Origin of the sequence: Bartonella sp. AC10YNML, from assembly GCF_042196825.1 — a bacterium.
GTDB lineage: Bacteria > Pseudomonadota > Alphaproteobacteria > Rhizobiales > Rhizobiaceae > Bartonella.
This window is the reverse complement of the sequence record NZ_JBHIRA010000013.1, coordinates 1-55,941: the sequence shown is the minus strand read 5'-3', so window position 1 is coordinate 55,941 and position 55,941 is coordinate 1. Positions and strand designations below refer to the sequence as shown.

General features: G+C 37.5%; 50 protein-coding genes and 5 pseudogenes. 19 read left to right on the top strand and 36 right to left on the bottom strand.

Annotated elements, in window-relative coordinates; all coding sequences use genetic code 11:
- From ACFINA_RS07305 to ACFINA_RS07275, 7 genes are all read right to left on the bottom strand, one after another.
- A partial coding sequence (locus tag ACFINA_RS07305) for a transglycosylase SLT domain-containing protein (RefSeq protein WP_375615336.1) occupies positions 1–420 on the bottom strand: 420 nt, incomplete at its 3' end.
- Positions 417–2,522 (bottom strand): glycine zipper family protein, encoded by a 2,106-nt coding sequence (locus ACFINA_RS07300; RefSeq protein WP_375615335.1) that lies wholly within the window; start codon positions 2,520–2,522, stop codon positions 417–419. The genes ACFINA_RS07300 and ACFINA_RS07305, both read right to left, overlap by 4 nt.
- 10 nt (positions 2,523–2,532) lie before the next feature.
- Positions 2,533–3,894 (bottom strand): hypothetical protein, encoded by a 1,362-nt coding sequence (locus ACFINA_RS07295; protein WP_375615334.1) that lies wholly within the window; start codon positions 3,892–3,894, stop codon positions 2,533–2,535.
- Positions 3,895–3,933: 39 nt separating this feature from the next.
- On the bottom strand, positions 3,934–4,863 hold the full coding sequence (locus ACFINA_RS07290) for a hypothetical protein (protein ID WP_375615333.1): 930 nt from the start codon (positions 4,861–4,863) through the stop codon (positions 3,934–3,936).
- 1 nt (position 4,864) lies between these two features.
- Positions 4,865–5,290 carry a hypothetical protein gene (locus ACFINA_RS07285; protein WP_375615332.1) on the bottom strand — a complete coding sequence of 142 codons (426 nt, stop codon included), beginning with the start codon at positions 5,288–5,290 and terminating at the stop codon, positions 4,865–4,867.
- Entirely contained in the window at positions 5,290–6,747 is a 1,458-nt protein-coding gene (locus ACFINA_RS07280; protein WP_375607583.1) for a hypothetical protein, read from the bottom strand. The genes ACFINA_RS07285 and ACFINA_RS07280 overlap by 1 nt, the downstream gene beginning before the upstream one ends.
- Before the next feature lies 1 nt (position 6,748).
- Positions 6,749–7,456 carry a hypothetical protein gene (locus ACFINA_RS07275; RefSeq protein ID WP_375615331.1) on the bottom strand — a complete coding sequence of 236 codons (708 nt, stop codon included), beginning with the start codon at positions 7,454–7,456 and terminating at the stop codon, positions 6,749–6,751.
- Between the two features lie 65 nt (positions 7,457–7,521).
- Here ACFINA_RS07275 and ACFINA_RS07270 point away from each other — a divergent pair, with 65 nt between their 5' ends.
- Both ACFINA_RS07270 and ACFINA_RS07265 read left to right on the top strand, forming a co-directional pair.
- The gene (locus tag ACFINA_RS07270; RefSeq protein ID WP_375606620.1) at positions 7,522–7,830 is read left to right on the top strand and encodes a type II toxin-antitoxin system RelE/ParE family toxin; all 309 of its coding nucleotides are present in this window, start codon (positions 7,522–7,524) and stop codon (positions 7,828–7,830) included.
- The gene (locus tag ACFINA_RS07265) at positions 7,811–8,095 is read left to right on the top strand and encodes an addiction module antidote protein (protein WP_375606621.1); all 285 of its coding nucleotides are present in this window, start codon (positions 7,811–7,813) and stop codon (positions 8,093–8,095) included. The genes ACFINA_RS07270 and ACFINA_RS07265 overlap by 20 nt, the downstream gene beginning before the upstream one ends.
- Positions 8,096–8,129: 34 nt before the next feature.
- Here the strand turns inward: ACFINA_RS07265 and ACFINA_RS07260 are convergent, their stop codons facing one another.
- From ACFINA_RS07260 to ACFINA_RS07225, 8 genes and pseudogenes are all read right to left on the bottom strand, one after another.
- A complete protein-coding gene (locus ACFINA_RS07260; RefSeq protein WP_375606622.1) occupies positions 8,130–8,510 on the bottom strand; it encodes a hypothetical protein in 381 nt (126 codons plus the stop codon).
- An 11-nt stretch (positions 8,511–8,521) separates the two neighbouring features.
- Positions 8,522–8,902 (bottom strand): hypothetical protein, encoded by a 381-nt coding sequence (locus ACFINA_RS07255; protein WP_252619690.1) that lies wholly within the window; start codon positions 8,900–8,902, stop codon positions 8,522–8,524.
- A gap of 20 nt (positions 8,903–8,922) precedes the next feature.
- Positions 8,923–10,050, bottom strand: coding sequence for a N4-gp56 family major capsid protein (locus tag ACFINA_RS07250; RefSeq protein WP_375615330.1), 1,128 nt, complete (start codon positions 10,048–10,050; stop codon positions 8,923–8,925).
- Positions 10,051–10,141: 91 nt separating this feature from the next.
- Entirely contained in the window at positions 10,142–11,035 is an 894-nt protein-coding gene (locus ACFINA_RS07245; protein ID WP_375615329.1) for a hypothetical protein, read from the bottom strand.
- A gap of 13 nt (positions 11,036–11,048) precedes the next feature.
- A pseudogene (locus tag ACFINA_RS07240) lies at positions 11,049–11,774 on the bottom strand (phage portal protein); the annotation flags it as partial.
- Positions 11,775–13,432: 1,658 nt separating this feature from the next.
- On the bottom strand, positions 13,433–14,212 hold the full coding sequence (locus ACFINA_RS07235; RefSeq protein WP_375615328.1) for a hypothetical protein: 780 nt from the start codon (positions 14,210–14,212) through the stop codon (positions 13,433–13,435).
- Between the two features lie 89 nt (positions 14,213–14,301).
- Positions 14,302–14,958, bottom strand: coding sequence for a hypothetical protein (locus ACFINA_RS07230; protein ID WP_375615327.1), 657 nt, complete (start codon positions 14,956–14,958; stop codon positions 14,302–14,304).
- A gap of 83 nt (positions 14,959–15,041) precedes the next feature.
- Entirely contained in the window at positions 15,042–15,872 is an 831-nt protein-coding gene (locus tag ACFINA_RS07225; RefSeq protein WP_375615326.1) for a hypothetical protein, read from the bottom strand.
- Positions 15,873–17,363: 1,491 nt separating this feature from the next.
- On the opposite strand from ACFINA_RS07225, the gene ACFINA_RS07220 reads away from it, so the two are divergent.
- The gene (locus ACFINA_RS07220) at positions 17,364–17,996 is read left to right on the top strand and encodes a hypothetical protein (RefSeq protein WP_375615325.1); all 633 of its coding nucleotides are present in this window, start codon (positions 17,364–17,366) and stop codon (positions 17,994–17,996) included.
- 172 nt (positions 17,997–18,168) lie between these two features.
- Here ACFINA_RS07220 and ACFINA_RS07215 read toward each other — a convergent pair whose 3' ends face one another.
- The 8 genes and pseudogenes from ACFINA_RS07215 to ACFINA_RS07180 form a co-directional block, all read right to left on the bottom strand.
- A complete protein-coding gene (locus ACFINA_RS07215; RefSeq protein ID WP_375615324.1) occupies positions 18,169–23,148 on the bottom strand; it encodes a DEAD/DEAH box helicase in 4,980 nt (1,659 codons plus the stop codon).
- A 607-nt stretch (positions 23,149–23,755) separates the two neighbouring features.
- Complete coding sequence (locus ACFINA_RS07210; protein ID WP_375615323.1) at positions 23,756–25,369, bottom strand: YfjI family protein; 1,614 nt, start codon at positions 25,367–25,369, stop codon at positions 23,756–23,758.
- Positions 25,366–26,250, bottom strand: a complete 885-nt coding sequence (locus ACFINA_RS07205; protein ID WP_375615322.1) for a toprim domain-containing protein — start codon at positions 26,248–26,250, stop codon at positions 25,366–25,368. Before ACFINA_RS07205 ends, ACFINA_RS07210 begins: the two co-directional genes overlap by 4 nt.
- A gap of 97 nt (positions 26,251–26,347) precedes the next feature.
- Positions 26,348–26,548 carry an AlpA family transcriptional regulator gene (locus ACFINA_RS07200; RefSeq protein ID WP_007347430.1) on the bottom strand — a complete coding sequence of 67 codons (201 nt, stop codon included), beginning with the start codon at positions 26,546–26,548 and terminating at the stop codon, positions 26,348–26,350.
- A gap of 208 nt (positions 26,549–26,756) precedes the next feature.
- Positions 26,757–27,923 (bottom strand): tyrosine-type recombinase/integrase, encoded by a 1,167-nt coding sequence (locus ACFINA_RS07195; protein WP_375615321.1) that lies wholly within the window; start codon positions 27,921–27,923, stop codon positions 26,757–26,759.
- A gap of 173 nt (positions 27,924–28,096) precedes the next feature.
- A pseudogene (locus ACFINA_RS07190) lies at positions 28,097–29,401 on the bottom strand (portal protein); the annotation flags it as partial.
- Positions 29,386–30,714, bottom strand: a complete 1,329-nt coding sequence (locus ACFINA_RS07185) for a PBSX family phage terminase large subunit (protein ID WP_375615320.1) — start codon at positions 30,712–30,714, stop codon at positions 29,386–29,388. The pseudogene ACFINA_RS07190 and the gene ACFINA_RS07185, both read right to left, overlap by 16 nt.
- A complete protein-coding gene (locus tag ACFINA_RS07180) occupies positions 30,695–31,030 on the bottom strand; it encodes a hypothetical protein (RefSeq protein ID WP_375615319.1) in 336 nt (111 codons plus the stop codon). Before ACFINA_RS07180 ends, ACFINA_RS07185 begins: the two co-directional genes overlap by 20 nt.
- A 205-nt stretch (positions 31,031–31,235) precedes the next feature.
- Between ACFINA_RS07180 and ACFINA_RS07175 the strand changes: the two genes are divergently transcribed.
- The gene (locus tag ACFINA_RS07175) at positions 31,236–31,847 is read left to right on the top strand and encodes a hypothetical protein (protein ID WP_375615337.1); all 612 of its coding nucleotides are present in this window, start codon (positions 31,236–31,238) and stop codon (positions 31,845–31,847) included.
- A gap of 13 nt (positions 31,848–31,860) precedes the next feature.
- Here the strand turns inward: ACFINA_RS07175 and ACFINA_RS07170 are convergent, their stop codons facing one another.
- From ACFINA_RS07170 to ACFINA_RS07145, 6 genes are all read right to left on the bottom strand, one after another.
- Positions 31,861–32,388: a hypothetical protein gene (locus ACFINA_RS07170; RefSeq protein ID WP_375615318.1), complete on the bottom strand. Its 528-nt coding sequence runs from the start codon at positions 32,386–32,388 to the stop codon at positions 31,861–31,863.
- A gap of 15 nt (positions 32,389–32,403) precedes the next feature.
- A complete protein-coding gene (gene ssb, locus ACFINA_RS07165) occupies positions 32,404–32,844 on the bottom strand; it encodes a single-stranded DNA-binding protein (RefSeq protein ID WP_375615317.1) in 441 nt (146 codons plus the stop codon).
- Positions 32,845–32,947: 103 nt separating this feature from the next.
- Positions 32,948–34,393, bottom strand: coding sequence for a replicative DNA helicase (locus ACFINA_RS07160; RefSeq protein ID WP_375615316.1), 1,446 nt, complete (start codon positions 34,391–34,393; stop codon positions 32,948–32,950).
- Between the two features lie 254 nt (positions 34,394–34,647).
- Positions 34,648–35,529, bottom strand: coding sequence for a hypothetical protein (locus ACFINA_RS07155; protein WP_375607476.1), 882 nt, complete (start codon positions 35,527–35,529; stop codon positions 34,648–34,650).
- 96 nt (positions 35,530–35,625) lie between these two features.
- The gene (locus tag ACFINA_RS07150) at positions 35,626–36,405 is read right to left on the bottom strand and encodes a hypothetical protein (RefSeq protein WP_375615315.1); all 780 of its coding nucleotides are present in this window, start codon (positions 36,403–36,405) and stop codon (positions 35,626–35,628) included.
- Positions 36,406–36,750: 345 nt separating this feature from the next.
- Positions 36,751–37,206 (bottom strand): hypothetical protein, encoded by a 456-nt coding sequence (locus ACFINA_RS07145; RefSeq protein ID WP_375615314.1) that lies wholly within the window; start codon positions 37,204–37,206, stop codon positions 36,751–36,753.
- Positions 37,207–37,524: 318 nt separating this feature from the next.
- Here ACFINA_RS07145 and ACFINA_RS07140 point away from each other — a divergent pair, with 318 nt between their 5' ends.
- From ACFINA_RS07140 to ACFINA_RS07105, 8 genes and pseudogenes are all read left to right on the top strand, one after another.
- The gene (locus tag ACFINA_RS07140; RefSeq protein WP_375615313.1) at positions 37,525–38,691 is read left to right on the top strand and encodes a tyrosine-type recombinase/integrase; all 1,167 of its coding nucleotides are present in this window, start codon (positions 37,525–37,527) and stop codon (positions 38,689–38,691) included.
- A gap of 207 nt (positions 38,692–38,898) precedes the next feature.
- Entirely contained in the window at positions 38,899–39,099 is a 201-nt protein-coding gene (locus ACFINA_RS07135) for an AlpA family transcriptional regulator (protein WP_011180791.1), read from the top strand.
- A gap of 97 nt (positions 39,100–39,196) precedes the next feature.
- Positions 39,197–40,066: a toprim domain-containing protein gene (locus ACFINA_RS07130; protein ID WP_375615312.1), complete on the top strand. Its 870-nt coding sequence runs from the start codon at positions 39,197–39,199 to the stop codon at positions 40,064–40,066.
- Between the two features lie 12 nt (positions 40,067–40,078).
- Positions 40,079–41,686: a YfjI family protein gene (locus tag ACFINA_RS07125; RefSeq protein WP_375615311.1), complete on the top strand. Its 1,608-nt coding sequence runs from the start codon at positions 40,079–40,081 to the stop codon at positions 41,684–41,686.
- Positions 41,687–42,272: 586 nt separating this feature from the next.
- Positions 42,273–42,715 (top strand): annotated as a pseudogene (locus tag ACFINA_RS07120) (type ISP restriction/modification enzyme); the annotation flags it as partial.
- 1,555 nt (positions 42,716–44,270) lie between these two features.
- The gene (locus tag ACFINA_RS07115) at positions 44,271–45,041 is read left to right on the top strand and encodes a hypothetical protein (RefSeq protein ID WP_375615310.1); all 771 of its coding nucleotides are present in this window, start codon (positions 44,271–44,273) and stop codon (positions 45,039–45,041) included.
- Between the two features lie 82 nt (positions 45,042–45,123).
- Positions 45,124–45,564 carry a hypothetical protein gene (locus ACFINA_RS07110; protein ID WP_375615309.1) on the top strand — a complete coding sequence of 147 codons (441 nt, stop codon included), beginning with the start codon at positions 45,124–45,126 and terminating at the stop codon, positions 45,562–45,564.
- A 102-nt stretch (positions 45,565–45,666) separates the two neighbouring features.
- Positions 45,667–46,446 (top strand): hypothetical protein, encoded by a 780-nt coding sequence (locus tag ACFINA_RS07105; protein ID WP_375609541.1) that lies wholly within the window; start codon positions 45,667–45,669, stop codon positions 46,444–46,446.
- Positions 46,447–48,027: 1,581 nt separating this feature from the next.
- Here ACFINA_RS07105 and ACFINA_RS07100 read toward each other — a convergent pair.
- The 5 genes and pseudogenes from ACFINA_RS07100 to ACFINA_RS07080 all read right to left on the bottom strand — a co-directional run.
- Positions 48,028–48,210 (bottom strand): annotated as a pseudogene (locus ACFINA_RS07100) (hypothetical protein); the annotation flags it as partial.
- Positions 48,211–48,430: 220 nt separating this feature from the next.
- Positions 48,431–49,564, bottom strand: coding sequence for a DUF1376 domain-containing protein (locus tag ACFINA_RS07095; RefSeq protein WP_375615308.1), 1,134 nt, complete (start codon positions 49,562–49,564; stop codon positions 48,431–48,433).
- Entirely contained in the window at positions 49,554–49,877 is a 324-nt protein-coding gene (locus ACFINA_RS07090; RefSeq protein ID WP_375615307.1) for a hypothetical protein, read from the bottom strand. The genes ACFINA_RS07095 and ACFINA_RS07090 overlap by 11 nt, the downstream gene beginning before the upstream one ends.
- Complete coding sequence (locus ACFINA_RS07085; protein ID WP_375615306.1) at positions 49,867–50,238, bottom strand: DUF1376 domain-containing protein; 372 nt, start codon at positions 50,236–50,238, stop codon at positions 49,867–49,869. The genes ACFINA_RS07090 and ACFINA_RS07085 overlap by 11 nt, the downstream gene beginning before the upstream one ends.
- Complete coding sequence (locus ACFINA_RS07080; protein WP_375615305.1) at positions 50,222–50,701, bottom strand: crossover junction endodeoxyribonuclease RuvC; 480 nt, start codon at positions 50,699–50,701, stop codon at positions 50,222–50,224. The genes ACFINA_RS07085 and ACFINA_RS07080 overlap by 17 nt, the downstream gene beginning before the upstream one ends.
- Before the next feature lie 75 nt (positions 50,702–50,776).
- Between ACFINA_RS07080 and ACFINA_RS07075 the strand changes: the two genes are divergently transcribed.
- On the top strand, positions 50,777–51,439 hold the full coding sequence (locus ACFINA_RS07075; protein ID WP_375615304.1) for a hypothetical protein: 663 nt from the start codon (positions 50,777–50,779) through the stop codon (positions 51,437–51,439).
- 166 nt (positions 51,440–51,605) lie between these two features.
- On the opposite strand, the gene ACFINA_RS07070 is transcribed toward ACFINA_RS07075, so the two are convergent.
- Positions 51,606–52,229 carry a hypothetical protein gene (locus tag ACFINA_RS07070; protein WP_375615303.1) on the bottom strand — a complete coding sequence of 208 codons (624 nt, stop codon included), beginning with the start codon at positions 52,227–52,229 and terminating at the stop codon, positions 51,606–51,608.
- A gap of 10 nt (positions 52,230–52,239) precedes the next feature.
- Complete coding sequence (locus ACFINA_RS07065; RefSeq protein ID WP_375615302.1) at positions 52,240–52,491, bottom strand: helix-turn-helix domain-containing protein; 252 nt, start codon at positions 52,489–52,491, stop codon at positions 52,240–52,242.
- Positions 52,492–52,582: 91 nt separating this feature from the next.
- Between ACFINA_RS07065 and ACFINA_RS07060 the strand changes: the two genes are divergently transcribed.
- From ACFINA_RS07060 to ACFINA_RS07035, 6 genes and pseudogenes are all read left to right on the top strand, one after another.
- A complete protein-coding gene (locus ACFINA_RS07060; RefSeq protein WP_100128398.1) occupies positions 52,583–52,885 on the top strand; it encodes a helix-turn-helix domain-containing protein in 303 nt (100 codons plus the stop codon).
- A gap of 205 nt (positions 52,886–53,090) precedes the next feature.
- On the top strand, positions 53,091–53,471 hold the full coding sequence (locus tag ACFINA_RS07055; RefSeq protein ID WP_375615301.1) for a hypothetical protein: 381 nt from the start codon (positions 53,091–53,093) through the stop codon (positions 53,469–53,471).
- Between the two features lie 113 nt (positions 53,472–53,584).
- The gene (locus ACFINA_RS07050; RefSeq protein WP_375615300.1) at positions 53,585–54,199 is read left to right on the top strand and encodes a hypothetical protein; all 615 of its coding nucleotides are present in this window, start codon (positions 53,585–53,587) and stop codon (positions 54,197–54,199) included.
- Positions 54,200–54,202: 3 nt separating this feature from the next.
- Positions 54,203–54,925 (top strand): hypothetical protein, encoded by a 723-nt coding sequence (locus ACFINA_RS07045; protein WP_375615299.1) that lies wholly within the window; start codon positions 54,203–54,205, stop codon positions 54,923–54,925.
- A gap of 71 nt (positions 54,926–54,996) precedes the next feature.
- Positions 54,997–55,821 (top strand): phage recombination protein Bet, encoded by an 825-nt coding sequence (bet, locus tag ACFINA_RS07040; RefSeq protein ID WP_375615298.1) that lies wholly within the window; start codon positions 54,997–54,999, stop codon positions 55,819–55,821.
- Between the two features lies 1 nt (position 55,822).
- Positions 55,823–55,941, top strand: a pseudogene (locus ACFINA_RS07035) (exonuclease); the annotation flags it as partial.

The following is a 55,941-nucleotide window of genomic DNA, read 5'->3' as shown; positions in this document are numbered from 1 at the left end:
CATAGCGTTGTTTCCACCATTCAAGCCAACCGCATTGCTCCCAACAATTTGCGCCGCATTGGCATGGGGATTTTGAAGAAGCCGCGCGGCTCCTCCTGCTCCTTGTTGATGGGCTAAATACAACTCCGCTTCACTAGGCGCTCTTCCCAAAAGGCGGCTTAAATGATTGCGATTATCAAGCGTCAACCGCCCCATGGCATCAGCTGCTTGTATGGGGTCAAAACGATCCTGCAAACCATATTGTTTGGCGGTGCTGTCTATAAATTGATACAACCCACCAGCAGAAGAGCGGGGATTCCTTGCATTCGGATTGCCTCCACTTTCCACTTGCGCAACACGGTACAAATAACTCTCTGGCAAGCCATAACGTGCTGCCGTTTGCCGTATCGCTTGATTAACAGCAGGACTATAACGGGTCATTTCGCGTACTCTATTGAAGCACTAGGACCTAACCCTTTTGCTACAGCTCTAGAAACAATCTTCAAGCCTTCATCCGTTATCACACCGGCTTTATGCCACTTCAAAGCACTTTGAATCAATTTGGCAATTTCATTGCGCTCCATTCCGTTAACGCCAAAAGTTGCTAACTTTGCTATTCCGCGCTCTAGCTCTTGCCTTGCCCGTAGCGCCTCTGGGGCATTCGGGTGGAAAAATATATTTCGTGCTAATTTAAAGCCTTGAACTGGGATATCAGGAATACTCTGTGGTACACGAACTCCATCAACAAGAGAAACCTCAGGAACGCCTTCAAATTTGCTAAAACCCTCTTTTGCTGCATCAGAATAGAATTGCTCCTGATCTACTGCCTTTTTAAAAGTAGAAAACCGTTCCGGTCCTATGGTCCTTTCAAGATTCTCAGACGCAAGATTTTGTTTTAAAAGTTTAGAAAATTCATTAATAGGGTCATCACTTTTTCTGAGTAAATCATCTAAGGCATTTCTCATACCCATCTGATAGGTATTATTTTGTTTTGTCCAATTCCCTTTAGAAAGATTTTCCTTAACTGCATCCCTTTCAATACTCTTTTCAAGTTTCGTGCCTAGAGCTTGTCTACCCTTCTCAAAACTATCTGCAAAATTTTTGAATTTTGCTGCACTACCACGCGCTGCTTGATAAGTAGGAGAGATTTGATCCATTATTTTTACTAAATCTTGTTTGAGAATTTCGTATCCTAAAACCTTCTGGTTATCGCCATGTTTCTTACTTTTTTCGATTAAATCATCAAGAGACTTCTTGGTTTGATCTAATAACTCTATCGTAGGTTTATAGTTTATACTGCTAAACTTTCTATTATAAAATCGTCTAGGATTTATACTGAGGGGGTGTTCCTCTAAAGTCTTAACAGCTTCTTTGAGAGCTCTTTGAAACCCTTTATTCTCAAAAAAATTATTAAGAGCTGGATAATGTTCTTTTCCTATTGGAATTTGCTTCGCTTGTTCATAGAGATGATCATGAGCCTCTTTTCCTTGCCGTTTAAGTGTCCTGCTTAAAATATCGCTATGCTGGTATGGAACAATCGTCTGCTCCATCATATCATCAAGACGTTGAACAGAACCGCCTAATCTTTTCTCATGCGCTTGTTTCAAGAGATTATAAACATCTTCATTTGTTTTAGACGCATTCCACAAAGTCTGTCGTAGTTTTTCATTAATATCTGTCAAAAATACTTCCTGAGGTTCTGAGCTAAGACGTTCCGTGATCTTTTGGGTTTTATTATCGTAAAGTTGCTTGGCAACTTCTCGCAAAGCTTTATTTGAAACCTCTTTACGAGCAGGATTAAAATAATTCCTCACGACAGGAGGTGACTTTAAAGCATTTCCTAAACTACGAACTGCCTTAGAAATACCCATACCTCCTAAAGCAGCAACCGGCGTCAAAACTGCCCCACCAACACCACCGGCTAATGCCGAATTCACCGTATCATTGTAACCTTTTCCTGCACCAGAACCATGTAAAACTCCAGAACCTGCCCCAACAATAGCTCCCCTACCTAAACTTCCTAAAGTCGAGCCTGCTCGCAAAAAATTTAATGCGGGAATACCCAAAGATGCTAATGTTGGCAAAATCGAACCAGCAATATAAGCACCAGAAGACAACCATGGATATTTCTCTTCCAAGGCTTTTTGGTAAGCGCGTTCCTTGGCTACTCTTCTGTTATAAACCTCTACTGCTTTCTTATCACCACGCCAATAATCCGTAAAACCTGCTTCATTCGCCGCTTGTATCTCATCACTGTACCCTGCTGTAAGACCAGATGTACCATGGCTTCTAACAGCATCCCACCACGTAAGATCTTTATCATCAAATGCAAAATCTTTGAATGTTTCTTGAGTATTTGGAATATCTTGAACTGGACCAATTACTTTATATTTCCTAGCCCATTCAGGGAGACGTGATTTATCATAATCCTTAAGTTCAGGATAATTTGTTTCCTTTTGAACATCTTCAGCAATACCAATAACCTTATACTTTCTAGCCCATTCAGGAAGAAGTGACTTATCATAATTCTTAAGTTCAGACATGAAACATAACCTATTTTCTTATAGTCATTCTTTTACCATCGGCATCAATAACAATAAAATCTGCTCCTTTCGGTAAGGCTTCAATTTCTTCTGCACTTTTTACTACAGGCGCATTTGCACTATGTCCTTGCTGTGGAGCTTTAGAATGCGACTGTGAGGTAACCTTATCAACACTCTCTTGCGTTAATTCAATGCTGCTGTCTTCTAGCAATTTCAATACGTCTAATTTCATCTTAGCCAAAATCTGATGGATTTTTTTCAACCTAAACAAGAGCTCTTTATGACCCAAGTCGTACTTTATCTCTCCTAAATAGCTCTTTAAGATATCAAGCTCTCTTTCTGTAAGGTTACCAAAACCAGAAGCACCATTGCGTGAATACCGTCTCATCGTTTCTAAACGGTCAATACCTATACGGTTTTTAATGGAATCAAGCAGTGAACGCATATCACGGTGTTGAGGAACCTTAAAAGAAGCTTGCCAATCAGCAAGATTTCCCGTAGCCCAATCACCATTCTCTTCTATATAATTCATAAAACGTTCAATGTCATGGAGTGTATTACTACTGATAGCTTCACTATTTTTAAGATCTATTGTTTCTCGTAGGCGGTCCATTTCTTCTTTAGATCTAGCATCATAACCGCCGTTCACTTTTTGTAATAGAAAAGCATTCAATGCATCTTTATTCCCAGCCATGAACCGCGCCTCTTCTTCACTGTACCCTTTAGATTTTAGGTATTCGACGGTCTGATTAACCTGCCCTCTTTCCTTATCTCCTTCATTAAGATGCTTCACACCACTTGCAAGCGCATCCCACCCAGAACCGTCTGATGAAGATTCTGCCATACCTGCAAAAAGATCTTTGAGTTTCTGATACGCATCTGATTGAAAAAACTTATAAGTATTGGACTGTAAAAATTTCTCTGCATCTGTCAGTTCAGGAGTCGGTGTTGGGGAAGCGGGTGCTAATGGTTGCGTTTGTTCATTAACATGAGGTTTTAGTTCTTGTGGAGTACTCTCTAGTGCATTTGGCATAGGTGGCTGTTGATCAACTCCAAGAGGCATATCCGCTCTAGGAACCGTATAGGGCATAAATGGTCCATATGGATTCTGCATGTTCTGTAAATAGGGGTTGGATGGTGCATGTGCTTTCTCTGGTGTCATCATACTTTCAATGCCTGATGCCCCAACCGTAAATGCAGTGGTTTTTGGGTTCTTTGTTGCGAATTTTCCCACGGGGCTCTTTGTTATTAATTGTCCCAATCTGTTCGCCCCTGTAACCGCTTTGGGAGCAATATATCTAAAAATATGAGGCGCAGCTCTCGCTGCCATAAAAGCTGCCCCAGCTAATGGAAATAATAATGGAAATGCCATCACGCTCTCCTACAAAACTATTCTTTAATGATTATACAGCTATTGTTTCTGTTTCTTATTCATGTGATCTAAAAAATCCTTGGGGACTCCTGCTGCCAACGCTGCTCCCATTGGACCACCTGCCATGTAACCAAAAGCCATTGGTGCTGCCTGAAGTGCCAGAGAACCTATTGTCCCTACATTTTTCCATGGGCTATTCCCTTGTATCATCGAAGCTGTATTATTATTCGTTGTCGTGCCGTAATTTCTTGCAAAGCCATGACCGGCATTCATAAGCATATTCAACCTATTCCAGCCGCTATTGTCTTGTTCCAGCCAACGTTCTCTATTGGCATCAACAAGGCGTTGATTGTGGGCATCAAGCACACCTCCCCCTTGTACGGCATTGGAATAGGCATTCCCATAACCCTGTAAGAAGTTATTTGAAGCTCCTAACTGATTTTGATTGGCTTGGTCTATCATGGCATTGGCTTGCATCATGCGATCCGCATCACGATTATACTGGTCTGCTGTAGCACTTGTAGACAAAGCACCAAGTTCATTTGCCAAGACACCTGTATGTGCACCAGAACCATAACGACCCGCACCGGCAAAAGAGCTGTTAATCGTATCTCTGACGCGGTCTAAGCTATTTTGAAGCGCAGCATTAAAAGACGGATTCTGTCCAACCATATCACCAGAAGCCACTCTTCCAAGATTGCTTGCTGCCGACGTTGGATTATAGATTGTATTCATCAAAGAGCGATTTTGATAATGCTGTGGAATACTTCCAAGACCACCAATTCCATAGCGCGTTTGATAACTTAACGGCGCTACACGAGGACCACCATAAACATTACCCCCAATCCCTGTATCATACATTTGATACGCATCTGCACCCCCACGCTTAAAGACATTCTGCATCCAAGTGGGAGGGGCGCTTGTTTGTACCTGCTTCTGTTCTGTCGTTGTTGGTGTCTTGCTCCCCATGTCACAATTCCTTCCTATAATAAAGCATATCTATGCCATAACCTTGTTTGTTTAGTGCACGTTTCCAACCTAAACGACCCAAGATCTCTATCTCAAAAGCCCCATTCTCACGCGCCCAATCCTCTACAAATGGCAAATTGTCAACTTGATCAAGAACGCCCTTCCCACTACATTCACAAATCAGAGCGCGCTTCTTTCCTAAAACTGTCTGCTGTATCTGGGTCGTGAATGCCGCTAAAAAGCGCTCGTCATCATCCAAAACAAGCCATAACTGTTTCTTGCCACTGCAAATCGCTTCAAGGAGCTCTTGCAACGTGATTTCATGTTTAAAACGTTCCACATACTCTCTAAAAGATTCAATGATGTCTTCCAGATAAGGCGCTATACGCTCCAAATCCCAAGACGTGGTCAAAAAAACTTTTGCCATTACCCTCTGCCTAAAGGACGTAAATCCACATTAAACCCTGTGATATGGTTCCAATGAACGCCTTCAGGAATACGCAATTTAAAGCGGTGATAACGATTACGCGAACGACCATGATAAGCGCCCGTGACATATGAACATGCCCTCTCTTGGTGCCATGTAATCGGTGTCTGATGATTACGAAGCCGACGCTCTCCAATGCTTAAAAGACCTTCCGTCGTATCAACTTCGGCAAACATTTTCGTGATAAAGTTAAAACTTCCATCTGGTGCTCCCATTTCTTGTGAAACAACCGTTGCCTCCATCGCTGCTCCCGTAAACATAACAAGCCGATTGTTATCATCAAAAGCACCAAGCATTGGCGCGCCACTTTGCCAACGAGGGCTGTCTAAAGAAGCCGGCAAGGACTCAAGATTGATCGAAATCTCATCTAACTGTTCTAAAGTATAACCTGTCGTAAATACTGGAAACAACGTGAAAGGTTTTCCCTGTAGCGTCGACCATTTCTGCAAGCCCCAATCATAGACAAAGGTCGTTTGCTCGTTATTGCCTCTTTTTAAGGACCAGTAAATCCGGTTATCAATGGGATCTATCACTCCTTGCATCTCATCAAGAGCAAATTTATCAAAAGTTTTAAAAACCGTTCTATCAACCTTCTCAAAGCCTATCGGCAAAAGTTGACCATCAGCACTCATCTGATAAAAACCACCATCACCTGCAAAAAAAGCATCACTCCCTCGACATGCTATAGAGGCTGCACTGCGGGCTCCTCGCTTGTCTTGTATCTTTTGAAACGTAAATACAATCTTAGAACCCGCAACAAAGGTTCCTGCATAAATAGCAGAACGCATAAAAATGAGGGGATTGGTGGACTCTGTTGCCCCTTGAACATATTCTCCATCCGGAAAATCTTGAAAATCGCAATCTTTCTCTTTAACTGTCCAATGAGTAGCATCTTCCAAGCCAGACCAATGAATGCGATTGGGGTGATCTGTCAATTGCATCAAACAAACAAAAGGTCCCCAAACCTTCACCAAGCCTGCTTTCGGTGGATTGCCTCCTAAATCTTCAAACCGTTCAGAGCTATGGGTATTAAAGACTTGCGGTTTATCATTTTTATTCACTGCAATAATTCTTTGACCAAACAAAGCGAACGACCATTGATTATCCTCATGTGCTTGATACGTCACACCATTTTGGCTGATGTCTTTCCAACCCTTCGTTTGACTATCATAACTGTAAAGCTTTTGCTTGCCTCCTACGATTATCTTAACACCATTGCCACTTCTAAACGCTATTGAACCCAAAGGCTTTTCTTCTAAAGGATGAGACACAACCATTGCACTAGGCATGGGTATGTAACCGCCATCTGCCGGTAAAACATTCACAAGTGTATCCGTAAAGCTACCGTTGACGATCGCAACATCTGGTCTGTAATCAGCGATTGGAAAATAAACCATCTTAAAAATCCGTTGGTATTATTCTGGTCACGTTATGACGTTGAGACGTCTCTGCACGCAATTCATGCAACTGTTCGTTAAAGTCATTGTACGCTGCCGTTGCACAATCGGGTTCTTTAAGAATATTCTTGTACAGTTCATATTTTGCACGCGCCTTAATCAAATCAAACGCGTGCACAAACCATGGATGCTCCTCATCAACACTCTCTATCTCTGATAAACGCAATGGAGAGAGAATGAGTTGAATCTGATAGGCTCTATCCGGCGTGGGATAAAGATGTAATTTCCTATCAAAATAACTGTAACAAACCGGCGTTCCTTGCTGCTCTGATGATAACAAAGGCTCTAAAGAAACATGATCCTTACACTCCAATGCAAACTTATGATGTTGATCAGAACTCAGATAAACGTTTTTGATTTTAACAGCTGTTTCAATAGGGCGGGTAGTGCTTGCATCATAAACACCTTGTCCCGCCCGTGTCTCAAACACCACATCACGGCTTTCGTTAAAGTAAAAGGTCTCTCGTTCACAAAAACGAATAGCTGCAAAAATGCTTTCTTGGATTTGATGAACATACTCATCGGCTATGTCATCAATCTCATCTTGAATGACCGACACTAAGTGCGAAAGTGTTCTCTTATGACGATAAACATCTCGCTTTACAGGTATCGGTCCTCCGGTCTTAACCCGAATATAATGACGTGTCATCAAAATACCTTTCTGTGAGGAATATTATTATTGACATTATACATTATGTGTATTACAGTACACTAATGGTGTTCATTCATAAAACGATAGAATTTGATACTTGGCTTAAGAAACTTAAAGATAAAAGCGTTAAGGCTATTATTCTTCAACGTGTTATACGCTTAAAACAAGGTCTTCTCGGTGATGTTAAATTCTTTAATGGCATAGGTGAATTACGTATCCACTATGGTGCTGGTTATCGAATTTATTTTATCCAAAAAGGCTCTGATTTTATCCTTTTGTTATGCGGTGGAGATAAATCAACGCAGAAAAGGGATATCGAACAAGCATTAAAGTTAAAAGAGGAGTACAGTGATGAAAATAACCCCATTTAAACCAGAAGAATATCTTGAAGACATTGAAGTACAACAAGCATTTCTCAATGAAGCCTTCAAAACTGGTGATGCTGCTCATATAGCGGATGCCATTGGTATTGTTGCTCGCTCTCAAAATATGCGTGCTTTAGCAAAAGAAACCAATCGAGAACGCAGTGGATTATACCGCTCTTTAAGCAAAACAGGTGACCCTAAACTTTCTACCTTAGTCGCTGTCTTATCTGCCCTTAATTTACAACTCTCTGTACAATCTGCTAATTCATAAACTGAGAGGAGTTAATAGATATCTCCTCTCAATTTTAGTGATTGGTTACGAATTCAACGACTATACTTGCTTGACCAGCTTGTACCGTTTTGTCCGCTTTAGCATAGAGAGTAAGTTCTTCATCATAAGGGACAAATTCCTTCTGATTGGTGGGCTTAACTTCTTTGACTGCCTGCTGTTTGATTTCTGCTTCCCCAAACTCAGTCCCTCCAGCAGTGCTGCCTATTTTTACCTTCGTGTCCGAAAATGCTGTCTTAACATATACTTTGATCGAAGTAATCAAAGCACCACGAGGTAGCGTACCTATTCTCATAGCGTTTTCTTTATCTTCATAGCTAAAATTAAGCCGCAAAAAGCTTACCTGCTGCGTATGAAGACTTCTCCCTTGCAAGGGCTGTGGTAAATAATCTGCCATGTCTTATCCCCTCAATGATTTGTCACGAATTGCACAACCACAATACATTCACCAGCATCAGTGGTTTTGTCTCGTGTTGCATAAAGGGTCATCTCCTTATCATCTGCAACAAAAGACTTTTGATCTGTTGGCGTAAAATCTTGCGTGCCTTGGGCTTTGATGTCTTTTTCACTGAACTCATTGCCTCCATAGGTGCTGCCTATCTTTAATTTTGCCTCAGAAAACGCGGTCTTGACAAAAGCCTTCATCGAAGTGATCAAAGCGCCACGAGGCAAAATTCCGATTTTTTCCGTAAGATGCTTATCTTTATGCGAGATATTCAAACGTAAGAAACTCACCTGTTGGGTGTGAAGATTTCTTCCCTGTAATGGAGGTGGTAATTGATCTGCCATGTCTTGTTTTCTCCCTATGATTAATTATCAGGTTCACCACTGTAGGTGGGGATAACAATCGTTCCAAAATCTTGCGCTGCTTGAGAGCTATTTGGAAATTTGAAACGGGTTTTCTTCATGCCAATCAGTGTTTTCGCAGACAAACCATAGTAACGTTGATAGTCGAAATGCTCTTCCACCAATTGATAGCGATTGACATTGCGATTGTTCCCAAAAGCCATAACGATACTTTGTGCTCCAAGAAAAACAGCACGACGCACGCTTTTTTTCGCTGCACGATTTGTCGAGTTAACACCATGGGTAACATGTTCAGATTCACGTAAAATCACACCATTATACATGCCTAAAGAACCATCAAAGATTGGATTTTTGGAACGCGAACCGGTATAAGCAGCTTTCTGAATATCAAGCCATTGACCAGTCTCTGTATTGGTGCGCAATTGCATCACTTGTGTTGGATGCAAATAGAGTACATAAACACTCTCCCCATTCACACGCACTGGTCGAATTTTGGGATTAGCAAGTTTTGCCATTTTTACAGCTTCATCAATAAGCTTCAAACTAAAGCTATGTTTGTCTGCTTCACTTAGATCTTCATCCTTGGTTTTCTCATCTGGACGGATAATTCGCTTACTACTTGGTGCAAGAGGTTCATTAAATCCATAATGCACATTCTCGATATCTATCATCCGATCTTCAAAAGAGATTGTCCTTGCTGTATATCCGCAAGCTTGAATGAAAAACATCAAGCTTAAGCGATCTGCATACCAATCAACTAAGCCATCTTTTGCTTCGTCACGCAAATCAAACGTTGTACGTTGTTGCGCTATACTACCTTCATTTTCTACACGAACTGCATGCGAAAGTTCGTCAATATATAGTCTGTCATGAAGGAATTGTAATGCCTCTTCATTCCCCTCAAGCGTCTGTCCTGAGGTAACACCCCGTCCCAAAAGCTGTGTACGTAAGCTAAATGTAACACAATCCCCTCTTCCTTTCTGCATTTCGGTTTTTAGTTGAATAATGCTGTTTGAACCCTTGCCTATAAGGGGGGCAATAGGTATCGCCTTTGAAACTTCTGTATTTAATAATTTTGACCACGTGCTTATCGCATGAGGATCATCTGCTCTAACTGTTGTTAATGCCATTGATTTTACCTTTCTTTGCTGTAAAAAAACCGGCTTAAAAGCCGGACCATAACCCTGCATAAAACAGGCTAATTTCTATAAAAATGCACTCTTAATACCCGTTACCAGCACCATGCAATTGCCGAAAAATTGCTTTATTTTTCGGATTTGATATCCAAGCGTCAAATTCTTCTTCTGACATCCTATCAATGCTTGCTAAAGTGATTGGTCCAACACTCCCCCCTCCTCCAGATGCCGTTAAGGTTCTCGCAGAATTCTGCCGACTTTGAAGTTCTGCAACTTGATTATTCGCTTGTAATGCTTGGTTCTGATAGCCAAGATTTTGCGCTATTCTATAAATCTCTTCTGCCGGATTGAGATCTCTTTGTGCACAAGTCGCTACAAGCGCATGCAATTGATCTCTTATAATCGCATCTATTGTGTTTTGTTGTCCATACTCAGGATAAAGTGATGACCAAGAACTCAATTCCTTTGCGCGTGCCTCATAAAGAAAATTTGCCGCGGCATCAAAATCACTGGATTTATTTTGAAACGACTTAACAGAATTATTAAAAAATTCACCAAGACGCATATCGTGCTGCTGCTGTTCCTCAGCTTGTCTTAGCGCTTCTTTCTGTTCCCTAATATACGCATCCTGCTCTCGAATCTTTTTTCCCATCCAACTCATATAGCCAATAATGTCTTGTGTAGGGTCTGGGGGTGCATTTTCACCTTCAACCATTGGTGTCTGGGATTGGGGTTCATAAAGCTTGACAAGCGCTTCACGAGCTTGTTTGGCTTGTTGCTCCACACGCTGCTGTTCTATACTAGGAACAATCTCTGAAGGCTTTTCAACGGGCTGTGCAACCGGCTCTGGAGACGTGATGTCATCATTATCAATCGTTTCACCATCATAAGTGCCAGCATCAAAAGAGTTCTCATCATCAAATACCGGTGCACCAACCCTATAATCTTCATTCATAGCTTCGTTCATTTCTGCATTCATTCTTTCACCTCTCTCAAATATGCATGCCTCTGTGCAATGCTATTCTCTCTCGCATAATCTGATTGTGTGCTTGTTCATTGAGAAGCTTCTGACGTTCAATGTCATGCCTCTGTTGCATCATTTCGGCTTCCAATTCTGCTCTCTTTTGACGCATGAACAATTCAATCTGCTTTCCTTGCAAATCCATCTGTTGCATCTGGCTTTTAGTCGCAATATCCTGCTGCTTTTCTTGCAACTTCATTTCTTGTTCCGGATCCATTTGCTGTTGTTGGGCTTGTTGTGCCATTTGCTGCTGTTGCATCTTCTCACTCACACGATTGAGTAATGACGCAGGCAATGGTGAATAACGAAGCAAATCAAGCATGATATCCGGTGTTACGGCATTTTGAAGCAACGGTAATAATTGCGTGATAATGCCAAAGGTACGCTCTTTCTCATTCGGGCTGGTTGGAGCATCATCAACTACAATATCATACTCGACACTCGTTACTTCTTCACGCGTCAATGGAATATATTGCGCGTTCTCCTCACCCGATATCCGTACCAAGCGACCATCAGACAAATAATTCTGTATAAGGTGTAAAATAATCTTACCTTGCCGCTTGCGATACAAACGCAAGCCATCAAACAGACAAGCAAGCAGGTTAAGACTAGATTGACGCCGTTGTGCCTCTAAAATCCCTGCTTGTGAGACTTCTCTCGTCCCGATAAACTCAGGCGATAAGCCCGTAACTTGGTGATGCGGCATTATATCAAAAAATGAAATAAAATCAATAGCTTGTTTGTAATTATTTTATATGAATCCACTTAAGAATCCATCTTTTTATGCATGATTCATTTGACCATTTTTTATAGAAGATTGCCATGTATGAATAGACCATAAAAAGCAAATCATGATGTAAATATTATAAAGCATGGTTGCATTCAAATGAAATGAAAAGCAGATATCATTCATAACAGTTTATAAATTTTATGATACGTTTTTATCACAGCAGAAATCACATTGTTTTAAAATTTAGTCGTTTGAAAATATCGATAACATAAATTGTATACGTTTAAAGAATGGTATGAGTTTTGCTCTTTTTTGAGCGAAACCTTCAAAGGAATAATCGTTTGAAACTGTCATAAGCTTATAGGTTTAATTTATAAAAATTGCATAAAAGGATTAAGGATAAGACCGCTTTTAAAACGCTTACTAAAAATTTAGAAAATGATAGGCAGGCAATTATAGACACTATCATCACAACAGTATGAAATTCAAAACGTTATATCTTATGAAATGAAAAGCCTTTTAATGAATAGATTGCAGGCTAATTTTGAAGAACGGAACTATTCGCTTCCATAAAAAAATGGAGGCGGCTAATACCATAGCAGTAAAAGACTATTTTACCTTAAACATGATACTAAAAAACATTTTAAAAGTTATAGTTTAAAAATACGAAACCAAATGAGGTCTCCTCAAATTTGAGGGCATCTATTTAGACAAAGATAAGCAGGTAAAATTCAAAATTGTTATAACATCACAAGGCATGGGATTTTTCTAAATTTTTAGATAAGAGCTATAATGTTTAAAGTTTGCTAGCCAAATATAGAGCAATTAATTTGCAAAGAAGTTATGTTTGAGACAAAATGAAAAGATGCTTATGAGAACCTCTCTAAGTGAACGTTTAAACGTTTGAAACATAAAATGAGATCTCTATAAAAACATTTAAAACTTCTTTTATAACAGCTATGACTCAGTTATCATTTGCTCTTAAGAGCATTTCACTTATGAGAGAACTTTTTAATATATAGGGGTTATATAACAGAGTAAATTTAAAAGCCTTATATTTGATAAAAGCAGTTGTTTATTTATTTTATAAAATATGCTTTTTTAAAACAGTCATTACAAGCGTAAAAAGAACGTTTTTAAAAAGACATTCATTTAAGATGCATTTGCTTTTGATTGTCTTAATAAACCTACCAAGCGTTTTGATAGGTTTTGATTTTAGACAATGTGTTATTTGAATTCACTCAGCTCAATTTTGAGCTTAGTATTTTGAAACGTTTTAAAAGAAGCATCATGATCATGGGCTTTGTTTTCAATAAATCTCTTTAAGTTAAAGACGTTATGATTGATACGTTTGAGAGAAACAAAAAGCGTTTATAGGCTTTCTCATTCAAATGAGTGAGTAAAAATCATAGGTATTATTTACATTCCTTTTGATAAGTTTTCATATCTCAATAGAGCACTTGAAATATAATACATTTTGTATATATGCATTCATTCCTCCATTATGAGTGATTCATTAGAGTCATTATTCAAAAGCCGCGTCATATCACTTGACACGGCTTTTTTTGCATTCTTTCTTTTATGATGGGTTTATAACCATCAAGAAGGCACCTCCGTGTCTATTTTTATTCTGTTTCCTCAACAATCTTGACAAGGTTATCGCTTTCATAAACCTCATAATTTATAGGAACTTCCTTTACTTTGCTTTTCTTGGTTAATTTCGCATTGCCATAAGCGCGACCCCAGACCTTAGTATAGAATAAAACCTTGGCATTACCAAAAACAGAGCCATAAATTTCAGCACAACCGCCCACCAAAGCACCGCCATAGACCTTGCCATGTATTTTTGCACGACCATTAATAAAGGCATAATTATAAACCTTGGCATAGCTATGAATACGGGCAGAGCCAGCAACAATGGCACGACCATAGACCATTGCATGACTAAAAACCGTAGCATCATAAGAAACATGAGCATAATCATAAATATGAGCATCAGCAAGAACGCGGGCAGCACCACTCACATGAGCATACCCATAAACATTGCCATAAACATGAGCATTGCCATAGACACAAGCATGGTCATAAATTTTTGCGTATTGAGAGATGAAAGCCTTGCCATAGATTTCACAATTCCCATAGACTTGACCACAAACTTGAGAAAAATGCCGTATTTTTGCATTTTCAGAAACGACGGCATAGCCATACACACAAGCTTTATCATAAACCCAGCAATTGCCATCATGGGATAGATTAGCTTCCTTTTCAATAAAGCCCCCTAAATCCCCCGTCTTAACATCATCAAAATCTTTTAAAGCTTTAATGCGATAAAGATTTATAATATTTCGAGTAAGTGCATGTTTGATTTTTTTGATTTCACTGGTTAATTCGTATTTTTGAGACATAGAGATACCCTCACATAATAGATATGTGTTAAACGGTTAGGAAAATTTGATTGGAAAGAAGGCGCCCCCGCCGCGCCCCGCGCTGTTATTTAAGCAGCGTCTCTTATGATTTGATCACAAATTTTAATATGACCATTTAATTTTTTTGTATCTATATATGAATTGCCAAAAACACTCACTTGATCACAAATGTATGTATAGCCTGTAATTTTTGCATTCTCATAAATACAAGCATCATCACCAACTATAGCAAAAAACCAAACTTGAGCATTGTCAAAAATCTTTGCATTGCCATAAGCTTGCGCATAGCCAGTCAGTAAAGCATCATCATAGATTTTAGCATGACCTTTTATAACAGCCCTGTCCGATACCTCAGCATGATTCAAAACGCAGGCATAACCGTAAACATAAGTTCTTCCAAAAACCACGGCATGATCAGCAACCCTAGCATTGTCATAAACCACGGCATTATCATAAACTTGTGCATAGCCTTCAATTTTTGCATTATCGAAAACATAAGCTTCATTTAAGACTTTAGCATTATCAGAAACATAGGCATTATTATAAACACAAGCATCATCATAGACCCAGCAATTGTCATAATGCGATAGGTTATCTTCCTTTTCAACAAAACCGCCTAAATCGCCAGCCTTGACATCAGAAAAGTCTTTTAAAGCTTTAATGCGATAAAGAATTTGATTACTAATTACACGCGTTTCATTTGTGAGTGCAAACTTTTTTTGCATAGCACAATTCCTTTATAAGGAGATTTAAATTTTAAAATGAGATGTTTTAAAGAGGGGCGCCCCCGCCCGCGCCCGCGCGTTATTTACGCAGCGTTATTTATATCCTGATCAAAACCACAGACATCTTCAGAAAATTTCTTATTTTCTTTAAGCACAGCATTGCCATAAATCGTTGTAAATTGGCAAATTTGTGCTTTGCCACTCACATGAGCATTATCGTGAATTTTTGCAAAGGGACCAACACGCGCCGAGCCAGAAACCTTGGCATTGTCATAAATATTGCTCCCATCATAAACTATAGCCTTATCAAAAACATGAGCATTGCCATAAGCTTTTGACCACGCAGCAAGGCGTGATTTACCGTAGACATGGGCATCATTAAACACAAGCCCACTCACTTGAGCATTTTCATATACATGGGCATTATCGTAAATAAGAGCCCCCTCAGTAATAACGGCATTATCACTCACAACGGCATTGCCAAAAACATAGCCACCAATTTTTGCATTGCCATTAATGATTGCATTGTCATAAACATGTGCTTTATCACTCAAAACCCATGCCTTATCACTAATCACGGCATTACCATAAACCCTAGCATAATTCACAACACAGGCATTATTGCGTATTTTGGCATTTTCGGAAACGCTTGCTTTGATAACCATAGCATCATCATAAACCCAGCAATTGCCTTTATGAGACAGATCACTCTCATCTTTAATAAAGCCGCCCAATTGACCAGCTTTGACATCATCAAAGTCTCTTAAAGCTTTAATGCGGTGTAAAGTCACACCGTTAACAACGCGGTTTTCATTAGTAAGTTCATATTTTTTTGCAGGCTCTTGTTTATTAACAGGCGCGGTTGCATTTGAAATGGAAGAGATAACGGGGGTGTTGTTTGATATATTTGTCATATTTAAAACCTTGATGTTAATATTGTTTTCAATTGACACCCTATAAGGGCGCCGGGTGTTGAAAACACGGCATCAAGTCCGTCGGCATGCCTTCCCCATAGGGTTTTGTATAGCATGACCACACCCGACAAAATTCTCATATATGCTAATCACAGCATAAAAGATAGTCAGTTTTTTGATATGGGAAAGATTGTTTCGTAATCTACCCGCTTGATGTTTAAGTGTTTTCAGCACTTGGTTATTTATATAACAAAATACGTATTTATTGTCAAATAATATTTTATCTTTTTTGATATTTTTTTTGTATTTTTTTAAATACGTTGTGTATTGATAATATCTTATGCCTATTATTTGCTTCTTTTATATTTATGTGCTTTTAAAGCTATATTATAGACTTTGTGAAACAATTGCGTATTTTCTGAATCTATACACTTATAATATTTAGAAACGCTCTCATAATGCGTATTTTAAACTTTATAACCTATCAATTTTGTCACTAAATGGCTTTTAAGATTTCTGTTAATTTCTTTTAATAACACATTTTAGACTTAACAGCCTTTTATAGGGACTGTCTTTATAAACAAATGCTTTCATTTGCATATGAGTATTCAAGTTTACTGTTTTTATGCATTCTCTATAGCTGTTATATACTTTATAGCCATGGCATCATTTTTCATTTTCATAAGAGAAATGATAAATAGGATAATTGTGATTTATAGACTGTTATGAAAACATCTCAATAGAAACTGATAATTATAGAGATTAGCAAAATCCCTTTTAATAGACCGTGTCAGTGTTGTCAGTTTTGTCAGTTCTTTTTAGACCCTCTATTATTTTTTTTAAATGCGTAAAAACTAAAAACATTATATTTCAATAGGTTAATTTCTTTAAAACACAACTCATATCAAGAATACAATCTTTAAAGATAACCAATGATATGAATTGATTAAAACCTGTCAGTTATGTGTCAGTAAATTGAACTGACAAAAGTGATCATTTGAGTGAGTCATTACAACGTGCTTTATGAAAATCATATGATCCTTTAAAGCTTTTCAAAAGATAGCTTGTAACTCATAAGAGATGCTATCAAGATCATTATAGTTATGAGTTTTGACGGGGTTTTGAGTTTTGAGGGTTGCTGCTATTATGTAAAAAAACGATAAAAATTAAAAACGTTATTTTTCAATAGGTTAATATTTTATAGACCTTAAAAAAACAACCTCTATTGATAATGCAATTTATAAATTCAACTAATAATATACGTTTTGAGGGGGTTTTGACGGTTTTTACACCTTCAAAACCTATAAGCAAAATGAATATATATAACCCTCTTTAAACAAAGCTTTTGAAAACAATAAAGTTATCATTTTAGATTACGGTATAACTTCTTAAAGGCAATCGAAAAAAAATATTTAAAAATTCAAATCGCATCTTTAATTTAAATTATAAATACATTATTAGACTTTTGACATTAATCAAAGGTTTATGATGATGAAGTTTTCTATTTTACTTTGTTTGTTAATACTCACAGCTTGTGGTCCTATAACACATTTGAATGGAATTGTTGATCCAAACTACAAGGGACGATTTCAAACGAAAAAGGTGGTCATAGGAGGTGTTGGCATGTCTATTTCTGAGCAAAAAGAACTTGAAGACACCTTTGAGAAATCTCTCGTTAAATACAATGTACAGATATTGAGAGGATTAGATCTTTTCCCTCCAACTCGTAATTATTCCTATAACGAGAAAGAGAAAATTATAACAAATAAAGGCGCAGATGCTCTCCTAATAGTTAGCGTTGATAATCGTGCTATATCACAGACGTATATCCCGCCAACATATCATCCAGGAACCTCTACAAGTTCTATTTCGAGATTTGGAAACTCTGTTACCATAGAAACTGAGACGACACCAAGTTATGTGACCGGTGGATATAATATTAGTAAGCCCGCCATAAGTGTTAGTGTTTACCTTATTCACAATACAAAAAACAAAGAAACCATATGGCTAGCAAAAGGCTATAGCGATGGAAATGCTTTTGCATCATTTTCTAATCTCATAGTAAGCGTTGCAGAAACAACTGTTGAGAAACTAGCCAAAGAGGGGCTTATCGTCCCAAAGTAGAGTTAGGAAAATAGCAGCATAATTACGAATTTTAGCCACAAGTTCGATGTTAATAAAGCTATCATTTTAAAGCTTATATGTAAGCAATGTATAAAGGGGGTATAGATTATGGTTATAAGCTCTATACCCCTTGTGAGATTAACATATCCATTATGTGAGCATGCTTTATAAGTTATTCAGTTTCTCTTATTTCCAATTTTGGTAAGTTTTTTACGATTTTCATTGTCTCTAAACTTACGGTAATAACCCTTTGAAACAATTCTAGAGGGTAGGCAGGGTTTCCAACGGTTTCAACAGCATAGCGATTAGCATCATTGACAATGCCACTCTTTTTATCAGTCTTAACACATTGACGCCCCATAACCCATTCAAGAGCAGGCTTGCCATTGACGATATACTCATAAGCTTCAAGAGGGATATCTGTTATGGTAATATTGCTATTGTAAATAACTGTTGATTTATCCTTTTCGGATTTTCCTTTCTCTTTAGCTGCTTTTGCAAATTTCATTTCAGTTACATAATAGAATTTTTCGGGATTAGAGATTTCTGTCTGTTTTGGATTACCCTTTTTAAAGGTCACGGGATACGGCTCTACATCTTCATAATTCACATGCAAATGACCCAATTCACGCCCTGCTGTTACAAATTTCCCAAAATCATCAGCACTCTTTACACATGGGATACGAGGTAATTCTTTGCATAAATTATCAGCATAACGAGAGCGATAATCTTCTGAATGAAGTAGACCGTAAACATAATAGAATAGATCATCTTTTGTTATGGTTTCATTAGGATAAGCGGCTTTAAAATATGCTAGTCCTTCATCCGTAATGGCATCACGTCTCTGTAAACCAGATGTTGTGTTTTTCTCTGTAGAATTTGTAAATAAATGGGATTGTTTCCCACTTTTACTTTTTGAAACCGTAGTGTCTTCGTAAATATAACGTGGAAAGCATTGACCTTTTTCTATTGCATCTAAACTAGGTAAGGCTTTATTCATCAATACAGAAAATCTTCTTGCTCCTACACCAGTAACTTGTATTACTTTATTCTCTGCTGCTTGCCCTATAGGGAATATCCACGGCATTTGGTAAACCATATCGTTGAAAATGCGATTATAATAGAGCCATTGCTGTATAAAAGGACGATATAAACTTTGCGTAAGATATGCATTTTTAAAATCAAAAAACTTACCTTTTGCCAACTCTTGTTTAAGTGCACGACTCCAACTAATTTTTCTTTCATCTGAATTTACAAAATCATTTACAGCATTAGTACGTATTTTACGGTCGGTGTGTGCATAAGTATTATTAAAACGTTCTACTTCGCTATTATAGAAGGCAATCATATTACTCATGTTTTTTGATAAAACACTACGGCTTGAGTTATATACCCATGCATCACGACTCGTCATAATACCACGAGAATAAGTTTCAAATAGCTTTTTATCATGCTCTTTTTTAACACCTAGAGCCAGGAATGTCTTGAAACTATCATCACGTTGATTGATCCAATCACCGTGCTTGTCTGGTGTAATTATTTTCCAACCGCTTTCACGCGTAACACCACTAATACTACCAAAGTATTCAAGAGTAGTAAGTTTTTCTTTTGTTGTGAGATTATCACCAATGTCGTGATAGTAAATTTTACAAGATCCAAAAGCATTGGGATTTTTTATAAATAAGGTCACGGCAATACCGGTCATACTACCATTGCCAAAAACATTTTCTCCTTCTTGAGAAGTCTCTTTATTCGTCATATTTTTGCGAATATCTCCTCGCAAATTGAGCACATAAATACTGCTAAATTCCTTAACAAAACACTTTCTTAAACTCGTCATAGAATTTGCATCTAAAAAACTTCCATTTGTGACAAAGCCGATTACCCCAGCATTATCAATACGGTCACTCGCCCAACGAATAGCGCGTATATAGCTATCATAAAGTGCTCGTATATTTGTTACTTTAGATTGAGCAGCATAGGTTTCACGAATGCGGTCATCTAATATCGGATAAGGTGTATTCTTTGCATTATCGTTTTCGCTTTTTTGTCCTACCGAATAAGGAGGATTGCCAACAATAACTTGGATATCTACTTCCTGCTGTTTTTTACACCGCTCTGAATTCTCAAACATATAGCGTGTAAAAAAATCTTTTTCTTCAAGCATCAAAAACGTATCAGTTAAACAAATTCCTTCAAAAGGTATATACTCTCCTTTCATAAGACTATGATAGGTCGATTCAATGTTAATCGCTGATATGTAATAGGCTAGCAAAACAATCTCATTGGCATGAATATCATGACGGAATTTATATTCCATATCCTCTGGTTTGATGAGTCCAGATTGTAAAAGCCGTGTGATAAAGGTTCCCGTTCCAGTGAAAGGATCAAGAATAGAGACACCTCGAGAACTTAAGCTTTGTCCAAACTCTTGCTCTAAAACATCATTGACGGAATGTAAGATAAAATCAACTATTTCAATAGGTGTATAAACAATCCCAAGTTTATCTGTTGTCTTTTTGAATGCTTTGGTAAAAAAATCTTCGTAAAGTTTGATAATAAGATTCTGTTTTGCTCGCGTCTCAATAATCTCCTCTGTATCATCCTTTATACTTTGATAAAACTTTTCAAGATCTTTGGCTTCGTCTTTGATATTCATCTTATCAAGTTCAGCTAAGATTTTTTCCATCGCTTGCGAGATGGCGTTTTTACTCACAAACTCATTTCCATCAAACAAGGATTCAAAAATAGGACGTGTCACAAGGTGTTGCGCCAACATCTCGAGTGCATCCTCTTGTTCGATACTGTCATTTAAACCGTTCTTTAATTCTTTATGAAAGGCATGAAAGGCGCGATAAGCTTCACTCTTTTTATCAGCGAGTATGCTTTTAAGACGAATAATATGATTTTGTGCAATTGCAGCCACATTGCCAGCCCAATTTCCCCACTGATTAGGCTCTCCACATTTTTTGACAATGATGGGCTTAATAGCACGCGATAATTCATCAACATAAAACTCGAATTCTTTTTGTCCTCCATATTTATAAGAGCTTTCACTTGCTACTGAACCAATATGAAGCCCAACACTTTCCGATTTTGCGTGGAAAGAGAGTTCGTCAACAACAGCGGTCATTGCTTGTAAAGCAGGGTCAAAAGTGACTCCTACAATCTCAAACACATGACGAACATTTTGGTCTAGCTCTAAGGCTTTTATTTTGTTTTTAAAGTTGTCATCATGAGCACGCAAAGCATTGAGAACTTGCCAGATGACATCATACTTCGTATTGTTTTCTAAAGCCTGTTGTGGTGGAATATTAAAGGGAATACCAACGGGTAAAATAATATAGCCTGTTGTTTTACCTTCTGCGCGACGCATCACGCGCCCCACCGCCTGTATCACATCTACATGACTTTTACGCGGGTGTAAAAACATAACCGCATCAAGAGCAGGGACATCGACTCCTTCAGAGAGACATCGGACATTGGTTAACACACGGCAGTTATTCTCATCTGTATCTTCTTTAAGCCAATCAAGTAATTTATTACGTTTTTTGCCATTAAAAGATCCATCAATGTGCTTAACATCAAAGATAAGAGAAGTCTTACTTTCGGGAACAAATTTATGATATTCATCAATGGCGTCATTGAATATTTCGCTAACTAATTGAGACGTATTGATATTTTTACAAAAAGCCAGAGAACGACGCATAGGTTTTATGTCATCTTCTTCCTTCTTTTCTATTTGGGAAAGTGCTTTGTAGCAGCCAATGATTTTAGTTGTATCATCAAGAATAAGTTCAGAATTTTTATCTTTAAGGCGTTTCTGAATCGTTGCGTTAATAATTGCTTCATCAACAGCCAAGACGATAACTTTATAGGGTGTTAAAAGTTTATCTTTTAGAGCTTTTGAAAAAGTATAAGTGTAAAGATTTTTTCCATAGAGCTCTTCATCATCCATGGACGCCAGAACAGCATCAGATGCGTCAGCCTTCTTTTTCAGCTTGTCGGTAAAGATCTTAGGGGTTGCCGTCATGTACAGACGTTTTTTACCCCGAATGATGCTGTTATCATGAACCTTGATAAATTCAGATTCACGCTTGTCTGTTCCTAATACAGCTCCAGTGGTACGGTGTGCTTCATCACAAATGATCAGATCAAATTCGGGTAAATCATACTTTTTTTGCGCATCGGAAATCACTTGGATTGAATGGTAAGTCGAAAAGACCACAGTCATCACATCAAAAGAAGTTTTATTGGCTTTACGCGCAAGCTCTTTGGCATCGGTCGTAGCCGGTAAAACAAGGTCTGATGCATCGAGACCAGCTTCATCATCATTTTTATTCTTACGACGCTTACCTACTTGCGTATCCGAACATACGGCAAAGGAACGCAAGGATACTTCTGTATCTTCTGTCCATTCACGAATTGTTTGAGAGATAAGAGCGAGAGAGGGCACCAGAAACAATACACGCTTGCCTTGACCTGCTATGGTTTCTGCTATCTTAAGGCTTGTAAAAGTCTTCCCCGTTCCACATGCCATAATGAGCTTGCCACGGTCTGCTTCTTTTAAACCTTCACAGACTTTCTCAAGGGCTTCTTTTTGATGATCTAAAAGCTTTTTCTTCGGTTTCTCTTTAAGAACAGCTTGTCCTTGTTCTTTATAAGCCCCCCAATCGATTTGACTGTTTTCTAAATCAAACAGATTAATCCGTTGAGGGCGGATTTCTTGCCCCTCACAAGTCAGTTCAACATTGTCACTCCAATCTGTTTCGGTGCTATCAATCAGAATACGACGGGTGAAGATCTTTTTGCCAGAAGCTGCTATAAAACTATCAATATCTTCTTTTTTAATTATGTGAGAGGCGTCATAGCATTTACATTGAATAGCCGCATAGCCTCCTTCATCACGGATTGTAGCGACCAGATCAATCCCAATATCCGTTCCATCTTCATCATGCTCCTTAGCCCATTCCAAATAAGTTTGAACCTTTTCATATTCTTGCTTTTGAAGAGGGTCTTCACTCAAATAAGCCATGACAAGGTTTTCAAACATGGTTCCTAATTCACGGGGTGATTTAGCTCGTTGACGATAATATTCCAACAGAGAGCGCAAAGTAACGTGTTTGTTATCATACTTAATAGATTGCAGCATATTGTAATAAAAATCCCTTGCCTTATGAGATGATCAATAACCATCAAAAGAATCAAAACGAATTCAATTAAATGCATTTAAGGCAAATAACGATAAAATGGGAAAAACTGCTAAAAAAAGCCGATATTTTTTTCAAAAGGGGTTTTAAAGGTTGTTTATCCACAGTCCATGACATGGAGTAGATCAGCAAAGTAGTGAAATCTGCTATTCGTTTCACGTATTCATCAAGACAAATGAACTATGTACATAAAATATCATAATGAGTATTTTGAAGTGTTTTACGAAGCACTAAAATGGTCTATTTTGTCAGTTCAATTTACTGACACATAACTGACAAGTTTTAATCAATTCACATCATTGGTTATCTTTAAAGACTGTACTCTTGATATGAGTTATGTTTTAAAGATATTAACCTATTGAAATATAATGTTTTTAATTTTTCTCATTTAAAAAAAATAATAGAGGGTCTAAAAGGAACTGACAGAACTGACAAAACTCTTCCTATAAGGTCACTCAGATTATTATCTTTGGAGAAAAATTCCTTGATAAGAATGCCATTAAAAAGAGTTTTGCCTCTTTGAGTAGAAAGTTTTTAAAAAAAGTTTCTTTATTGTTTTATGCTGCTGTTTTTGACTAAAGGATTCCATTCATAATAAGTGCTAGGGTGTCCACTTGTCTGATGTGTTATAAACTTTTTTCGAAGATGATTAGAACAGCATAAAAGCTCTAAAGCTTGCTTCACAGCTTCTTTGTCTTTTAAAGAACGCCAACAGCGTCTATAGATATCCCTTGTTGTAAAAACATCGGGTAAACAATCACAACGTTCGACAATTAATTTTGCCCCCTCTGTTGCTAAGCTATCCGCCGCCGCATAAAGCCTTTTGACATGACTTAACAAATATTTTTCCCAATACAAAGCTCTTTCAAGGGCATCTCTATTGATTTCAAAACGACCACCCTCAACCAGTTCAAAAATCAACGCAAGGGTTGGTATGGTTTGATTCATTTTCAAAAGATGTGCTTTTAAACTTGATGAGAAATGACCATTCTTTATTCTTTTCTGGAAATCTTCCCACCATTCACGAAACATTTCTTGGGCTTCGGCAGAAAAGCGTATGGTTATCGGATATTTTGGTGATCCTAATGGTTTATCATAAAGAGAACGAAAAACCCCTTGATAACTTTCCCATGCCTTTTGATTGGGAGGTCTATCAACCCATAACTGCTCTTGTCGTTCATCGGGATAGATCAGCATTTGAAACCGTTGCATAAGACCATCATCGTTTATTCCACGGTGCATGTCTTGAATAATGGGAATAATACGTGCAGGTTGAATACCCCCTATAATAGAGAGAGTTGCATTGGGAATATGAATGGTTCCACGTCCTATACGGTCATAGGTGTAAGACTTATTGCCATTAAAAGCGGTTAGATAGAAAGAACGGTCTGATTGATATTCCTTTCTTTCCAAATTGGCTAAAAAACCAGCCAGTTCATCACGCACCAACAAGAGACCACGGGGGGTTTCTTTTAAGAGTTCCCCAAGCTTTTCGACAGTCACATCATTGACGATAAGACGTCGTTTTATAGAACTATCATCTTCCTCACTTTCTTTGTGTTCAAGAGCTTGTGAAAGAAGAGCAAGGGCTTGTTCTTCATCTTGATCTTTGAGTGCTTTATAGGCTTGTTTTTTCTTTTCTCGTTTATCTAATTCATTAAGAATCTCTTTTGTTTCTTGCTGTTTTTTCTTCTTTACCCACTCTTGATGCCATTCATCTTGAAATTCATAAAGAGGTTCTAAAGCAGCGTCCATGGTACCTGTTTTCATGGTCGAAGGTTCCCCCACAATGGCACCCCAGAGATTAGGAACAATTTTCCAATTGGCATGTTGTTTTGGGGCAACCCGCACGCCATTACCAATCACAGCAGCCAAACCACAGAGAGCAGAGATAGCAATAAAATCGAGAGAAGATTGTTGACTATCAGCAACGTCATAAACATAGTCCATTAATGACATTGGCAGCTGTAATATTTTAAAAGGCTCGACGGGTAAGAGAGCCGTATTAATCGGTTGCAATTCCCCCCAACCATTTTGTTGCAATGCTTGCTTATAAGGAATGGCTTCTAAACAAGTCTTATCATTAAAAAAAACATTATCGTTATCATTGCATGAAACATTTTGATTGTTGGTATCGACAATATTGTTGTTATTCTCTCTCATTTATTTATACCTTTTAGTATCAAAACATCATTGAAATCTAGACCGTAGGGTGCTTGCATGATAAAGACCTTAAAGCCTTGTCTATAGGCACGTGCAGCGAGGGTAAAACCTGCTTTACGCCCCGCATCATCGCCATCCATTGCAATTGTCAGACGGGCTTTGGTTTTGGGTAAATTCACATGCATCATGCCATGGGTTGAAAGGGACGCCCATAAATCAACGGGCTCTGATAACAACCCAGACAGCAGAGCCAGACCGGTTTCAATGCCTTCACAAATGACCAGATGTTTTGGATTGTCTTGGCTTAAATGCACAGCACCACCCGTGACAGATCCCAACATAGCTTTGGCTGGTTTTTGATCTGTTTTGCAGCCATTGTCTTTTAAAAAGGTTCTATGAATGGCAAAGGAGCCAGCCCCCTTAACAAGAGCAACCAACGCGGGGAGTGTAACTCCAGAGGGGTGTGGACATTTGCTATGAAAACGTAAATCAGCAGGCAAATCACATGTGATCCCCCGCATGCGTAAATAGGTTTCTGCTAAAGTATTTTTGATTGGTTGGCTTTGTTGCCAAATTGCTTTTGCTCTCTCTGCTTTCTGTTTTGCTTGTTTGAGATCAGCACAAAACTGTTTTGAGAAAGAAAGCGTATGAGCATAAGCTTGTTTTCCAAGCAACCCAATTCTAATAAGCGCTTGTATGATCTCTCTAAAAGAGCAACCAGCATAACAATAGAGTAAAAGACGCCCATCATTTCCATTAGAAATAGATAAACTAGGCAGCCTATCATCATGAGCAGGGCAACGGGCTGTTCCATAACGCCCATGCCAAGTACCACGCAAGGCACGTGTGATACCTTGCGCATTCTTAAAAGAACACATCATTTTAAATCCTATAACATTGCGTCATAGGACGGATTGTGCTAGCTCTAGATTGATGAGTTTGAGAAAGCCTTGTCCGTCCTTACGTGACAAGGTTTTTTTATGCCACGTCGTTATAACGTTGCTGTTTCGCTTGTTCGATGACATTCAAAAGATCCGATTGTAACCAACGGGATAAAAAGCCAAATTTTAAAGGTTTTGGGAGAGAGCCATTGGTAACATGACGGCGGAATGTTGAGACACTCATATGAAGCAATTTTGCACTTTCACGGTCTGTTAAAAGAATATCATTTTCTGTCATTCTAAAATCCTTTCATAATAAAAAATAGAACCAAATCATGCCTATTTATTAAGCACACTTTGGTTCATTTTTGAAGGTATTTTATTTATAGAAAACAATATATTATCATATAATTTATCATGTGATAAATTATGAGTCTAATTGAGAGCGAATGAGAGAGAAGAGAGCTAAAGTTATCCACAGATTATGGGGTTATGCACCCCATATCTTAAGATTGACCAGTGACATAAGCCGCCCATTTATCCATATAGACACGGCGCTGTTCTAAATAGTCAGTACGACGATAGGCACGCTCTACTTGTCCTCCTACTGTATGACCTAGGATAGTTTCAGCAACCTCATAAGGGGCATCGGTTGTTTCGGCGAGCCAATCACGTAAACTAGAGCGAAAGCCATGGGGGCAGGCTTCAAGTTTATTTTTTCTCATATACGTAGCCATACACTTCTCACCAAGGGAACCCCGACCTGTTGCAGAAAAAAAGAATTCATTGCGAGAGAGCAGGCGCGCTTGTTTTAAAATATCTAATGCTTCTGTTGATAAGGGCACACGAAATTCTGTTGTAGCATCACGCCTTCCTTTCATATTCTCAGCAGGGATTGTCCATATATCCCCCTCAACTTGATCTTTATGAATATGACACAAAGGATTGGTACGAACCCCTGTAAGAATAAGCAAACGCAAAGCTAAATTCGTCATAGTTGTTTTTTCACAAAGTGTTTTATAAAAAGCCGGCACATCTTTCCAATCCATAGCTGGTCTATTAATAGTTTTATGAAGTTGTTTACCTAAAAGAGCACGTGCTTTTTCTGTTGCTTGTAAATCAACATCCAATCCTAATGCAGCCGCATGTTTGAGACACATATTGAGACGAATAAGAGCTCTATTAGCTGTTGCAGCTTTTGTATGCCAAATAGGGGCAAGCGTATTGCGTATCTCTATTTGCGTAATCTCAGAAACGGGCAGACAGCCTAATTTGGGGAGAATATGAAGTTGTAAAGGCGAAAACCAATCTCCATTTTTACCCTCTCCTTTTAATTCAGCTTTACGAGTTTCAAAAGTGTCTAAAGCAATATCTTTTAAATAATGGAGATTACTTATTGCCTCACGCTTTTGTTTATTGCGTTCTTTAATGGGGTCACGACCCTCACGTAAAACCGAACGCCACCCAGTTGCCAATTCACGGGCTTGTTTTAAAGAAACATCTCTCAAAGCACCCAATCCCATCTCACGACGGCGCCCATGAATGGTATAACGATAAATCCATTGAGCACCTCCATCTTTACGCTTATGAAGAAGCAAGCCGGCACCATCATTATATTTGCCAGCCCCCAATGTTGCGACAGATCTTGCATTAAGACGGTTCATAAGAGCCATTTTTTAATCCTTTCTTATACAAATTTGATCCACACACTCATCCCGCTTCTTATGTGCAAATGAGTGGTTTTGATTGATGCAACATAAACAGATTTGAAATGAGAGAATCTTACGTTATTCGGGACTCTCATTCACTATGAATAACGCTAGATTATCATTATAAATCAATATCTTGTCACTTGGTTAATCGCTTCCTTGGCTTCATTAAACAGTTGGAAAAAACCGGTTGGGAATTGCGCTACGGGTTTGGGCTGTATCTTACCACCTGCCAAAGCGCCATTTTTTAAAACCGTAATACTATCTACTCTGCTCCAACTCTTTACAGCTTCTCTCACATCTTCAAATGCGCCCCGCTCTGCCATTATCCCACCTTTGGATTGGCTGTTGAGGATATGCATTACTTGACTAAAATATTTATTTGCCCATCGTTGAGGGTCTTTTGTCGGTCTTACAACCCCATAAAATTGCCGTTCTATCTTGTCAAAATACCCCGTTATACACTCCCAACCCAATTGACCCGCTGGAACCAAAGGTTGATCAGGGGATTCAAGCAATTTTCTCCCTAAAAAAGCACGTTTTACGACCTTTTTATTGAAAGCTGCCCCTTGGATATCGGGCATCATGCACTGTAACTGCTTAAATTCCTCTTCACTATAATCACGCAATTCACCCGTTTCTAAATCAGGTGCCTTATAATATCGTTCGCTTTCAAACCAACGGCATTCAACGAGTGTGACCATCCGACGACCGTTTTCAACATCAATGCCCTTCTCATCATCGTAAGCTTCAAGATCATTATGATGAATGCCTTCATAGGCAACCCCATCACGCGCCCAATCAGCACTCAGCTCTGTCCAATGGGCTTTGGGAAACATCTGCTTGGCTACTTCCAAGGGCTTGCGGTCTACATACCACATGCGTTGTGCATCGGTTAAATTTGGTTGCACCGCTGCACTATCCCAAACCATTTTTAAAGGATCTAAACGCGTAATAACCGGTTCACCATCTATACTGTTCTCATAATCAAGCCGCGTATCGGTCCACCCCATGCCGCAGATGACAGCGTCTTGGAAAGCATCACTATCTGCATATTCAGCATGTGCCATGTCGCGAAACCATTCCGCTGCTCCTGTAAGCAATTCACTTGGCAATGCCTTGCCTATTTGACGGGGAATGAATTGCACCTCTCGTTTATTGTTACGCTCTGAACCCACAACGGCATTAACCAATGGTGCAATGCGATTAAACGTCATAACGGGGCGGCGTTGCTCTTTTAACGCCGCTAAATCAGCCTCATTCCACTGATCACCATTGTAAAATTGAAAATCCTCCCTTGCATGTTCACGCCATTTGTTCACATGCTCAACATCTTCTTTGTACCAATTCACAAGCTTGCGAAATAAGCCTTCTGTCGACAAATCTGATGCGTTATGTTCTTTTTCTAAATGCTCTTCATCATCCATCATTCTGCCATCCATGACGTGCTCTCATAAGTTTCTCTACCGCTATAAGCTGGTCTCTTCTGTTTCTGCATCGGCTGTTCATACCCCACACACATCAATCCAAAGGCATCTGCACCATGACTGGACCAATCATGCTCGGCGCCTAAACCAATATTACGCTTCTCATCCCATTTCTCATGATACCAATTCAGTGCTTTACGACCCGCTACGGTTGTCTCTTCATTAAACCAAACAGACGGCAAAATACGTCGCACCGCCTCTATACGCATCTTAACCGCCCCTGCTCCCTGATTGGGAACAACCTGTGTTTCAAAGCCCGCATCATTCAAAGCGCTCTCAAAACTCACATTGTGCACACGGTCTCTCGTCGCACCATCATGGGGTAACACCATCAACGCCTTCTCATAACCGTTTTGACGCAACCAGCCTACATGCTCTGATAGCGGTTGTCCCTGTGCTTCGTAATAATTAAGCACTCTGATCTCTCTGCCAACAAATTGCGCTATCCATATCGCCGTGGCATCTGCCTTGGCGCCTGTCCCCCCAATATCCCAAAAGGCGCGTATCTGCATTAAAGGATCACGCGCAACACGCCCTATCCGCCCCTCTTGCTCGGCTGCCAACATTTCCCTCTGATAATAAGCGCCTTGAACTGCTGTAAGATAAGCCCCCTCCCATATATGCTTATAGGTCTCGGGGCGGTTTCTCAGATCATCAAGCCGCGCTTCATTCAAGATCTTAGGAAACTTCGGATTGTCTGACCAATTGATCTCTACACGCTTAATGGCTTCATTGTCTGAAAAGCGAAACCGCTTCTCAACGGGGGCATTCTCTCGCAACGGGTTCCATGTGACCCATAACTCTGCTCGCCACCCCTCGCCTTCTTCACGCAACGTTGGAATAAGCGTCTGCCAAGCCGTCTCTGTCACGGGCTCTGCCTCATCAACCCAACAAAGCAAGATACGCCCCATCGATTTAATGCTCGCAATATTACGGTCCAGACCAGAAAACTGAAAGGCTATACGACCATCTATCGATTTAATCGACGACTCCCCAACCTTGTAATAGTCCTTTAAAAAGTCGTGCGCTTCAATGGCGCGCTTAATCTCCTCCAATGAACTCTCTGCTAGCGAATTCTGAAACTGACGTGCACAAAGAATGGTCCCCGATATCCCCTGCATACCAAATTGATAGCCTTTTAAAGCAGCCATCAAGGCAAATGATCTTGTCTTTCCAGACCCTCGTCCACCCCACGCCGCTCGTACCAAAGCGTCTCCTGTAAAAATAGGAATGAGTTTTGGTACAATCTTAATCTGTCTTGTCGTCATTCATTGTTAAAGGAGCAATTTCTACACGCCCTATGATCTTAATCGCGCCCCCATCTTCCCCCGTCACTTGCAAAGGCAACACCTTCCCAAGCAACGCTAAATAAGCAGCGGGGCATTCCATAGCCTGCTTTTCCAAATAAGAGATCAAACCATCCTTGCCAATTTTATTCCCAGCATTCTCAGCAGCCTTAACCACTGCTTCTTTTAAAATGCGCGTTACTTTATTTGGAACGCCTTTGACACGCCCTTGACCTGCCTTTGGTGGTATACGCTTTTTAATCGGTTGTGGAGCCTGTTCTGTATTTTCTGATGTCATAAAATACACCCTCCAGATAATAAAAAACCCCGCATTTGCGGGGATTTTGAACTGTACATTTCCCTCTCTAGACACAATACGCCTAAGTACAGTAATGTCATTAAATACGATTTGCTACACTTTGTCAACATAAAAATAACACATATTGATAATTTCAAAGGGAATCAGTTAAACAGCACTTATGAATAATTAAGGGTTCAAAATGATGAAATCATTATCCATAACACGCATCATAACATTTATAGCTTTCTTTTCTATATCAGCGCTACCTGCATCAGCGTCATTTGGATTTACACGTACATTTACACGTGTAGATACTATAGAGCAGTACAATCAACTTTACGATAAATATGCAAGTAAAGAATATGAAGACTTTACGCATTTCGACAAGCAACACGAAGCAAATCAATTTGCATACAAAAATGGCTATCAAAATATAACTGCCAAATTTGACACTGTATGGCATCGTCACATACTTATTGTTTTATGTGGACGCTTTGTGAATTTACTAAGGGGTGATTATAATAAGGAGATGTCATGGGCGATGCTACCTAGTGTAATAAATACTTTACGCTATGAACATAATTGGAGTGAAGAAAATTTTATTTGGGCATACAACATGTCTATGAGTAGTACAGATCCAATGTTTTATTACGCAAAAAAATTTCTTAGTTCTCCGAGTGGAAATGGCATTAACCCCGAAACACAAGTTGTTGATTTAGTGTCTAGTATGAGAGTCGATAATGGGAGAGGCATAAAAAAAACAGCTAGGTTTTGTAGAGACTTACGAACGATATACAATATAATGAAACCGTAATAGAGATTGTCATTTAACGATCAAAATGTTTCTGAAGAGCATTAAGAGCAACGCGTAGTGAATTCACAAGGTGTGGTAGCATTTGATCTTCTATCACGAGGGACTGTAACGCAGCATGAAGATTATACTGTCTATAGAGGCATTGGGCTTCTTTTAGTGCCTCTTGCGTGTTTATAAACTGCTCTGTTGCAAATTCTACCCATTTGTCTCTTGCCTTATCATCAGATGATGACGGCATTTCATCATAAATTGCATTAGGCAAGCCCTTTGCACAAAGGTAATTATTTCTTATCTGTAAGTACTGTTGCGCGGCATCATATTGCTCTTGAGTAATCACGCCTTGCAAACAAAGACGCCCGATATAGGTACCAGAAAGTGGATTTTTTGCCTCCTGTAGCGTTAAACCGAAGCGCTTTGCACGCATTTCTATTGCCAATTTATCAACGGCTTCACGCGGTGCTTTTGCACGTGATATACGTCCGTTTGGTTCTCTTACCTGCCCTGCTATTTTAGGGCGTCCCCTCTTTTTGTTTTTTTTCACAACACCGCCTTCTGTTTAAAAAGGAACGCTATCATTCATAACGGTATGAGATGTATCAAGAGGCTTGTGAAAGCTTCTGTCATAAGCAGATGACTGATCTTGATTATCATCATTTTTGCCATCTAAAAGCTTTAACTCGCCTTTGTACTGAGGCAATATGACTTCTGTTACATACCGATCAATACCATTTTTATCTTGCCATTTACGGGTTTGTAGTCGCCCCTCGATATAAACTTTGCTGCCCTTATTGAGATACTGGAGTGCTATTTTTGCAAGATGTGGATTAAACACCACAATGGAATGCCATTCTGTTTTGTCTACTTTCTTATTGGTTGCCTTGTCTGTATAGCTCTCAGACGTTGCCATTCGAAAATTGACCACCTCGATGCCAGATGACATTGTTTTGCTTTCTGGATTTGCACCTAAATGACCAATTAAAATCACTTTATTAAGCATGTTTGTAAGTCCCATTAAATGATGTAAAGATCATAACATATTTTATGTGTTTTTACAATGTTTTCAGTTGTATAATAACAATTATTTAATGTTTTACATTATGTTATAAATCACTAAAGCGTGTAAAATCGGATTGAAAGGCAAGGGGAACGATTCCTGTCGGACCATGGCGTTGTTTTGCTATAATAACCTCGGCTTTACCCTTGGCTTGCTCCATTGCATCTTGCCACTTGCTATACTCAGCAGTGCCTTCTTTTAGTTCTTCATTTTTGAGATAGTATTCTTCACGATAAACAAACAGAACAATGTCGGCATCTTGCTCGATTGAACCAGATTCACGTAAATCGGATAATTGTGGACGTTTATCGGTTCGGTTTTCAACTTGACGCGAAAGTTGAGAGAGAGCGATGATGGGAATATTGAGTTCTTTTGCAAGTGCTTTTAATCCGGTGGTAATAGCTGTAATTTCTTGAACGCGATTTTCTAATGAACGCTTTGAACCGCTTGTCATGAGTTGGATATAATCGATAATCAAGACATCTAGACCATGTTGTCGTTTAAGACGCCTTGCACGGGCGGCCAATTGTGCAAGGGAGACACCCCCCGTTTGATCAATATAAAGAGGGATTGTTTGTAAAGAGCGCATTGCGTGAATAATTTTTGCAAATTGCTCTTCTGAGATATTACCACGACGCATATCCGAAGAAGAAACCTTTATTTGTTCGGAAATAATACGAGTTGCAAGCTGTTCAGTTGACATCTCAAGTGAGAAGAAACCAACAATACCCCCTTCATTGGCTTGGCTGTTATCACGCTTACAAGCATTAGCAATATTAAAAGCAATATTGGTAGCAAGTGATGTTTTACCCATCCCAGGGCGTCCAGCAAGGATAATTAAATCAGATGCTTGTAACCCTCCCATTTTCTCATCAAGTGTTTTGATATGGGTAGCTATCCCTGAGAGCCTTGAAGAACGCTTTTTCGCTGCACTTGCCATGTTAAGTGCTTTTGCAATGGCTGTATCAAAGTTTTCAAACCCACCTCCATATTTTCCTTTTTCTGCTAGCTCAAATAACTGATTTTCAACAGTTTCAATTTGTTGTGATGTTGTAAGTTCTACAGAAACATCATAAGCTCTATTCACAACTTGAGTGCCAAGGTTAATTAAAGAGCGTCGGATAAACAGATCATAAATGACACTCCCATAATCTTTAGTATTAATGATTGTTACAGCTTCTTTAGCTAAACGCACCACGTAATTATATACAGTGATGTCACCAATTTTCGCATCATTTTCAACAAAGGGCTTAATAGTAATGGGATCTGCAATTCTTCCCTTTTGAATAATTTGTGAAATGATATCAAAAAGCTTTTGATGCAACGGTTCAAAAAAATGCTCTGCTTTTAAAAAATCAGAAACGCTATCAAGAGCATTATTATTGATAATGATAGCACCGAGCAAAGCTTTTTCAGCTTCAATATTATGGGGAAGTTGACGAAAAGAAGATTTTTCTTCTGTTTGAAAAGAAGGTAATTTAACAGCGTTCATTTTATTCATTATGATTTAAATTGATTTGATAAATGATAATTATAAATCACTGAATCTACAGTGTGAATCCCATTTTTATTTTACTTAACAGCTTGCTTTTTGATACGTTTTGTGCAATAAAGAGATGTTCTTTTATATTTCGATTGGTTACTTTAATCGTTTATTTAGATCGCTAATTGTTTTGCTCATGAAAGCCGTGTCTTAAAGGACGCGGCTTTTTTGCTATAAAGCAGCCCCCCGCCCCGTTATGTTATTTACGCTGCTTTTTCACTAATGGCATCATTACTACAAATATCTTCACGGAATATTTTCTTTTCTTTAAGAACGGCATTGCCATAAATTTTTACACCCTCAGCAATAATAGATCTGTTAGAAACACATGCATCATCATAGATTTCTACTTTTTCATAAATCATGGCATTCTCATAAACACGCGCATTGCCATAAACCTTGACATCTTTATAAACAACCGCTTTTCCATAAACCCTTGCCTTATCAAAAATATGCGCCCCCTCATAAATAGAAGCAGATCCTGATACTTTTGCATTGCCATAAACAAAGCCCTTCACATAAGCGCTATGCCAAACCTTGGCATTGTCATAAATTTTTGCCTCTATACTAATAAAAGCTTTTCCATAAACCACGGCATTATCACAAACTTGACCACAAATCTTAGCATGATCATAAACCTTGGCATTGCCATTAACCACACACTTGCCATAAACCCACCCCTTGCCACGAACCCACATGGTACCACTAATACTAGCATTATCAAAAATCTCAGCATTGCCATAAACATGGGTATCACGACCATAAACCTTGGCTTTATCACTCACTACAGCATTACCATAAACTTTAGCATTTTCAGCAACAACGGCTTCATTACGTATTTTAGCATTTTCACTCACAACGGCATCATATGCTGCAATTGCATCGTCATAAACCCAGCAATTGCCATCATGAGAAAGGTTATCTTCCTTCTCAATAAAGCCGCCCAATTGACCAGCCTTGACATCATCGAAATCCCTTAATGCACGAATGCGATAAAAGTATTTAGGTTGACGAGTTTCAGCATCGTAAACTTTTTTTATTTCGTCTATAAGTTCATATTTTTTAGATACAGTTTTAGTGGTCATAGGTAGCTCCTAATCTAATATTTAAACAAATTTTTAAATGAAATGTTTAAAAGAGGGGCGCCCCCGCCGCGCCCGCGCCGTTATTTACGCTGCTTTTTATGCTGTTTTATCTAAAATTTCTTCACTACCATCAGTATCTTTATAAATTTTTTGATTGCCATTAATAACGGCATTGCCATAAATGTTTACATACGTATGATCAACCCACCCATCAGTACGAGGCTTTCTATAAACCGTTGCATTATCATAAACCCGCGCCTTGCCGAAAACCTTTACATACTCAGTAATAGAAGCCCTGCCGTAAACACATGCATCATCAAAAACCTTGGCATGCCCATAAATCATGGCATTGCCATAAACACGCGCATTGCCATAAACCTTACCATTCACACAAGCATCATCATAAACTTTTGCATTATCAGAAACAAAAGCGATAAAAAAGAGCTTTGCATTATTACAAACAACAGCATTGCCACTAACAGTGCCATTGACCATGGCATTATCGCAAATTTTTGCATTATCATAAACCTTACCATTATGAAAAACTAATGCATTATCCAAAATAACAGCATTATCAGATACTTTTGCACTTCTGAAAACACGTGCATTATTGCGCACTTGTGCATTGTCAGAAACTACAGAATCTGTAGCGACCATGGCATCATCATAGACCCAGCAATTGCCATCATGACTTAAGTTTTTTTCCTTTTCGATAAAGCCCCCGAGATCCCCAGCCTTGACATCAGCAAAATCTCTTAAAGCACGTATGCGATAAAGCGTTATAGTCCTTTTAAGTTCTTTATCATTGCCTTTTATGCTTTCATCTGTAAGTTCATATTTTGGAGAAGTTTCTTGATTTGTAACTGTAGCTTTCATGCTAGTAATCCTTGTGAATATTAGGTTTTTATTGACAACCCTATAAGGGCGCCGGGTGCTAAAAACACGGTCACAAGTCCGTCGCTATACTTTTCCCTCGCGAAGGGTATTGTATGGTATAGCCACACCCGACATAATCGTTATATGCCAATAACAGCACAAAATAAAGTCAGTATTTAAGAAATTGGAGAAACCTTATCGTGGTTTACCCGCTTGTGATTTAGTGGTTTTTAAGCACTTGCCAACCTTAATAAACGACCTTTTCTTTAAAGTCAATACGTATTTTTTATTTTTTTTACTTTTTTTCATTTTGATATCTACCTAATTGAATACCAAGTGCTTTTTTTAGCTCTCTTTCTTTTTAAGAGATGATTGTATCGCGTAAATGGACATGTTTATTAAACTGCGTGTATGCAACATGAGAAAGAATGAATAAACTAAAAAAAAGTACCAAAAAACGATATCTAAATACCAAAATACAGTATAACTATTTGGAAAAATTAAAACGACAAGTGCTAAACTTATTAGCTTTAAGAGTCGGTGCATATAATGTTGTAAATCACGTGTTAATATCTTCCAACCTGTTGTATCATCATCTTTATATTTTGGACTGTTCTGCAACTCAAAAGGAATATGAGAATTGCATAAAATTACAAAAATATTTGTTATTATTATCAAACCAAAAGATGCAAATATCAAAATACCTTGGATAAAATAGGGATTTTTTTTAATTTCTAAAAAGCATAAAAATATAAAAATTATAATACCAAACAAGGCTCTTAGCTGCTTATCTGTAAACATATTTATTTCCTGCGGTTTTTGATAATTTTTTGATCTCTTTATTGATCTCATCTATGAGAGGTTCGTAATTGAGAACGCTTTTCGGAATACCACCCCCATATATCCAAGCTTTCACTTGCGCCTTGGTACTGTAATCAACATTTACAAGGCATTGATTTATAATAATAATTCACTGTTCTGTATGTTGAATGAGAGTCTCGAATATCGTAAGAGTCTCTCATTTCAAAGCTGTTTATCTTGAATCAATCAAAACCACTCATTTGCACATAACAAGTGGGATGAGTGTATGGATCAAATTTGTATAAGAAAGGAATAAAAATGGCTCTTATGAACCGTCTTAATGCAAGATCTGTCGCAACATTGGGGGCTGGCAAATATAATGATGGTGCCGGCTTGTTACTTCATAAGCGTAAAGATGGAGGTGCTCAATGGATTTACCGTTTTACCATTCATGGGCGGCGCCGTGAAATGGGCTTGGGTGCTTTAAGAGATGTTTCTTTAAAACAAGCCCGTGAATTGGCAAATCAATGGCGCTCTGTTTTACGTGAAGGGCGTGATCCTATTAAAGAACGTGAGAAACAAAAGCGTGAGGCAATAAGCAATCTTCATTATTTAAAAGATATTGCCTTGGATACTTTTGAAACTCGTAAAGCTGAATTAAAAGGGGATGGGAAAGATGGACATTGGTTTTCGCCTTTACAACTTCATATTCTCCCTAAATTAGGTTGTCTTCCTGTGTCAGAGATTACACAAACAGAAATACGTAATACACTTGCCCCTATCTGGCATACAAAAGCTGGAGCTGCTCGGACAGCATTGATACGTCTCAAACTTTGTCTCAAACATGCTGCTGCATTAGGTTTGGATGTTGATTTACAAGCAACAGAAAAAGCACGCGCTCTTTTAGGAAAACAACGCCATAAAGTCAAAAATTTACCTGCAATGGATTGGAAAGATATACCAGCTTTTTATCAAACACTTTGCGAAGCATCAACCCTAACACAATTGGCTTTGCGTTTGCTTATCCTTACAGGGGTTCGCTCTAACCCTTTACGTCATATTCATAAAGATCAAGTTGAAGGTGATATCTGGACAATCCCTGCTGAAAATATGAAAGGAAAGCGTGATACTACAAAAGAGTTTCGTGTGCCCTTATCATCTGAAGCATTAGACATTTTAAAACAAGCGCGCTCACTTTCTCGCAATGATTTCTTCTTTTCTGCAACCGGTCGCGGTCCCCTTGCTACGAAGTGTATGGCTCAATACATGAGAGACAATAAACTTGAAGCCTGCCCCCATGGATTTCGCTCTAGTTTACGCGATTGGCTCGCTGAAACAACCGATGCCCCCTATGAGGTTGCTGAAACAATTCTAAGTCATACAGTCGGAGGACAAGTAGAGCGTGCCTATCGTCGTACTGATTATTTAGAACAGCGCCGCGTTTATATGGATAAATGGGCGGCTTATGTCACGGGTCAATCTTAAGATATGGAGTGCATAACCCCATGATCTGTGGATAACTTTCTCTCTCTTCTCTCTCATTCTTTCTCAATAAGAGTCATAAATTATCACATCAAAAATTGTATGATAAAATATTGTTTTCTATAAATAAAACATCTTTCCAAATGAACCAAAATGTGGTTAATAAATAGTTATGATTTGTTACCATTTTTTGATAGAAAGGATTTTAGTATGACAGAAAATGATATTCTTTTGACAGACCGTGAAAGTGCAAAATTGCTTCATATGAGTGTCTCAACATTCCGCCGTCATGTAACCAATGGCTCTCTCCCAAAACCTTTAAAATTTGGTTTTTTGTCCCGTTGGTTACAATCGGATCTTATCAATGTCATCGAGCAAGCAAAACAGCAACGTCAAAGTGACGCGGCATAAAAAAACCTTGTCACGTAAGGACGGACAAGGCTTTCTCAAACTCATCACCCTAGAGATAGCACAATCCGTCCTGTGACGCAACGTTATAGGATTTACAATGATGTGTTCTTTTAAGAATGCGCAAGGTATCACACGTGCCTTGCGCGGGGTTTGGCATGAGCGTTATGGAACAGCCCGTTGCCCTGCTCATGATGATAGGCTGCCTAGCTTATCCCTTGCCAATGGACATGATGGGCGTCTTTTACTCTATTGTTATGCTGGCTGCTCTTTTAGAGAGATCATACAAGCGCTTATTAGAATTGGATTGCTTGGAAAACAAGCTTATGATCAGACGCTCTCTTTCTCAAAACAGTTTTGTGCTGATCTCAAACGAGCAAAACAGAAAGCAGAGAGAGCAAAAGCAATTTGGCAACAAAGCCAACCAATCAAAAATACTTTAGCAGAAACCTATTTACGTATGCGGGGTATTACATGTGATTTGCCTGCTGATTTACGTTTTCATAGCAAATGTCCACACCCCTCTGGGGGTACATTGCCCGCGTTGGTTGCTCTTGTTAAGGGGGCTGGTTCCTTTGCCATTCATAGAACCTTTTTAAAAGACAATGGCTGCAAAACAGATCAGAAACCAGCAAAAGCCATGTTGGGATCTGTAACGGGTGGTGGGGTGCATTTAAGCCAAGCCAATCCAAAACATCTGGTCATTTGTGAAGGCATTGAAACGGGGCTGTCTCTGCTGTCTGGGTTGTTATCAGAGCCCGTTAATTTATGGGCTTCTCTTTCAACCAGTGGCATGATGCGTGTGAATTTACCCCCTACAAAAGGACGTCTGACAATTGCAATGGACGGCGATGATGCGGGTCGTAAAGCAGGTTTTACCCTAGCTGCACGTGCCTATAGCCATGGCTTTGAGGTCTTTATGATGCAAGCTCCAAAAGGAACCGATTTTAATAACGTATTACTTTCTTAAAAGAGGGAAACTATGAAAGATAGTAATTTACAAAACAATAATGAAAATACTCCCGTCAATGATAACGATAATGTCTCTTTAAACGAAAATACTTGTTTAAAAGCCATTTCTTATGAACAAGCCTTGCAACAAAATGGTTGGGGGCAATTACAACCGATTGCTACGGCTCTCTTACCCGTCGAGCCTTTTAAAATATTCCTGCTTCCAACACCATTAATAAACTATGTTTATGACGTTGCTGATATTCAACAATCTTCTATCGATTTTGTTGCTGTTTCTGCTTTATGTGGATTGTCTGCTGTCATTGGAAATGGCGTGCGGGTTTCTCCAAAACAACATGCCAATTGGAAAATTGTTCCTAATCTCTGGGGTGCCATTGTGGGGGAACCTTCAACTATGAAAACAGATACCATGGAAGCTGCTTTAGCACCTCTTGATGTTTTTCAAGAGGAATGGCATCAAGAATGGTTAAAGAAGAAAAAACAGCAAGAAACAAAAGATATTCTTATTGAATTAGACAAAAGAGAAAAGAAAAAACAAGCCTACAAAGCACTCAAAGATCAAGACGAGGAACAAGCCCTTGCTCTTCTTTCTCAATCTCTTGAACATAAAGAAAGTGAGGAAGATGACACGCTTAATAAACGACGTCTTATTGTCAACGATGTGACCGTCGAAAAGCTTGGGGAATTGTTAAAAGAAAACCCCCGTGGTCTCTTGTTGGTTCGTGATGAATTATCTGGTTTTTTATCCGATTTGGAACGGAAGGAATATCAATCAGACCGTTCTTTTTATCTAACAGCTTTTAATGGCAAAAAATCATACACCTATGACCGTATAGGACGTGGAACCATTTTTATTCCCAATGCAACCATTTCCATTATTGGGGGCATTCAACCTTCACGGATTATTCCCATTATTCAAGCAATGCACCATGGAACAAATAATGACGGCTTATTGCAACGATTTCAAATGCTGGTGTGGCCCGATGAACGAAAAGAGCGGTTATGGGTTGATAGACCTCCCAATCAAAAGGCATGGGAAAGTTATCAAGGAATTTTTCGTTCTCTTTATGATAAACCATTAGGATCACCAAAACACCCTATTACCATACGCTTTTCTGCTGAAGCTCAAGAAATGTTTCGTGTATGGTGGGAAAATTTTCAAAGAACAATCAAAGGAGGTCATTTCTCATCAAGTTTACAAGCGCATCTTTTGAAAATGAATAAAACCATACCAACCCTTGCATTGATTTTTGAATTGAGTGAAGGGGGGCGTTTTGAAATCAATAGAGATGCCCTTGAGAGAGCCTTATATTGGGAAGAATATCTGATAAGTCATGCAAAACGTCTTTATGCGGCGAATGATACATTAACAGCAGAGCGTGCAAAATTAATTGTAGAGCGCTGTGATCTTTTACCCAATGTTTTTACGGCAAGAGATATCTATAGACGGTGTTGGAGATCTTTAAAAGACAATGGAGCCGTTAAGCAAGCTTTAGAGCTTTTATGTCGTTGTAACTATATTCGTGAATTTCCTATAGAGGGGAATGAATTAGGTCGGCGTCCTGATAGACGGTATGAATGGAATCCTTTGGTTAAAAACAACAGCATAAAACAATAAAGAAATCTCTTTTGAAGTCTTTAAGACAACCACGCAAAACTCTTTTTATGGCATTCTCATCAAGGAACTTTTTTCCAAAAGCAAATGATCTGAGTGACCTTATCAGAAGAGTTTTGTCAGTCTTGTCAGTTCATTCTAGCTCCTATATTATTTTTTTTAAATGAGAGAAAATTAAAAACATTATATTTCAATAGGTTAGTATTTTAACGATACAACCTATATCGACAATACAACCTTAAATACAATCAATAATATATATTTGTCAGTTTGTGTCTGTAAATTGAACTAACAAACTAGATTATTTTAGTGACTCATAAAACCTATCAAAATAATCATTATGATATTTTAAAAGCACATGCTTCATTTGTCTTTTTTCCATAAAATAAACAGCAAATTTCACTATTTTGCTGATCTGATCTCTCTCATGGGCTGCGGATAAACAGCATTTAAAAAACTCTTTTGAAAAAATTATCGGCTTTTTTAGCATTTTTCTGCATTTTTTCTCAATTCGTTCAAAATGGATTTAATAAGCTTCATTTTAATTCTTTTGAAGAGACTTAAACCCCTTATACGAAAACGGAGCTCTGTTGTAACAGGGCGTGAACTGGATCATTTGCACGTGAATTATGAAACTGTAAAACCTTATCGCGTAACCTTTAAAAAAGGTAATCCAAAAGTTACAGAGATCTCTAATCCAGAAAAATTCTATTACGTGACTGAAATGAAATTCGCAAAAACAGGTAAAGAGAAAGATAAAACCACTGTTATTTATAATAACAATATCACAATAACAGATATCCCTCTTGACGCTTGTGAGTATATCGTTAATGGTAAATCCGCTCTTGAATGGGTTATGGGGCGTCAATGTGTTAAGACTGATAAAAAGAGTGGCATTGTTAATGATGCCAATCGTTATGCTGTTGAAACCATTGGCAACCCTGCCTACCCTCTAGAGTTATTTCCATAAGTTTAGAGACAATGAAAATTGTTAAGAACCTACCAAAATTGAAAATAAGAGAAACTGAATAACTTAAAAGCATGCTCACATAATGGATATGATAAACTCATAAGGGGTATAAGGTTTTATACCTATAGGTTCTTATATCCCTTTTATAAATTGCTGACATACAATCTTTAAAAGGATAATTTATCATACGTTATTTAAAAAGAAGAAACTTGCACTTTTAGATACTCTTATTTACATTGCCTTTAAAAGATTAAACCGTAATCTAAAATGAGTGCTTTATTGTTATCAGAAGCTTTATTTAAAGAGGGTTATGTATATTCATTTTCTTATATTACTTATAGGTTTTGAATGTTTCTACCCCCCCAAAACCCTTACAAAACATAGAGCATTAGTTGAATTTATAGGTTGTACTATTGATATAGGTTGTTTTTTGAAAAATTGATAAAAAATAACATATTGAAATATAATGATTTTTATTTTTTATTGAAAAATATGTAAAGGGGGGCGTAAAAAGCACCTCCAAAACTCATAACCATAATGGTCTTGATAGCATTTATTATGATTATAATCCCTTTCTTTTGAAAGGCTTTAAAAGATCACATACTCTCATAAGACATGTTTTAATCATTCACTAAATGATCACTTTTGTCGATTCAATGTACTGACATAAACTGACAAATATATATTTACAGTTGTATTTATTTGTTATGGCTGTTTTAATAAGTTGTATTTTGAAAAATTCATAAAAATTAACTTATTGAAATATAATGATTTTAATTTTCTCTCATTTAAAAAAAATGATATAGGTTCTAAAAAGAACTGACAAAAATGACAAAAGTTTATTAAAAGGGATTTTTCTCATCTCTATAATTACCATTCTCTCTTTAGATGTTTTCATAAGTGTTTTCATAACAGTCTATAAATCACAATTATCCTATTTATCATTTCTCTTATGAAAATAAAAAATGATGCCATGGCTATAAAGAACATAACAACTATAGAGAAAGCAAAAATGCAAATGAAAGCATTTGTTTATAAAGACAGTCCCTATAAAGGCTGTTAAGTCTAAAATGTGTTATTAAAAGAAATTAACAGAAATCTTAAAAGCCATTTAGTGACAAAATTGATAGGTTATAAAGTTTAAAATACGCATAATGAAAGCGTTTCTAAAATATTATAAATGTATAGATTCAGAAAATACGCAATCGTTTCACAAAGCCCGTAATATAGCTTTAAACGCATATAAATATAAAATAAGCAATTCATAAGCATAAGATATTATCAATACACAACGTATTTAAAAAATAAGAAAAAATATCAAAAAAGATAAAATATTATTTGACAATAAATACGTATTTTGTTATATAAATAATCAAGTGATTGAAAAACACTTTGTGATAAGCGGATTGGCTACGAAACAGCCTTTCCAAAGTCTTTAAAAAACTGGCTATCTTTTATGCTGTGATTAGCATATATGATGATTTTGTCGGGTGTGCTTACATCATACAATACCCTTATGGGAAAAGTGTAAGCAACGGACTTATCACCGTGTTTTTCAACACCCGATGCTTTTATAAGCTGTCAATTGAAAAACAATTTTATGATAAGGTTTTAAATATGACAAATATATCAAACAACACCCCCGTTCTCTCTAACATTGCAAATGAAACTGCATCTGTTAATAAACAAGAGCCTGCAAAAAAATATGAATTTATTGATGATTGTGAATATATCGATGGTCATTTCTTAACTCGAATTAGAGCCTTAAGAGATTTTGATGATGTCAAAAAAGGCGATTTAGGGGGGTATATTGAAAATGAAAGCAACTTATCTCATGAAGGTAATTGCTGGGTGTATAATAAAGCTCGGGTCTTTCAAAATGCACGCGTCTTTGGAAATGCTAAAGTAAAAAGCTTTTTTGTTGATGTCTATGGTAATGCGCAAATTTATGGGAATGCTATTTTTGAAGGTATGACATTAAAGGACAATGCAAAACTGTCTGGTAATGCGCATGCTAGCAACGCCGTTGTAATTGAAGGCAATGCACAAATTTATGATAACGCCCGTGTCACTGATCATGCTCATATTTCCGATAATGCTGTCATTTGTGATGATGCTCATGTCGGAGGCAATGCAAAAATAAGTGGCTCTGCTTACATTTGTGATGAATCACGTGTTTTTGATGATGCCGTTATTTGTGATGCTCTTATCTCTGGTTCTTCATATATTCATAGCAATGCCTCTTTAACAGCTAATGAAGATATCTGTGATGATGCATATCCTGAGTTTGGGAGCGAAGATGATTATTATCGTCATGAGTATTATGCTGATTTTGAAGGGTATTATGACGATGATAATGACAGCGAATATGAAAGTGATGCTGCGTAAATGACACGCGCGGGCGCGGCGGGGGCGCCCTCCTTTAAACATCTCATTTAAAAATTTAAATCTCTATAAAGGAATTGTGCTCATGCAAAAGAAGTTTGCACTCACAAATGAAACGCGTGTATTTGGTAAACATGTTCTCTACCGTATTAAAGCATTAAAAGATTTTGCTGATATCAAAGCAGGTACTTTAGGGAGCTTTATTGAAAAGGAAGATAACCTCTCTCATGATGGCAATTGCTGGGTGTATGATGAGGCTCTTGTGTTTAAAAATGGTCACGTTTATGAAAATGCAAGAGTTTTTGGCAATGCTGTCACTTGTGGTCATATCTATGGTCATGCGCGGGTTTATGACAATGCTAGGGTTTATGAAAATGCTCGTATAGCAAATAACGTGCATGTTTATGAAAATGCCAATATTCATGGCATTGCTGTTATTCGTGAAAATGTCGGCGGGTCTACTAAAATAAAAACCTATACTGAACGTCTCTCTCCTTATGGTGAATTAGAGATTGTCTGGGTCTAATTAATAAAGCAGCGGCGGGCGCGGCGGGGGCGCCCCTCTTTCAAATTTTCCCATTCCAAATTTTATCAAATGTTTATCACATTAAATTGTGAGGGTATCTCTATGTGCAAAAAATACGAATTAACCAGTGAAATCAAAAAAATCAAACATGCTCTTACTCGAAATATTATAAACCTTTATCGCATTAAAGCTTTAAAAGATTTTGATGATGTACAGGCGGGGTCTTTAGGCGGCTTTATTGAAAAGGAAGTTAACCTATCCCATGATGGTAATTGCTGGGTGTATGATGATGCTTGTGTCTATGGTCATGCAAGAGTGTATGAAAATGCAAAAATACGCCATTTTTCTCAAGTCTGTGGTCAAGTTTATGGCAATGCTGAAGTCTATGGAAAGGCTTTTATCTCTCAATATGCTAAAGTTTATGACCATGCTTTTGTCTATGGCAATGCTCATGTTTATGGCAATGTTTATGGGTATGCTCATGTGAATGGTAGTGCCCGCATTCTTGCTGATGCTCATATTTATGATCATGCGCATGTTTCTTATGATGCTACGGTTTTTAGTTATGCACGCGTCTATGGTCATGCCAAGGTTTGTGGCTCTGCTTGCATTTATAGCCATGCAAAAGTTTATAATTATGCTGTTATTAATGGTCGTGCTAAAATTTATGGCAAGGTTTATGGAAATGCTTGTGTGAGTGGCTCTTGTGAGATTTATGGCTCTGTTTATGGCAATGCTAAAATCTCATATTGTGCAACGATCTGGGGGCGTGTTTATGGCAATGCAAAAATCAATAAAAAAAGCAAAGTAAGGTTGGTTCCAAAAAATTGTGAGGTGTATGAAAGGGATAATGTTGTCAATATAACTGATAAAACAGAATAAAGAACGGCGTGGGGGGCGTGCTTTCTTTATGGTGTATAAACGCATATAAAATGCATTGCTATAAACATATCATAAAAGAGAGAGTAACATAAAAAAAGCCGTGTCAAATGATATGACGCGGCTTTCAAATAGCGTTTCTTATTGATTAAAATGAATCATCCACAATGGAGTAATGAATGCATATATACAAAACGTATCATATTGCAAGCGCTCTATGAGAGATATGAAAACTTATCAAAAGGAATGTAAATGTGCGTATGATCTTTAATCACTCATTTGAATGAGAGAGCCTATAACGCTTGTTATGGCTATCAAACGTATCAAACAAATCAAAATGCTCGGTAGCTTTAACAATCCAATCAAAAGCAAATGCATATTCAATAAATATCTGCAAAAAACGTTCTTTTTACATTTGGAAGCGTTGGTTTTTAAAAGCAGCTTTTCATAAGATAAATAAACAAACGCTTTTATAAAGTGTAAGGTTTTTAAGATTTTGCTCTGCTGTGAAAGCTAAATCTTAGTTTTCTCATAAATGAAACGTTTTTAAGAGCAAATGATAACTAAGTTATAACTGTTATAAAAAAAAGTTTTAACGTTTCTTATAAAGATCTCATTTTATGTTTCAAACGTTTAAACGTGCACTTAAAGAGGTTCTCATAAGCGTATTTGTACTTTTCATTAAAACCTAATTTCTTTAAATATTAGCCGGTCCATTTTGGGGATGTTATCTTAGAATAGAGCATTCTTAAATATTACAGCTTTTGACTCAAAATTGAGTAAAAACCCATACCTTATGATGTTACAATGGTTTTGAAGTTTGTTTGCTTATCTTTGTCTTAATAGCTGCCCCCAAATTTGGAAAGAGCTCATTTGGTTTCGTATTTTTAAACTATAACTTTTAAAACGTTTTTAGTACCAAATCTAAAGTAGATAGTTATTCTACTGCCATGGCATTATTTGCCTCCATTTTTTTGTGGAAGCGAATAGTTCCATTCTTAAAGACTAGCCTGCAATCTATTCATTAAAAGGCTTTTCATTTCATAAGATATAGCATTTTGAATTTCATGACCTTTATTTCCTACCTCGGTAAAAAAATACCGTGGTTATAAAATCGATCTTGTCTTTAAATCCTTTTATGCAATCTTTAAAATGTTCGGTGTTATGATGATGCTGTTATGACAGCTCTCTATTTTGCGCTCGCCAATTTTGGCGAATGTTAATTTGCTCTTTTATGTGATTAACAATCCAATCTTTAAAACAAGATGTGATCTTTAAACGTATGTTATCGATATTTTCAAACGACTAAATTTAAAACAATGTGATTTGTGCTGTGATAAAAACGTATCATAAAATTTATGAACTGTTATGAATGATATCGGCTTTTCATTTTATTTGAACTTTTACATGCGTTATAATATTTACATTATGATTTGCTTTTTATGGTCTATTCATACATGGCAATCTTATATAAAAAATAGTCAAATGAATCACGTATAAAAGTGTGGATTCTTAAGTGGATTCATATAAAATAACTTCACACAACCTATTGACTTTATTGTGTTTTTTGATATGATATCGAATATCAACATTCTCAGGTATCTCATGATACTGACCACCATCAAATTCTTCATATTCTCTTGTACCATCATCATATTCGTAAAGATTGTAAAAATACTCTGCTACCCCTAATCCCCATGGTGCATATCCAACCGCTGTTGCAACGAACTTTTTTTCCCCCTTCTGTTTACGTTTTTTTAAAAACATTTGGTTTAATATCCCCTATCTAAATCCATAACTTTACCAATGGGTTTATTTGCCTCAAAATGGACCGTACAGAAGCATTTTTAATTTCAATGTGGTTTTTATCACAAAATATTTAAATCGCTCTGTACGGTGCCTTTCTGTCAATTTAAACGCATATCTATTCTCAAAATCATCAGCAAACTTCACTACTTTGCTGTTTTTTTCGGATCCATAAGTGTCTTTAAGCGTAGATCGCTGTTGCAAGTTGATTGAAGCTTTCTGAAAGGTTATTTGCGAAATTGTTTGACGGTGGTTTATAACATGCGCTTTCATATAGTTTTTTCACTTCTGATTTTTTGTGTTTCTTAATTACCAATCCATATTCTGGATGCGTAATCCAATTATCCCAAGCGCTTTGCCAATCGCGTTCATTTGCATTTCGACATGGATTGTTTTTTGAAAAGCGTACAAATTTTTCAAATTCTGATAAGGCTTCATCATGCGTTAATCCTTGTTCAGTTGCGTATTGAAAATCGGGTTTGAAATCTTCTAGTATTCTTTCAACTTCTTGTTTTTCCCTTATTTTCTTTGTTCCTTCAAAAAAGTTTGCTTTCTCTGGAAAATAAGCAGGCATTATCTTATCAACGATTTCTGAAAGTTGTTTTCCAACCTTTTTAACTTTTCGTGAAGGCAATTTCTCAATCATCGCTTCGTCAATTTGCCATCGGTTGTTAGCATTGTTTGAAGTGTTGGTATTTTGCTCGTGAATGATTGGTTGTTTGGTTTCTATCGTTTTGATTTGTTCTGATTGAACATCATCACACTCGATTGCCTTTTCAACAAAATCGTTTGTTTCTAAATTTTCAAAATCAATTTCTCTTTTTGATAAAATAATATTTTTATTTTTTTTGTTATTGTTAATGTTAATGTTATTGTGCATTTCCAAGCATTGCTCGTGCATTGCGTATGCATTGCTTGTGCATTGCTCATGCATTGCACGTGCATCATCATTACTTTTATCTTTGTTTTTATCCCATCTAGCTTTTGCTGCTTTTGATGCCTTTTCTGAAGATTTTTCTAAATTCTCATTGCAATTTAGTAACTCTTCTTCAACTTGTGCACTCCATAAATTTCCATTTTCCAAGCGGATAATTAATTTTTTTCGAATGAGTTTTTCTAATGATTTTTTAAAAGTTTGTACTGAACAGCCAACAGCACGTGCTAAAACAGAGACATCATCATAAAGAGGTTCACAAGTTCTATACATAAAAGCAGTGAGTGTACTATAAGTGGCTTTTTCTGCTGCATCAGTGCCAGCAAAGTCCATAATCCACTCTTGATAAAAATTACGTACCCAAGGTAATTTATTTGCCATAATTACCCTCCTGCTCTTCAATAAAAGCTGCTTCTTTTAATTCTTCTTCAACATCTGAACACCACAAATGACCATCTTCTGAAAGAATAATGTGTCCAGATCTAAATAAGTAATCTAATGCCTTCTGAAATCTTTTTACTGAGCAACACGTAAAATGAGATAATATTTGCGCATCATTTACAAGAGGCTCTCTAGTACGCAACATTTGCAATCGCAATCGCATATAAACATTGCCTTCAATTGCGGGTAAACAAGCAAGATCAAGTAGCCACTTGTCTGCAAAAAGCCTCGTCCATGGTAATTTACTGGACATGTATTGCCTCCTCTCTTTTCTTACTCCACCTTGCTAAAGCGGCTTTTGAAGCTCTTTCTGAATATTTTCTTTGAACACTTTGATCAAAAGCTAATGACTTATGCCATAAGCGCCTATTCTCTAAACGCGTAATAAGACCCATCATTATTAAAGTTTCTAACGCCTTTTTAAACGTTTGCACTGAACACCCACACCAACCCGATAAACAAGACGCATAATTGATAAGAGGCGCTTTTCTATTATTCATTAGCAACACAAGTGTTGTATAAACAGCCTTCTCTGTCGCTTTTAAACTTGTAAGCTCTTTTAAAAACTGATCTGTATTAAATTTTACAAACGCCACTTTATTGTTGGACATCATTTGAGATCTCCCTTTCTTTAACTAAATGTAAAATTGCTAAAGCATCTGCTTCATTATCATCACATGGCTTGTATCCTTTAAGACACATTGCCTCTATCATCTCTTCTTTCGACGCATTCCCCTTCCCCGTCATCGCTTTCTTAATCGTACTTACTGGTATCCCCTCATACGGTATCTGATGCTGTTCACACCACACCGTTAACGTTGCTAACAAACCGCCGTAAACATGCGCGGCATCTGTACCTTTATGACGCCTCACCTCTTCAAAATACACCGCGTCAATATCACCTGCTGTATGCTTTATTTCTGTAAGCCATTGCTTAAAGCGTAAATAACGCATTCCGCCGCCTTCAAAACGACGGGGTTGCAAACTCATCGTACCACTGAATATATGACCATTTCCCCCTCGTATCGCCCACCCCATCTTCGTACCTAGATCAAAACAAAGAATCGTGTTAATCACCGCGCCGCTCCATACAAAATGTGTTTTATAAGATTGTTTTTTTCTAAAAATGAAGAAAAGAAGGGTGTAAGAAGTATGCAAATAGATAAAGATGTGATTGATATTATTTCATTAATAGTACCAACTTTCATCTCATTTTTTGGAATATGGTTAGGTTGTAGAAATCGAAAAATAGATCTTATAAATTTCAATAAACAACTAAGACAACTACAAGAACAATCTGAAACAGCAAAAGAACATCTATCCATCTTATGGAAAGAAAAAGAGAGACGAGACTTAGGACCAAATCTAGAGGTTTTTATAGAGGAGGAACCACACGCATATAAAAAGGGTAAAGATTTCCTTATTGACATAACAGTAATCATAAAAAATCCTACAAAACATTCAATAAAAATGAATAATTTTCGTATACCTGATGAAAGTCCATTTGCATTTGTTGAAGGTGCTTTTCTAGGAAATTATCCGTTATCTTTAATCCTCGAAAACGAAAAATATATGAGTTTTAAAAATCCTTTTACAGCAGACTTAAAATCGCAAGATATATGCAATTATTTTAATCTAAAGGAAGATGAAGAAAGACTATTTCTTCTCACAGTTCGCCACCTCAAACCAAATATCGAAACTGTACCAATCTTTATAATTGAACACACTTCATCAAATCACCCAGAAAGAGTAGTTCAAACTAAGTTTTGGCCAGAATTTTTTCTATCTTTTGAAGAAGAGAACATGCTAGGATAAGATAATCTTTGGATTTCCTCTTCTTGCCTCCATATTTTTTCATTTTTCCTAATTATTTCCTTTTTAACTATTTGTAATTCTTTATAAAATAGATAAAGTTGTACCGCTAATTGAATATTGACCGCCATAGAAATGTAAACTGCCATTGTTGATGCCATCTCTCTCCTCACTTACTTTTCTTCTTATTCTTATGAGGCGGCGCTTTTACTGCTTCATCACGCGGCTTAAGCTCTTGCTTCAGTTGTTTAATTTCCTTGTCACGTTCTTCAATTTCCTTGTCGTCACGTTCTTCTATCTTTTGCTTCAGTTGTTTAATTTCCGTATCACGTGATTGCACATCTTCTTTTAGTGTCCGTATCTTTTCACTTTTCCGTTTAAAATCTTCTCGGTACGCATCTATCTTTTGTTTTAGTTCTTCTATCTCTTGCTTCAGTTCTTTAATTTCCGTATCACGTGATTGCACATCTTCTTTTAGTGTCCGTATCTTTTCACTTTTCCGTTTAAAATCTTCTCGGTACGCATCTATCTTTTGTTTTAGTTCTTCTATCTCTTGCTTCAGTTCTTTAATTTCCTTGTCACGTTCTTCAAGATCCGCATCACATTCATCAATTGTCTGCTTGCTTTCCTTTAAATACCTAAACTCATTCTCTTTCATTTTTTTCTTAATATCTTGAACCTGCTCTTTAAGTGCTTTAACTTGATCGCGATAATGCAATGCAATACGAAACATCACTCCGCTTAAGAGCAAAACTGAAACCACTGCTATCCATAAAATTTCATTCGAACTCATTTTGATCTCCTTAATGCTGCAATCTATCGCCCGTCTGATCAACAACGCGGCTTTTAGAAATTGAAGAAAAATTCTCTTGATACCAATCGCTAGGACTTATGTAATTATCAGTAACTTCTGCTATTTTTTGTATTATCCTAGGATGTGGAAATCGCTTCTTATTCACATAGCGTGCTATAGATGCTTGCGTAACACCTACCAAAATCGCAAACTCGGCATAAGTAATATTATTCTTTGATAAATACAGTTTTAGTTTAGACATTCCTCTTTATACCATATCGGTATTATTAAAACAAGCGCATTTTACCATATTGGCATTTGAAAGGATATTTTTTTTTATTAGGATAAGAATCATGAATAATTTGAAATTTTTCAGACAAAAAGTAGGTTTAACTTCAAAAGAATTAGCCGAATTGGTAGGAACTAGTCAGCCACAAATTTTTCGTTTAGAAAATGGACAACGAAAATTAACAAAAGAGTGGGCTGTACGTTTGGCACCACACTTAAAAATTACCCCAAAACAACTGTTGTTTTCAGGAAATAAGCCTAATAGCTTAGATGAACAAATTGAAGATATGTTAGAGCATCTAAGCTACGATAATAAGGTTAAACTTCTTGATCTCCTTTCTTCATTTTATCAAGATAAAAAAGAATAAACTCTCTTTTTTCATCTTCTGTCAATTTATTCCATAGTTCTAATATTTGCGTATTAATTGACCATTTTTCATCCATTTTTTCTACTCATAAAAAATAAAAAATAAAAAATAACCATTTTGGTATTGACTTTAAATTACCGTTTTGGTATCAAATATCCCATATCTTAGAAAATAACTTTTGCCAATAGGCTGTATGGAGGCATTTGTGAATAAACCAGTGTTTATAAATTCTGATGAAATTCTCTTAGTCATCTGCGAAAATGAAGAACAAAATCTCGCTAAATCTGGTCCTTTATTAGAAGAAAAGGACATTATCAATTTTATCGACCAAACCGATAATGCTGTCCAAATTTTGCGCGTAGAACCAACGACTAATCGTTGCGAAGATATCTCTGAAGATATTGCCGAATTCTATCTTAAAGAATGTGAAGAGCAGTGTTTCAACGGAAACATTCCTCACGATTTTATTCTACACAGCACAGCATACGGTTTTTTTTTAGATGATATAAAACAGCGCGAATATGATGATGCAATGTATGGTTCTTACGAAAAACAACACCGTTTGCGTCCTTGTGATGTGCTTTAAAAGCTAAAGGCGTTTTTAAAAGACGCCACCTTTTCAAAAAGTTCACCACACAATGCAATGCCGTTCTTTTGCAAGAACGACAAAGGCAGAATCTAACTTAAAGGAGTAAAACCATGGAAAAAAAATACGAAATGACTGATGAAACAATCGAAGTTGGGGGCAAAATCCTTCACCGTATACGTGCTTTAAGAAACTTTGGTGATGTCGAGAAAGGCAACCTAGGAGGCTATATCGAGAAAGAAGACAATCTAAGTCATGATGGCAATTGCTGGGTAGGTGATGATGCAAAAGTCTATGGTTATGCCAAGGTTTTTGATGATGCACATGTTTATGGGAATGCTCGTGTAGATGGTTATGCAAGAGTTTATGACAAAGCCAAGGTTTATGGTGATGCTTATATTTATAACATTGCTGATATTTACGAAAATGCATGTGTTTTTGGTAGTGCATCTGTTACCGGAGAAACTAATATTTTTGGTAATGCGCAGATTTTTGGACATGCTCGTGTTTTTGCCAGTGCACAAATCTACGAAAATGCACAAATTTCCGGTGGTGCATTTATTAGTGGAAAAGCTGAAATTTATGGAAATGCTAAAATCTATGACAGTCCATTGATTTCCATCAGAGCAAAAGTTGGGGGAAATGCCAAAATCTGTGGTGATGCATTTATTCATGGAAACGCAGAGATCATCAATGATAAAATCATCACAACGGGCATGAGGCAATAAACCATGGAAAAAAAATACGAATTAACTGATAAAACAGTTGAGTTTGATGGAAAAACTCTTCACCGTATTCGTGCTTTAAGGGATTTTGATGATGTCAAAAAAGGAGATCTTGGTGGCTTTATTGAAAAGGAATATAACTTAGGTCATAAAGGCAATTGCTGGGTCTATGATGATGCCAAGGTGCTTGAAAGCGCTACCATTTTTCATAATGCCAAGATATTTGATGGCGCCTGTATTAGTGGAAATGCTTCAGTTTATTCTGATGCACAAGTTTACAGTCGTGCTGTTGTTTTTGGTAATGCCAAAGTTTCTGGTAGTGCACATGTTTTTGGTGATGCTGTTGTTCGCGACAAATCTCATGTTTACGGTGATGCAGAAGTTTACAATAGCGCACTCATTTATGGTGACGCGGCAGTTTTTGAGAATGCACGAATAAAGAATAGTGCCAATGTTTACGACAATGCTCGTGTATATGGGAACGCAATAATTTGTGGTCCTGCTCTCATTTATAACAATGCTAAAGTTTATGGTGATGTCATTATATCATGCTCCAATTTCATGTATGAGGATGATATTAATTATGGAAATGTTGAGATTTTTGGAGATGCAAAAGTTTATGATAGTGCTCGCATTTATGACGCAGTCAAGATCTTTAGAAATGCCGAAATTCGTGGATTAGCTAATATTCGCGGAAACACGAGAATTCCTCAAGACATAAAAATTTAACAACCAACCATTTTTAAACACAAGCGTGATTCACGCCACGGGGGAATTGCGCGCAAATCAAGGAAACAATAATGACAAATTCTACTTTTTTAAAAGAAATGGCAGGAAAATATGGATTTTCTGCTGAAGAATTTCGAACCACAATCATAAAAACTTGTATTGGATATAAAAATGCTAATGCCATCTCTGATGCAGAATTTGCCGTTTTTCTTTTTGTTGCCAATACTTATGGACTTAACCCTTTAACAAAAGAAATCTATGCTCTCCCTAAAAAAGGCGGCGGCATCATACCCGTTGTTTCTATCGACGGTTGGATAAAAATCATCAAATCAAATCCTGACTTTGATGGCATGACCTTTCAAGATCAACTCGATAAAGACGGGAATCTCATTGCTATCAAATGTGCTATTCGTCTCAAAGGCATTAAAGACCCTATCGAAGTCACCGAATATCTCAAAGAATGCGAACAAAAAAGTGACACTTGGCAAAAATACCCAGCCCGTATGTTGCGTCATAAAGCCACTATACAGTGTGCTCGCTATGCTTTCGGGCTTTCCGGTATTTATGAAGAAGATGAAGCAAAACGTATCAATGAAACAAACCATAACGTACAAACGAAGTTAGTTTCTTATGATGTGCTTATGCAAATCAAACAATTAATAAACATCACTCAAACAGAAGAAGAAAAAGTGCTTGATTATGCACAAGTCGACAGGCTTGAAGATCTTCCTGATGAAGTAGCACAAAGGATTTTGGATGTTTTGCAAAAGAGACAGCATGAAAAAGAACAATCTTTCCGACAACAAAAGCAAATAGAGGCGCCTATACAAGATGCCGAATATATTCACGTCCAAGATATCGAATATGGACCACAAGAACAAAGAACGGCGGTGTGAGATGGAACAAAGAACAGCAGAATGGTTCCAAGCACGCTTGGGTAAAGTCACCGCATCAAACATTTACAACATACTCAATAAAACTACAAAAGGATTGCCTACGAGCAAATATGAAGACTA

Bases quoted from the DNA above. Each gene is read 5' to 3' on its own strand.
- ACFINA_RS07280 (WP_375607583.1), bottom strand. From the start codon at position 6,747: ATGGTTTATTTTCCAATCGCTGATTACAGACCAGATGTTGCGATCGTC.
- ACFINA_RS07160 (WP_375615316.1), bottom strand. From the start codon at position 34,393: ATGAACGCTGTTAAATTACCTTCTTTTCAAACAGAAGAAAAATCTTCT.
- ACFINA_RS07215 (WP_375615324.1), bottom strand. From the start codon at position 23,148: ATGCTGCAATCTATTAAGTATGATAACAAACACGTTACTTTGCGCTCT.
- ACFINA_RS07225 (WP_375615326.1), bottom strand. From the start codon at position 15,872: ATGACAAATATATCAAACAACACCCCCGTTATCTCTTCCATTTCAAAT.
- ACFINA_RS07270 (WP_375606620.1), top strand. From the start codon at position 7,522: ATGGTGTTCATTCATAAAACGATAGAATTTGATACTTGGCTTAAGAAA.
- ACFINA_RS07050 (WP_375615300.1), top strand. From the start codon at position 53,585: ATGGAAAAAAAATACGAAATGACTGATGAAACAATCGAAGTTGGGGGC.
- ACFINA_RS07220 (WP_375615325.1), top strand. From the start codon at position 17,364: ATGAAGTTTTCTATTTTACTTTGTTTGTTAATACTCACAGCTTGTGGT.
- ACFINA_RS07195 (WP_375615321.1), bottom strand. From the start codon at position 27,923: ATGGCTCTTATGAACCGTCTTAATGCAAGATCTGTCGCAACATTGGGG.
- ACFINA_RS07205 (WP_375615322.1), bottom strand. From the start codon at position 26,250: ATGATGTGTTCTTTTAAGAATGCGCAAGGTATCACACGTGCCTTGCGT.
- ACFINA_RS07110 (WP_375615309.1), top strand. From the start codon at position 45,124: ATGCAAAAGAAGTTTGCACTCACAAATGAAACGCGTGTATTTGGTAAA.
- ACFINA_RS07245 (WP_375615329.1), bottom strand. From the start codon at position 11,035: ATGAATGCAGAAATGAACGAAGCTATGAATGAAGATTATAGGGTTGGT.
- ACFINA_RS07070 (WP_375615303.1), bottom strand. From the start codon at position 52,229: ATGAGTTCGAATGAAATTTTATGGATAGCAGTGGTTTCAGTTTTGCTC.
- ACFINA_RS07090 (WP_375615307.1), bottom strand. From the start codon at position 49,877: ATGTCCAGTAAATTACCATGGACGAGGCTTTTTGCAGACAAGTGGCTA.
- ACFINA_RS07210 (WP_375615323.1), bottom strand. From the start codon at position 25,369: ATGAGAGAGAATAACAACAATATTGTCGATACCAACAATCAAAATGTT.
- ACFINA_RS07060 (WP_100128398.1), top strand. From the start codon at position 52,583: ATGAATAATTTGAAATTTTTCAGACAAAAAGTAGGTTTAACTTCAAAA.
- ACFINA_RS07135 (WP_011180791.1), top strand. From the start codon at position 38,899: ATGACAGAAAATGATATTCTTTTGACAGACCGTGAAAGTGCAAAATTG.
- ACFINA_RS07105 (WP_375609541.1), top strand. From the start codon at position 45,667: ATGTGCAAAAAATACGAATTAACCAGTGAAATCAAAAAAATCAAACAT.
- ACFINA_RS07150 (WP_375615315.1), bottom strand. From the start codon at position 36,405: ATGAAAGCTACAGTTACAAATCAAGAAACTTCTCCAAAATATGAACTT.
- ACFINA_RS07115 (WP_375615310.1), top strand. From the start codon at position 44,271: ATGACAAATATATCAAACAACACCCCCGTTCTCTCTAACATTGCAAAT.
- ACFINA_RS07260 (WP_375606622.1), bottom strand. From the start codon at position 8,510: ATGGCAGATTATTTACCACAGCCCTTGCAAGGGAGAAGTCTTCATACG.
- ACFINA_RS07200 (WP_007347430.1), bottom strand. From the start codon at position 26,548: ATGACAGAAAATGATATTCTTTTAACAGACCGTGAAAGTGCAAAATTG.
- ACFINA_RS07075 (WP_375615304.1), top strand. From the start codon at position 50,777: ATGCAAATAGATAAAGATGTGATTGATATTATTTCATTAATAGTACCA.
- ACFINA_RS07145 (WP_375615314.1), bottom strand. From the start codon at position 37,206: ATGTTTACAGATAAGCAGCTAAGAGCCTTGTTTGGTATTATAATTTTT.
- ACFINA_RS07275 (WP_375615331.1), bottom strand. From the start codon at position 7,456: ATGACACGTCATTATATTCGGGTTAAGACCGGAGGACCGATACCTGTA.
- ACFINA_RS07295 (WP_375615334.1), bottom strand. From the start codon at position 3,894: ATGGCATTTCCATTATTATTTCCATTAGCTGGGGCAGCTTTTATGGCA.
- ACFINA_RS07125 (WP_375615311.1), top strand. From the start codon at position 40,079: ATGAAAGATAGTAATTTACAAAACAATAATGAAAATACTCCCGTCAAT.
- ACFINA_RS07250 (WP_375615330.1), bottom strand. From the start codon at position 10,050: ATGGCATTAACAACAGTTAGAGCAGATGATCCTCATGCGATAAGCACG.
- ACFINA_RS07175 (WP_375615337.1), top strand. From the start codon at position 31,236: ATGAAATCATTATCCATAACACGCATCATAACATTTATAGCTTTCTTT.
- ACFINA_RS07300 (WP_375615335.1), bottom strand. From the start codon at position 2,522: ATGTCTGAACTTAAGAATTATGATAAGTCACTTCTTCCTGAATGGGCT.
- ACFINA_RS07185 (WP_375615320.1), bottom strand. From the start codon at position 30,714: ATGACGACAAGACAGATTAAGATTGTACCAAAACTCATTCCTATTTTT.
- ACFINA_RS07235 (WP_375615328.1), bottom strand. From the start codon at position 14,212: ATGTCTCAAAAATACGAATTAACCAGTGAAATCAAAAAAATCAAACAT.
- ACFINA_RS07180 (WP_375615319.1), bottom strand. From the start codon at position 31,030: ATGACATCAGAAAATACAGAACAGGCTCCACAACCGATTAAAAAGCGT.
- ssb (WP_375615317.1), bottom strand. From the start codon at position 32,844: ATGCTTAATAAAGTGATTTTAATTGGTCATTTAGGTGCAAATCCAGAA.
- ACFINA_RS07130 (WP_375615312.1), top strand. From the start codon at position 39,197: ATGATGTGTTCTTTTAAGAATGCGCAAGGTATCACACGTGCCTTGCGC.
- ACFINA_RS07255 (WP_252619690.1), bottom strand. From the start codon at position 8,902: ATGGCAGATCAATTACCACCTCCATTACAGGGAAGAAATCTTCACACC.
- bet (WP_375615298.1), top strand. From the start codon at position 54,997: ATGACAAATTCTACTTTTTTAAAAGAAATGGCAGGAAAATATGGATTT.
- ACFINA_RS07155 (WP_375607476.1), bottom strand. From the start codon at position 35,529: ATGACCACTAAAACTGTATCTAAAAAATATGAACTTATAGACGAAATA.
- ACFINA_RS07095 (WP_375615308.1), bottom strand. From the start codon at position 49,564: ATGGCAAATAAATTACCTTGGGTACGTAATTTTTATCAAGAGTGGATT.
- ACFINA_RS07285 (WP_375615332.1), bottom strand. From the start codon at position 5,290: ATGGCAAAAGTTTTTTTGACCACGTCTTGGGATTTGGAGCGTATAGCG.
- ACFINA_RS07085 (WP_375615306.1), bottom strand. From the start codon at position 50,238: ATGATGTCCAACAATAAAGTGGCGTTTGTAAAATTTAATACAGATCAG.
- ACFINA_RS07140 (WP_375615313.1), top strand. From the start codon at position 37,525: ATGGCTCTTATGAACCGTCTTAATGCAAGATCTGTCGCAACATTGGGG.
- ACFINA_RS07045 (WP_375615299.1), top strand. From the start codon at position 54,203: ATGGAAAAAAAATACGAATTAACTGATAAAACAGTTGAGTTTGATGGA.
- ACFINA_RS07065 (WP_375615302.1), bottom strand. From the start codon at position 52,491: ATGTCTAAACTAAAACTGTATTTATCAAAGAATAATATTACTTATGCC.
- ACFINA_RS07290 (WP_375615333.1), bottom strand. From the start codon at position 4,863: ATGGGGAGCAAGACACCAACAACGACAGAACAGAAGCAGGTACAAACA.
- ACFINA_RS07265 (WP_375606621.1), top strand. From the start codon at position 7,811: ATGAAAATAACCCCATTTAAACCAGAAGAATATCTTGAAGACATTGAA.
- ACFINA_RS07230 (WP_375615327.1), bottom strand. From the start codon at position 14,958: ATGCAAAAAAAGTTTGCACTCACAAATGAAACGCGTGTAATTAGTAAT.